Here is a 55,074-nt window from a genome sequence, read left to right on the forward strand (position 1 = left end):
GAAATCACGCAGATCGCGGGCCGCTACGAGCGCTACAAGCAGCGCGAAGCCGACATTGCCGGAGCGCGAGAAATGCTCGACGACCCCGACATGGCCGAGATGGCGCGGGAAGAAATCGCGGGTGCCGAGGCCGAGCTGATCCAACTCGAGGAAGAACTGCAGCGCCTGCTGCTGCCCAAGGACCCGGACGATGCGCGCAACGCATTCCTTGAAATCCGCGCGGGCACGGGCGGCGACGAATCGGCATTGTTCGCGGGCGACCTGCTGCGCATGTACACGCGCTATTGCGAACGCGCCGGCTGGCGCTGCGAGGTGGTGAGCGAGAGCGAAAGCGAGCTCGGCGGCTACAAGGAAGTGGTGATCCGCATCGTCGGCGACGACGTGTTCGGGCACCTTCGCTTCGAGTCGGGCGGCCACCGCGTGCAGCGCGTGCCGGCGACCGAAACCCAGGGTCGCATCCACACCAGCGCCTGCACGGTGGCCGTGCTGGCCGAGCCCGACGAGACGGTGGCGGTGCAGATCAACCCGGCCGACCTGCGCATCGACACCTACCGCGCGAGCGGTGCCGGCGGCCAGCACATCAACAAGACCGACTCGGCGGTGCGCATCACGCACATTCCGACCGGCATCGTGGCCGAGTGCCAGGACGACCGCAGCCAGCACCGCAACAAGGCGAAGGCGCTGCAGGTGCTCTCCGCGCGTATCCAGGAAAAGGAGCGCAGCGAGCGCGCCGCCAAGGACGCCGCCATGCGCAAAGGCCTTATCGGCAGCGGCGACCGCTCGGACCGCATCCGCACCTACAACTTTCCGCAGGGCCGGCTCACGGACCATCGCATCAACCTCACGCTCTACAAGCTGCTGGCGATCATGGAGGGCGACCTTGGCGACGTGCTGGACGCCCTGCGCGCCGCGCGCGAGGCCGAGCAGCTGGCCGAACTCGAATCGAGCCTGCCGGCGTGACGATGACGACCGCCAGCACACCGTCCACCCTAGCCCAGGCGCTGGCCGCCGCGGTGGCGCTGGGCGTCGACAGGCTCGACGCCCAGTTGCTGCTGCTGCATGCGCTCGGCCGTTCGCCGCACGAACGCGCGTGGCTGCTGGCACATGACACCGATGCCATGTCCGAGCCGGCGTGGACTGCGCTCGCGCAGCAGCTGTCGCGCCGGCTGAAGGGCGAACCGGTGGCCTACCTGCTCGGGGAAAAGGAATTTCACGGCTTGGCCCTGCAGGTGGACGCGCGGGTGCTGGTGCCCCGCCCCGACACCGAAACACTGGTCGACTGGGCCCTGGAATGCCTCGACGGCCGCAATGCGCCGCGCGTGCTCGACCTGGGCACCGGCAGCGGCGCCATCGCGCTGGCGCTGCAGCATGCGCGCGCGGATGCGCAGGTCGATGCGGTCGATGCCAGCGCCGACGCGCTGGCCGTCGCCCGGGCCAATGCCGAGCGCCTCGGCCTGCCGGTGCACTTCAGCCAGGCCCATTGGCTGGACGGCGCGGACAGCGGCTACACGGTCATCGCCAGCAATCCGCCCTACATCGCCGTCGGCGATCCCCATCTGCCCGCGCTGCGGCACGAGCCCTCGACCGCCCTGGTTTCAGGGGCCGACGGGCTCGACGACATCCGCCAGATCGTGCAGAGCGCGCCATTGCACCTTGCCGAAGGCGGCTGGCTGCTGCTGGAACACGGCCACGACCAGGCCGTGGCCGTGCGCCAGTTGCTGGAAACACGCGGGTTCGCGGAAGTTCAAAGCCGCGATGACCTTGCCGGCATCGCGCGCTGTTCCGGCGGAATCTGGCGCCCGGTGAAATAATCCCCTCAAGCCCACTTTTTCAGGAGTCCCCATGTCCGACGCTCAACAACGCATCGACGATCTCGTCAAGACCAACGACCTCGTGCTCTTCATGAAGGGCAACGCGAGCTTTCCGATGTGCGGCTTTTCGGGCCGTGCCATCCAGATCCTCAAGGCGGTCGGCGTCGACACCAAGACGCTCAAGACAGTCAACGTGCTCGAAGACGACGGCATCCGCCAGGGCATCAAGGAATACAGCAACTGGCCGACGATTCCCCAGCTCTACGTGAAGGGCGAATTCGTGGGCGGCTCGGACATCATGATGGAGATGTACGAGTCGGGCGAACTGCAGCAAGTGCTGGGCGGCAGCAACCCCGCCTGATTCTTTTCAGGCGCCCGCCATGAGCCACGACCACGAAGGCCACTCGCACGAAGGCGCTTCGGCGCCGGCCTGGAAGCACGACGGCGTGCGCGTGGTCGCGGCCAACCAGCTCGACGTCAACACGGCCCAGACGCCCGGCATGAACCGGGCGGCAGCCATCAACTTTGCCCGTGTCGGTGCGCAGAAGCTGTGGGCCGGCACCGTCACCATCCATGCCGATGCCAAGACCGGCGCCCATCACCACGGGCCTCTTGAATCGGTGATCTACGTCGTGCGCGGCCGCGCGCGCATGCGGTGGGGAGAAAAGCTCGAGTTCACGGCCGAAGCCGGACCGGGCGATTTCATCTACGTGCCGCCCTACGTGCCGCACCAGGAAATCAACGCCAGCGCGACCGAGCCGCTCGAGTGCGTGCTTTGCCGCAGCGACGGCGAAGCGGTGGCCGTCAATCTCGACATCGAGCCGGTGGAAAAGCCGGAATCGGTGCTCTGGGTCGATCCGACCCACCCGCACGGCGGGATTTAGGCTTTACGGCAGCCGGGCGAACCCGGTTCCGCGGCAGTCGGCGGAATGGGCGCCATGTCATGGCACCATGGCACTCTTCGAAGTGCCACCATGACCCTGACCCAAAGCCTGCTCATCATCGTCTTTCTGATCGCGATGAGCGCATTCTTCTCACTTGCCGAGATCACTCTTGCCGCGTCGCGGCGCCTGCGCCTGCGCCAGATGGCCGACGAAGGCGACGCCCGGGCCGAACGCGTGCTGCGCGTGCAGGAGCAGCCAGGCCACTACTTCACGGTGGTGCAGATCGGCCTCAACGCGGTGGCCATCCTCGGCGGCGTGGTGGGTGAGGGCTCGCTCAGCCCGTACTTCGCGCGCTTCTTCGAGAACTGGATGAGTGTGGAAGCCTCGGCGAACATCGCTTTCCTGTGCTCGTTCGTGATCGTCATTGCGGTGTTCCTGGTTTTTGCCGACCTGTTCCCCAAGCGGCTCGGCATGAGCGACCCAGAGCGCATTGCGGTGCGCATGGTCGGGCCGATGCTGCTGCTGATCACGGCGTTCAAGCCGCTGGTGTGGCTGTTCACACGTTCGACCGACATGCTTTTCAAGGTGCTGGGCATGCCGCTGGTGCGCGACGACAAGATCACCTCGGCCGACATCCTGGCCATGACCGAAGCCGGGGCGCGCGCGGGCGTGCTCGCGGTGCGAGAGCAGCAGGTGATCGCCAATGTGTTCGAGCTGGACACGCGCCTGGTGAGCAGCGTGATGACGGTGCGGGACAACATCGCCTGGTTTCTCCACGACGACCCGGAATCGGTGCTGCGCGCGCGCATCGTGGCCGAGCCTTTCTCGGCCTACCCGGTATGCGACGGCGACATCGACCACGTGCTCGGCTACGTCGACGCGAAAGACATGTTCCAGCGCGTGCTCAGCGGCCAGCCGCTGGCCTTCGACAAGGGGCTGCCGCTGCACAAGGCGCTGGTCATCCCCGACCGGCTGTCACTCACCGAAGTGCTCGAGCAGTTCCAGCAGGCGCATGAAGACTTCGCGATCATCGTCAACGAGTACAGCCTGGTGGTGGGGGTGATCACGCTCAACGACGTGATGAGCACGGTGATGGGCGACCTGGTGTCGCTGCCGGACGAAGAGCAGATCGTGAAGCGCGACGAGAATTCATGGCTGATCGACGGCGTGACGCCGATCCAGGATGTGCAGCGCGCACTGCACATCGACGAGCTGCCGCATTCGGACGAATACGAAACCCTGGCGGGCTTCCTGATGGTGATGCTGCGCCGCGTGCCCAAGCGCACCGACAGCGTGAGCTGGGGCGGCTATACCTTCGAGGTGATGGACGTCGACAGCTACCGCATCGACCAGGTGATGGTGACAAGAACTTAGCTCACCCCCAGTCTGCGCGCACTTCGTGTCGCTTCGCCAACCCCTACCGGGGGCAACACCAGCGGCCCGGCAAAGCCGGTTCCGCGGTATTCCTGGAAGGGGGCAGGATCGCCTTAGGCGGCCGAGCGATCCACGAAGGTCCAGAGGCGCTGGTTGGCAAACACGGCGTTGGGGTACGGTGACTTGCCGCGGCTGCCGTTGTAGCGGCCGAGCGTCATGTACAGGTCGCCCTTCTCGCGGTCGAGGTAGTGGCGCAGGATGACGCAGCCGAAGCGCAGGTTGGTTTGCATGTGGAACAGCTTGGCGGGGTCGCTGTCGCCGATCACGCGGGTCCAGAACGGCATGACCTGCATGTAGCCTCGCGCACCGGCGCTGGACACCGCGAACTTGCGGAAGTTGCTCTCGACCTGGATCAGCCCGAGCACCAGGCTCACGTCGAGGCCCGAGCGCTTGCTCTCGTACCAGACGGTCTGCAGGAACTCCTTGCGCGTGGGCCAGTCGGCAATCTTCTTCTTGAGGCGCTCGCTCATTTCGCCGAGCCAGCGCAGATAGTTCAAGCGGGCTTCGGTGCTCGAAAACTCGGGAACCGGCGGCGCCTTGTTGTGGATGGCCGAACTCAGCGCGGTGCGTACCGAGTCGATCAGCGGCTCTTCGATCTGCGCGCCGGCATGGGCGGCTTGCGGCAGCGACAGCGCCGCCAGGGCGCCCGCCGCCGCGGCGGCGCCCAGGCACTGGCGTCGCGAGAGGCCGCCCTCCACGCTCATTTCGCGAGCTTGCCGGTGATGAACTCGGCGATGCCGGCGGCCGGCACCTTGGTGGCCGCGGTGTCGCGTCGATGCTGGTATTCCAGCTGGCCTTCCTTGAGGCCGCGGTCGGAAATGACCACGCGGTGCGGCACGCCGATCAGCTCCCAGTCGGCGAACATCGCGCCCGGGCGTTCGCCCCGGTCGTCCAGAAGCACGTCGACACCGGCTGCGAGCAGTTGCTCGTAGAGCGCCTCGGCGGCCACCTTGACCTCGGGGCTGCGGTCCATGCCGATGGGGCAGACCACCACGGTGAACGGCGCCAGCGCGTCGGGCCAGATGATGCCGCGCTCGTCGTGGTTCTGTTCGATGGCGGCGGCGGGCAGGCGCGTGATGCCGATGCCGTAGCAGCCCATCTCGAGGAACTGCGGCTTGCCGGCTTCGTCGAGGTAGGTGGCGTTCATGTCCTTGCTGTACTTGGTGCCGAGCACGAACACGTGGCCCACTTCGATGCCGCGCTCGATGGCGAGCACGCCCTTGCCGTCGGGCGAGGCGTCGCCCGCCACCACGTTGCGCAGGTCGGCCACGAGCTCGGGCTCGGGCAGGTCGCGGCCCCAGTTGACGCCGGTCATGTGGAAGTCGATCTCATTGGCGCCGGTGATCCAGTCGGCCATGACGGCGACTTCGCGGTCTGCCACGAGCTTGACGGCCTTCTTGAGGTTCAGCGGGCCCAGGTAGCCGGGCTTGCAGCCGAAGTGGTCTTCGATCTCGGCCAGGGTCGCGAAGCGGAAGCCCTTGTCCAGGCCCGGCACCTTGCTGACCTTGATCTCGTTCATGTCGTGGTCGCCGCGCAGGAGCAGCAGCCACACCTGCGAGCCCTTCAGGTTGCCGGTCTCATCGACGATGTCGGTTGCCAGCACCAGCGATTTGACGGTGGTCGAGAGCGGCACGCCGAGCAGCTCGGCCACGTCGGCGCAGGTGCTCTTGCCGGGGGTGGGCGTTTTCTCAAGCGCCTTGGCCGCGGCCGCGCGCGGGCCGGCCGGGGGCAGCGCCTCGGCCTTTTCCATGTTGGCGGCGTAATTGCTCTCGGGGCAATAGACGATGGCGTCTTCGCCGGTCGCGGCAATCACCTGGAACTCTTCGCTCAGGTCGCCGCCGATGGCGCCGCTGTCGGCCGCCACGGCGCGGTAGCGCAGGCCGAAGCGGTCGAAGATGCGGCGGTACGCATCGGCCATGACCTGGTAGCTGGCCTTGGCCGCGCCCAAGTCGCGGTCGAAGCTGTAGGCGTCCTTCATGATGAACTCGCGCCCACGCATGAGGCCGAAACGCGGACGGCGCTCGTCGCGGAACTTGGTCTGGATCTGGTAGAAATTCTTCGGCAGCTGCTTGTAGCTGCGGATTTCCTGGCGCGCGATGTCGGTCACCACTTCTTCGCTGGTCGGCTGGACCACGAAGTCGCGGTCATGCCGGTCCTTGATGCGCAGCAGCTCGGGGCCCATCTTGTCGAAGCGGCCGGTCTCCTGCCAGAACTCGGCCGGCTGCACCACGGGCATCGTGAGCTCGACGGCGCCGGCGCGGTTCATTTCCTCGCGCACGATGGCCTCGACCTTGCGGATCACGCGCAGGCCCATGGGCATGTAGGTATAGATGCCGGTGCCGAGCTTCTTGATCATGCCGGCGCGCATCATGAGCCGATGGCTCGCGACTTCGGCGTCGGCCGGCGCTTCCTTGAGGGTGGAGACAAAAAATCGGGAAGCTTTCATCGGGATCGCGCTGGTGGATTCAAAGTCGTAGGGAAAACAGGCGCCGGGAGAGACCTCCGGGAACCCGTGAGCCTCGAACTGGCCGCTTGCCGAGCGCAACCCGGCATGCATAATCGACTCAGTTCAAAAATTGGGGTTTGATTATGCTCGACCGGGACGGCTTCAGGCCCAACGTCGGCATCATCCTGCTCAACCAGAGAAACCAGGTTTTCTGGGGCAAACGCATACGCACGCATTCCTGGCAGTTTCCGCAAGGCGGCATAGACCGCGGGGAAAGTCCCGAACAAGCCATGTTCCGGGAACTGCACGAGGAAGTCGGGCTCCATCCGGAGCACGTGCGCATCGTGGCCCGTACCCGTGACTGGTTGCGCTACGAGGTGCCGGATCGGTTCATTCGCCGTGACGCACGGGGCCACTACAAGGGCCAGAAGCAAATCTGGTATTTGCTGCAATTGATCGGTCACGACTGGGACTTGAACCTGCGTGCGACCGACCACCCCGAGTTCGACGCCTGGCGATGGCACGATTACTGGGTGCCGCTCGATGTGGTCGTCGAATTCAAACGCGGCGTCTACGAGATGGCACTGACCGAGCTCGCTCGCTACCTGCCGCGGCAGGATTTCCGCAACCGTTTTCTGCGCAGCAATGTGCGCGCCCGAGAGTTCGAGCGCCACACGCCAGACGGCGGCGCGCCCGCGGGCCTGGACCTGCCGCCCGGCGGCAGTTTCGATCCGCATCCCGACATTCCTTCAGTGAGCGATGAACCTTCTTCTCCCGACAACAAAGCGCCTTTCCTTCCGTCGCAACGCTGAACGCGCCCTGCTTCTCCTGTGCGTGGCCGTGCTTGCCGGATGCGCATCGGGCAAGCACGACACCGACAACCCCGACTGGGCGCAGTCCGGCATGCCGCCGCCGCCCAAGCGGACCGAGGCGGACACCGAGTGGGCGGAAACCACGGCGCCACCGCCGCCCGCATTCAGCGAGAGCCGTCTGCTACCGATCGAGATGCCTCCCTACATGACGCTGAAGTTCGGCGTCGATCCGAACACCATCGCCATCACGCCGGACGGCATCGTGCGCTACGTGGTGGTGGCGCAGAACCGCAACGGCGGGGGCGCCAACGCGTTCTACGAAGGCGTGCGCTGCTCGACCGCGGAGATGAAGAGCTATGCCCGCTACAACAACGGGACCTGGCAGGAAACCAAGACGCCCGAATGGAAGCGCGTCGACGACCTGAACTCGCGCTACGCGAAGGCACTGTCGACCCAGGCGCTGTGCCGCGGCAATGCGCCGCGCAATTCGGTCGGGGACATGGTGCGAAACCTGCGCAATCCGGTTCGCGAAGTTCAGTGAAACAGTAACGGGGCCTTGGGCCCCGTTTTTTTCATCAGCTCGGCATCAACACCATGTTGTCGCGGTGCACCATCTCTGGCTCCGCAACATAGCCCAGCAAGCGTTCGAACTCCGATGAGGGCTTGCGGCACAGCAGGCGGGCTTCGACGCTCGAGTAGTTGGCAAGGCCGCGGGCCAGCTCGACGCCGTCGGTGTCGCGCACGGCAATCACGTCGCCGCGCGAAAACTCACCCGAGACGCCCGTCATGCCGATGGGCAGCAGGCTCTTGCCTTCTGCGCGCACCTTGGCCGCGGCGCCGGCATCGACGGTCACGGAGCCGCGCAGCTGCAGGTGGTCGGCCATCCAGCGCTTGCGGGCCTGGTGCTTGGCCGTCTGCGCAACCAGCAGCGTGCCGATGGGTTCACCGCGTGCCAGGCGCAGCAGGGCATCGGGCTCCCGACCCCAGGCAATCACGGTGGAAGCGCCGGAGCCGGCCGCGCGCTTGGCCGCCAGGATCTTCGTGATCATGCCGCCGCGGCCGAGGCTGGAACCCGCTCCACCCGCCATGGCTTCGAGCGCGGGATCGCCCGCCGCCGCCTCGTGCACGAACTTGGCGTCCGGGTCCTTGCGCGGATCGGCGGTGAAGAGGCCCTTCTGGTCGGTGAGGATGACCAACGCATCTGCCTCGACCAGGTTGGCGACGAGCGCGCCGAGCGTGTCGTTGTCGCCGAACTTGATCTCGTCGTTGACGACGGTGTCGTTCTCGTTGATGACCGGCACCACGCCGAGCCTGAGCAGCGTGACGAGGGTGGAGCGTGCATTGAGATAGCGCTCGCGGTCGGCGAGGTCGGCATGGGTCAGCAGCACCTGCGCGCTGCCCATTTCGTTCTCGCGCAGCTTGGTTTCGTACATCTGGGCCAGGCCCATCTGCCCGACGGCCGCGGCGGCCTGGAGTTCGTGCACCTCGTGCGGCCGAGTGCGCCAGCCGAGGCGCTTCATGCCTTCGGCAATGGCGCCGCTCGACACCATCACGACCTCTCGTCCATCGCGCACCAGCGCCGCAAGCTGACGGCACCATTCGCCGATGGCGCGTTCGTCCAACCCCCGCCCCTCATTGGTGACAAGGCTCGAGCCCACCTTGACGACGATTCGGCGGGCGTCCCGCAAGGCAGTGGATCCGGAATTCGAGGTCATTTGAGGCTGTGGCGGTCGGTCTTGAAAGCTGCTTGTTCTGCTATCTGTAGAAAGCCTGTCGCATCGGCCTCGAAGCGGGCATCGGATGCCCCGACAAGGCCGCGCGGCTCTCAGTTTGGATCGGGCGGCAATTCAGCGAAGCGCGGATCGACCTCGGCCGGAACCTGTTCGGCCACCTGCTGCGCCTTGATGTGCTGATACACCGCCTGCACCAGATGCTCGCAGCCCTCGCGCGTGAGCGCGGATATCTCGAACACCGGGCCCTTGAAGCGCATGCGCTTCACGAAGTCCTTGATGCGCGCCGCGCGCTCGTCGCCGGGCACCATGTCGAGCTTGTTGAGCACGAGCCAGCGCGGCTTCTCGTAGAGCGCCGTGTCGTACTTCTTCAGCTCACCGACGATAGCCTTGGCCTGTGCCACGGGATCGACGGACTCGTCGAACGGCGCGAGATCGATCACGTGCAGCAGCAAGCGGGTGCGCTGGAGGTGGCGCAGGAACAGATGGCCCAGGCCGGCACCCTCCGAGGCGCCTTCGATCAGGCCGGGAAGATCCGCGACCACGAAGCTCTGCTCCGGGCCCACGCGAACCACACCCAGATTCGGATGCAGCGTGGTGAAGGGATAGTCGGCAATGCGCGGGCGCGCGTTCGAGATGGCGCTGATCAGCGTCGACTTGCCCGCGTTGGGCATTCCGAGCAGGCCGACGTCGGCAAGCACCTTGAGTTCGAGCTTGAGGCTTTTCTTCTCGCCGGGCCAGCCGGGCGTTTTCTGGCGGGGAGCGCGGTTGATGGCGCTCTTGAAGCGCATGTTGCCGAAGCCGCCATCGCCACCCTTGGCAATGGTGATGACTTCGCCTTCCTTCAACAGCTCGTAAAGCACTTCACCGGTCTCGGCATCGCTGATGATGGTGCCGACGGGCATCTTCAGAACGATGTCGTCGCCGGCCGCGCCGAACATGTCGGAGCCCATGCCGTGCTCACCGCGCCTCGCCTCGTGGCGGCGCGAATAGCGGAAGTCGACCAGGGTGTTGAGGTTGGAATCGGCTACCGCGTAGACATGGCCGCCGCGGCCGCCGTCGCCACCGTTGGGGCCGCCGAATTCCTTGTATTTTTCATGACGGAACGACACGCAGCCGTTGCCGCCATCGCCTGCGGCGATGTCGATGAAGGCTTCGTCGACGAACTTCATGGGGTATCCAGTGTACAAATGAAGAAGCCCCGGCAAAGCGGGGCTTCGAGCTGATCGAAGTGACCTGGGCTTATGCCGCGGGGGTCACGTTGACCATGTGCTTGTTCAGTGCGCCCTTGACGCCGAACGACACGTGGCCGTCGACCAGTGCGAACAGCGTGTGGTCCTTGCCCACGCCGACGTTCACGCCGGGGTGGAACTGGGTGCCGCGCTGGCGGACGATGATCGAGCCTGCGCTGATCAGTTCGCCGCCGAAAGCTTTCACACCGAGCATCTTGGGCTTGGAATCGCGCCCGTTTCGCGTTGAGCCGCCGCCTTTTTTCTGTGCCATGGAATCTGCTCCTTAGCCGGCGATCGCGCCGATTTGCAGTTCGGTGAACTGCTGGCGATGGCCTTGACGTTTCTGATAGTGCTTACGACGGCGCATCTTGAAGATGCGAACCTTGTCGTGCTTGCCGTGCGACAGTACCGTGACTGTCACCGTTGCGCCGGACACCAGGGGCGTACCAACCTTGATTTCGCTGCCGTTGCCGACTGCGAGAACCTGATCGATCACGATTTCCTGGCCTACATCCGCAGCAATCTGTTCTACTTTAATTTTTTCGCCGGAAGCAACGCGATACTGCTTGCCGCCGGTTTTTATGACCGCGTACATGTGAACCTCTTGGGAATATGAGCTCTACGGCGAATTCCGCAGAGCCCTAGATTCTAGCACGGTTTGCACGCGCTAACATGGTTTCAGCCCAAGCCGGCCCCGGACGACCTCCCGCTCGTCCCTATAATCTGCGCCTTCCGGCCTCGTGCCGTTGCTACCTTCCGCACTCAGACGCGCCGCGCGCAAACGCTTTGCCAGTTCACGCCGCCGATACCTCCCCCACCGCCACTGTGCTGGATTTGATCGCCGGCGACATGGTCGAAGTCGACCGTGTGATTGCGCGGCGCCTCGATACAGGTGTGCCCCTGGTCAGCCAGGTTTCCAAATACATCATCTCCGCCGGAGGAAAGCGCCTGCGACCGGCACTGCTGCTGCTCATGTCAGGGGCCCTCGGGTACACCGGCGAGCAGCGCTTCAACCTGGCGGCGGTGGTGGAGTTCATCCACACAGCCACGCTACTGCACGACGACGTCGTCGACGAATCGACCCTGCGGCGCGGGCGCCCCACAGCCAACGAATCGTTCGGAAATCCGGCCAGCGTGCTGGTCGGCGACTTCCTGTACTCGCGCGCCTTCCAGATGATGTTGGATGCGAACAACATGCGGATCATGCAAATCCTGGCCGAAGCGACCAATGTGATCGCCGAAGGCGAGGTGCTGCAGCTGATGAATATGCACGACGCCTCGCTGGACGAAGCCGCCTACCTGCGCGTGATCCGCTCTAAAACCGCCAAGCTTTTCGAAGCCAGCACGCGGCTTGCCGCCGTTCTGGCCGGCGCGCCCCCCGAAGTCGAGGAGGCCTGCGCCACCTACGGTCAAGCACTGGGCACAGCGTTCCAGGTCATCGACGACGTGCTCGATTACGCCGGGGATGCGCACGAAACAGGCAAGAACGTAGGCGACGACCTTCGCGAGGGCAAGACCACGCTGCCACTGATCTTTGCCATGCGCCGCGGCAACGCCGAGCAGGCCGAACTGGTGCGCGCGGCAATCCAGGCAGGCGACACGGCCCAGTTGGGCAAGATCGTGGAAATCGTCCACAGCACAGGGGCGCTGGAAGCATCGCGCGCCGCGGCCGCGGACGAAGCGAAACGTGCGATTCACGCACTGCGCGACTTTCCGTCCAATTTGCACGCCGACGGTTTGCTACAATTGGCGGCTCAGTTGCTTGAGCGACGTGCCTGAACACCTCACAAGAGTTGGCAAGGACGGACTTTCTCTTTTTTGCAACCAATCGGGGTGTAGCTTAGCCTGGTAGAGCGCTACGTTCGGGACGTAGAGGCCGGAGGTTCGAATCCTCTCACCCCGACCAGTCTTTGAGGCTGGCACCAATAATGCCCGTGCCTGTTGCTGTGTAGCGATTTACAGGACGCGGGTGTTCAGCGATGATCGTGAAGCATTTTTTCACATCTTTTGCAATTCGCTGAATGGCTGCCGCCGAACTTCCTGTTAAAGAAAACACGCAAATCGCCCTTCCGGGCCTTGCGCGCGCCTTGGTTTCGGCCGGCAAGCTTCCTGCAAAGACAGCGGAAGACATCTATCAGAAGTCGCTGAGCAGCCGAACCAGCTTCATTGCAGAGCTGACCGGCAGCGGCGCCGTCTCGGCCGCCGACCTGGCCCACACGCTTTCTTCCGCCTTCGGCGCCCCGTTGCTCGACCTGGACGCGATCGACCACCAGCGGCTACCCAAGGACCTGCTCGACCCGAAGCTGTGTCTTGCATACCGCATCGTGGTGCTCAGCAAGCGCAACAACCGTCTCATCGTTGCAACAGCCGACCCCTCCGACCAGCAGGCGGTGGAAAAGATCAAGTTCGCATCCCAGATGGGCGTGGACTGGGTCATTGCCGAATACGACAAGCTGTCGCGCATGATCGAGGCCGCCGCGGTCAGCGCGTCGGAAACCCTCAACAATATCGTCGGCGGCGGGGATTTCGAGTTCGACGACGTCACAGCGGATACCTCTGGCGATACGAACGAACAGGCGGCGATCGCCGAAGTCGAAGATGCCCCTGTCGTCCGGTTCCTGCACAAGATGCTGCTCGATGGCGTCAGCATGCGCGCATCGGACATTCACTTCGAGCCGTACGAGCACAACTATCGGGTACGTTTTCGCATCGACGGCGAACTGCGCGAAATTGCCAGCCCGCCAACGCTCATCAAGGACAAGCTGGCCTCGCGGATCAAGGTCATCTCCCGACTCGACATCTCCGAGAAGCGCATCCCGCAAGACGGGCGCATGAAGCTCAAGATCGGCCCCGACCGCGTGATCGACTTTCGCGTGAGCACCCTGCCCACGCTGTTCGGCGAGAAGATCGTGATCCGTATTCTGGATCCGAGCAGCGCGCGCCTGGGCATCGATGCGCTCGGCTACGACGCGGACGAAAAAGAGCGGCTGCTGAACGCGATTGGCCGCCCCTACGGCATGGTGCTGGTGACGGGCCCCACGGGTTCCGGAAAGACGGTGTCGCTCTACACCTGCCTGAACCTGCTGAACCAGCCCGGCGTCAACATTGCCACGGCAGAAGACCCGTCTGAAATCAACCTGCCTGGGGTGAACCAGGTTAACGTCAACGAACGCGCCGGACTCACGTTCGCCGCCGCGCTGCGCGCCTTCCTCCGGCAGGATCCCGACATCATCATGGTGGGTGAGATCCGGGACCTCGAAACGGCCGACATCTCGATCAAGGCCGCACAAACAGGCCATCTGGTGCTTTCGACGCTGCACACGAACGACGCGCCGACCACGCTCACGCGCATGCGGAACATGGGCATCGCGCCGTTCAACATTGCTTCGAGCGTCATCCTGATCACTGCGCAGCGGCTGGCCCGCCGCCTGTGTCATCTCTGCCGCGCGCCGGCCGACGTGCCGCGCCAAGCCCTGCTCGACGCCGGCTTCAAGGAAGAAGAGCTCGATGGTTCCTGGAAGCCTTATCGTCCGGTCGGTTGCTCCGCGTGCAACGGCGGCTACAAGGGCCGGGTCGGCATCTACCAGGTGATGCCGATCTCCGAAGCCATCCAGGCCATCATCCTGCGCGACGGCAGCGCGTTGGACATTGCGCGCCAGTCCGAAGCCGAGGGCGTTCGCTCGCTGCGGCAATCCGGGCTCAGAAAAGTCATGCAAGGGCTCACCTCACTCGAAGAAGTGGTGGCGGTCACCAACGAATAACGAACACACCGTAAGAAATCGGAGATCGAATGGCAACAGTGGCATCCAAGCGCACTTCAAACACACTCAAGGAATCCGTCTACGAGTGGGAAGGCAAGGACCGCAACGGCAAGCTGGTGCGCGGCGAACTCCGTGCCGCCGGCGAGAACCAGGTGCAGGCCGCGTTGCGGCGCCAGGGCGTTCTTGCATCCAAGATCAAGAAGCGCCGCATGCGCTCGGGCAAGACGATCAAGCCCAAGGACATCGCGATCTTCACGCGCCAGCTGGCCACGATGATGAAGGCGGGCGTTCCGTTGCTGCAGTCGTTCGACATCGTGGGCCGGGGCAACGCCAACCCGAGCGTTGCCAAGCTGCTGAACGACATCCGCAGCGACGTGGAGACCGGAACTTCGCTTTCGGCGGCCTTCCGCAAGTTTCCGAAGTATTTCGACAACCTCTATTGCAACCTTGTGGAGGCTGGTGAAGCCGCCGGTATCCTGGAAGATCTGCTGGACCGTCTTGCCACGTACATGGAGAAGACCGAGGCGATCAAGTCCAAGATCAAGTCGGCGCTGATGTATCCCATCTCCGTGGTCGTCGTGGCTTTCGTGGTGATTGCGATCATCATGATCTTCGTCATTCCGGCATTCAAAGAAGTGTTCACTTCCTTCGGCGCAGATTTGCCTGCACCCACCCTGATCGTGATCGGGATCAGCGAATTCTTCGTCTCGTATTGGTGGCTGATCTTCGGCGGGATCGGCGGCGGACTTTACTTCTTCATGCAGGCCTGGAAGCGCAACGAGAAAGTACAGCGGGTGATGGACCGTGCGCTGCTGCGCGTTCCGATCTTCGGCACTCTCATTGAAAAATCCTGCGTGGCCCGCTGGACCCGCACCCTGGCTACCATGTTTGCAGCCGGCGTTCCGCTCGTCGAAGCGCTCGATTCAGTGGGTGGCGCGTCGGGCAACACTGTTTACGGCGACGCCACGGCCAAGATCCAGCAAGAAGTCTCGACCGGCACCAGCCTCACCACGGCCATGACCAACGTCAACCTGTTCCCCTCGATGGTGATCCAGATGACGGCCATCGGTGAAGAATCCGGTTCCATCGACCACATGCTCGGCAAGGCCGCCGATTTCTACGAGTCCGAAGTTGACGACATGGTGGCCGGCCTCTCGAGCCTGATGGAGCCCATCATCATCGTGTTCCTGGGCACGATCATCGGCGGCATCGTGGTGTCGATGTACCTGCCCATCTTCAAGCTGGGCCAAGTCGTTTGATGCTGGTTTCGCGGGAGTTCGACGCCGCTTTCGCCGGCGTGCTGGGCCTGCTGGTCGGCAGCTTCCTGAATGTGGTGATCTACCGCACCCCGGTGATGATGTACCGGGGCTGGCTGGCGGATGCCGTTGCCAATCTCATGTCGTCCAAGGATGCACCATCGCTCTGGGCGCTGGTGTTCGGGCCGAAATCAGCGCCTCCTGCGGGGCTTGAAGCCGCGGCAGACAAGGCCGCCTTGGCCATCGCGAACCTGCCGCCTTTCAATCTGGCCCAGCCGGCTTCGCGTTGCGGGGCTTGCGGGCACAAGATCCGGTGGTACCAGAACATTCCGGTGCTGAGCTACCTGGTGCTGCGAGGGCGTTGCGCTGCCTGCAAGACGTCCATCAGCCCACGCTATCCGCTGGTCGAACTGATCACGGGTGCGCTCTTCGCCCTCTGCGGCTATCGCTTCGGCCTGACGCCCACCGGCGCGCTCTGGGCGGCGTTCGCGGCGCTGCTGGTGTGCCAGTTCCTGATCGATTTCGATACGCAGTTCCTGCCGGACTCGCTCAACTACCCGCTGATCTGGCTGGGACTCATCGGTGCGGCCATGGGCTGGACGGGCGTTGCGTTGAGTTCGGCGGTCTGGGGCGCCGTGTTCGGCTACCTGGGCCTCTGGCTTGTGTACCATGGTTATCGCCTGACCACAGGCAAGGAAGGCATGGGATATGGCGACTTCAAACTTCTGGCTGCATTGGGCGCATGGCTCGGGGCCGACTATCTCATCGCCATCGTCCTGGTTTCGTCGCTGGTGGGCGCCGTGATCGGCCTGACGCTGCGGCTTGTCGGCAAGCTGGCGCACAAGGATATCCCGATGGCGTTCGGCCCCTTTCTCGCCGGTGCGGGGCTGGTGTGCCTCGTCGCGGGTCCTGAAGTCGTGCGGCAGTGGATTCCTTTCGCCTTTCCGCTCGACCCATTCATCCGTTGAAGAGCGCGTGATGCGGCGCATCGGCCTGACGGGCGGAATCGGAAGCGGCAAGAGCACTGTCGCGGCGTTGCTGGTCGCCGAGGGCGCCGTGCTCGTCGACACCGACGCCATCGCGCGCCGCATTGCAGAACCCGGCGGCATTGCAATGCCCGCCATCGAAGCCGCATTCGGCCGCACCGCGATTGCGACGGATGGCGGCCTCGATCGCGCCGGCATGCGGCAGCTCGTGTTCGCCGACAGCAGCGCCAGGAAGCGCCTGGAATCGATCCTCCACCCGCTGATCGGCGCCGAAACGGAACGCCTGGCCGCAGCCGCAGGGCAAGCCCCAGTCGTTTTCGATGTGCCGCTTTTGGTCGAATCCGGCCGCTGGCGCGCCAACGTCGACAGGGTGCTGGTGGTCGACGCGACCGAGGAAACGCAGTTGCGCCGTGTCATGGCGCGCTCGGGCTGGACGCCCGATGCCGTGCGCGCCGTGATCGCCCAGCAGGCTCCGCGCAGGCTGCGCAGGGCGGCCGCGGATGCGGTCATTTTCAACGAGTCGCTCTCGCTGGAGGAACTCGGCAGAGAGGTACGGAGTCTCTGGAAGCTGTGGGCTTCGCCCGGCACGCGATAATTCGAGACTTGCCGCAGCAGCGGCTGCACAACGATCAAGACAGAGAAGGCGCCACCGGGGTGCCATTCCCCGCGATGCTTTTCAACTCGTATCCCTTTATTTTTGTCTTCTTCCCGCTGGTCCTGATCGGATTCTTCCTGATCGGCAAGCGCAATGCCCGGGCCGCCGCCGGGTTTCTTGCCCTGGCATCGCTGTTCTTCTACGGCTGGTGGAGCGTCAAGGCGCTTCCGCTGCTGCTGGCGTCGATCTGCATCAACTATTGGTTCGGCCTGCGCCTGACCCCCGCTCCAGGGCGGGACGAGCGCAAGCGAAAGTCCCTGCTGATCATCGCGCTGGTGGTCAACCTCGGCGTGCTGGCGATCTTCAAGTACGCCAACTTCTTCGTTTCGAATGTGAACGACGGACTGGCCGCGGCAGGCCTCTCGCAGATCCCGCTGCTGCATATCGTGCTGCCGATCGGCATCTCCTTCTATACCTTTACCCAGATCGCCTTTCTGGTCGACTGCTGGCAAGGCAAGGTGCACGAGCGCAGCTTCATTCACTACGTGCTGTTCGTCACCTATTTTCCGCACCTGATCGCCGGCCCGGTGCTGCATCACGCGCAAATGATGCCGCAGTTCGGCAACCCGTCCACCTACCGGGTCAACGCCGGCAACATTGCGCTGGGCCTGGGCATCTTCACTTTCGGGCTGGCCAAGAAGATGCTGATCGCCGACCCGCTCGGGCAGTATGCGGACATGATGTTCAAGGGCGTTCACGAGGGCGTGCTGCCCTCGCTGTACACCGCATGGCTCGGTGTGCTTGCCTATACGCTGCAGATCTATTTCGACTTCTCGGGCTATTCGGACATGGCGGTCGGCCTGTCCCTGTGCATGGGCGTGCAGCTGCCGCTCAACTTCCGCTCGCCGTACAAGTCGACCAACATCATCGAGTTCTGGCGCCGCTGGCACATCTCGCTCTCGAACTTCCTGCGCGACTACCTGTACGTGCCGCTCGGCGGCAACCGCAAGGGCCCGGCCCGGCGCTACCTGAACCTGTTCCTCACCATGCTGCTGGGCGGCCTTTGGCATGGCGCCGCGTGGACCTTCGTAATCTGGGGCGCGCTGCACGGCCTCTTCCTCATGGTCAACCACCTCTGGAACGCCACCGTTCGTCGCGGAAAGACAAGCTCGTCGCGCCTCGGTCGCGTGCTCGGATGGTTCATCACGTTCCTGTGCGTGATGGTGGCGTGGGTGGTGTTCCGCGCGGACAGCATGACGGCGGCCATCGAGATCTACAAGGGCATGCTGGGCATGCACGGCGTGATTCCCAGCGCTTTCGGAGAGTTCAAGGTGCCGTTCCGCAAGCCAGAGTTCTTCCAGACCATGCTGGCCGGCCTCGTCATCTGCCTGGCGCTGCCCCCGACCATCACGCTAGATCGCTGGATCCCTTCCGTAGCCGCATTGGCTGGGCGCCCCGCGCTCAACCGCATCGCAACGGTGCTGACGGCGCTGGGATGCGTTTTCCTCTTTGGCCTGTGCGTGTCGAAATTCGGCAACTACAGTCCCTTCCTCTATTTCCAGTTCTGACATGGAAGACACGAAACCGGCCCGCATGTGGCTCGCCATCTTCGTCGCAGGCTTTCTTGTCTGCGCCGCGCTGCTGGTCACCAGCCTGCTGACCCCCGTTCCCTATGGCGACCTGACACGCATCGGGCGCATTTCCGAACGCGATTTCGGATGGCACCATCCGCCCCCGCCGATTCCTGACGCCAATATCAAGGCTTCCTCGATCCAGGAAGCCGATGTGCTTGTGATCGGCGACAGCTTCTCGGTCCGCTATGCCTGGCAGTCGCCACTGGTCGGGGCCGGCTACCGCGTCGCCACCGCGCATTGGGACAAGACCGGGCCGATGTGCAGCGACTTCTCGGAATGGGTGCGCAAGTCCGGCTTCAAGGGCAAGGTTGTCATCATCGAGAGCATCGAACGCCTGCTCCAGGGGCGCATCGAGGACTCGAAGGAGTGCTCGACCATGAAGCACGCCTTCGTGCCTTCGCCTCCCCCGTTCGAAAATCCAGCCAAGCCGGCGCCTACCGAGTTCCGCCTGAACTGGGACGCAGAGCTGCTGAGGGGCTGGCTGACCTATCGCAATACCCGAGCCATCGAACGCTCCGAGAGCTGGACCAACACGCCGGACCGCTGGGGTCCGCTCATCGACGCGCGCACCGTTCCCGACGGCTGCAAGCAATTCAGCCATGTGGCTTGCAACAAATTGCTCATGACGGCCGAAGACCGCCTGATGGCGCCGCTCACCGCCGACTCCGCCACTTTCATGGCGAAGTTCACGGAAAAAATGGCGCCGTCCCTGCGCATCATCTGGATGGTCGTGCCCAACAAGAGCACGGTGTACCTCGACCAGAACCATGCCGCCGCGTTCCGCAGCACGTTCAACGACCTGAAGATCGGGCCCGATCTTTTTACACTGTCCGAGCAGAACCGCTTCAAAATCACGGACCTGTATCCTGCCAACGAAACGCACGTTTCCACCGCCGGGTATCTGCTCTTCGGTCAGCGTATGCTGGAGGCTGTGCGCGAAGTGCAGCCCGCCCCGGCGGCCGCGAAATCGCCTTGAACTCGTCCCTCACATGAACCCGAACGCGTGATCCTTTACGAGTACCCATTCAACGAGCGCATCCGGACCTACTTGAGGCTGGAGCACCTGTTCCGCCGCCTCGGCGAGTTGGTGCCCGCGGAATCCGCGCTCTCCCATCATTTCGCCCTGGTCACGATTTTCGAGATCATGGACGTTGCCGCGCGCGCCGACCTCAAGGCCGACGTCATGCGCGACCTCGAAAAGCACAAGAACGTCTTCAACAGCTACCGGGGCAACCCGGCGATCGCCGAGGCGGCGCTGGACCAGGTCGTCACCCAGCTCGAGCGCAATTTCGCGGCACTCAACAGCGTGTCCGGCAAGGCCGGCCAGGCGCTGACCGAAAACGAGTGGCTCATGAGCATCCGCAGCCGGGCCGGCATTCCGGGCGGCACCTGCGAGTTCGACCTGCCCGCCTACTACGCCTGGCAGCACCGCAGCGCGGCGAGCCGGCGCACGGACCTGGAGCGCTGGTCGAGCACGCTCGCCCCGCTTGCCGAATCGATCTACCTGCTGCTCAAGCTGCTGCGCGAGGCCGATGTGCCCTACAAGGTGATCGCCACCCATGGCCAGTTTCAGCAGAACCTGCCTCAGGGGCGCAGCTTCCAGTTGCTGCGCCTGCGGATCGACCCGGCACTCGGACTGGTTCCCGAGATCAGTGGCAACCGGCTCATGGTTTCGGTGCGAATGATGCGCCACGAGGCAGACGACCGCCTGCACCAGAGCACGGAAGACGCCGCCTTCGAACTCACGCTCTGCGCCTGAGCGCAGCAGCGCGCCAAGACACACACGCCATGAGCAACGGCAGGACCCACAACGACATCGGCGAGCGGATTGTCCGCTGCCCCGCCTGCGGCGGCGACAGCATCTACGCCGCCAGCAACCCCTATCGGCCCTTCTGCAGTGCACGCTGCAAGGGCATCGACCTCGGCGCATGGGCCAACGAAGAATTCAGGATGCCCGCCGAAGAGCCGCCGGACGAAGAGACCTTCGGCGATCCCAAGCTGAAGCAGTAGGCGCTGCAGCGCCCCCGCGCTACTTCTTGGGCGCCGCGCCGCCGTCGCCCAGCAAGGCGCGATCCATGTAGGTTGCGAACGAGCGCGTGTACTTGGGCCTCAGATGGCCGGCATCCTTGTATGCGGGGGCACCGTCGGACATGGTGCGAAGGCATTGGCCGTCGGCCGTGCACAGGTTGGCGACCGCATCGATCACCTCCACGCCGCTCGCAATCCCGATCTCCCGCAGCTTGTCATTGAGTTCACGCTGGTCCTGAGGTATCGGCAGCGTCGGCATCGTGGTCGATACCTTCATGGACGTCAACCGACTGCCTTCGAGCAGACGCTTCGGCTCGAAATCGGGGGTCACCGGAATGTCGAGCAGCAGAAAAACCTTCTTGCCCTTGCCCGACAGTTCGCGCAGCAGCTGGCCGAGCGAGTCGAATGCCAGCGCCATGCCATCACCGCCGCGGAACTGATGGGTCGCGCCGCTCGCATCGCGGAAGTAATAGCCTGGCGCGCCGCCCGCGATGAAGTAGCAATTCCAGCAGCCGCCGATCACCACGGTGTCGATCTCGGGACTGCGAGCGAACTCCAGCACCGCCGTGCGCCGCTCGGCGCAGCCTATGTTCGCGTCCGCATAGACACCGGGAATCGGCGGGCAGGACCCCTGGGTCGCGAAATAGATGGTGTTGGCCTTGTCCGGCACAGTGCGCGCAAGTTCCTCGGCGCGCGGACCATACTGCTGCACATGGCTGTCGCCGATCAGCAGGCTCTTGCGCGGCCCGTTGCCGACTTGATAGAGCAAATGGCGCCCTAGTTCGTAATTCTTGAAATCGTCGTAGTAACCCACGTCGGCCGCCGCCTCGGAGATCTGCTGCAGACGAATGTCGTGATGGCGCGGTTGCAGCACGCCAGAGAAGACCACCAGGCCCACGACCACCAGCGCAATGCCCAGGCCCGCCAGCCAGCGCAGCAGGCCGGGGCTGGTGCGCGTGCGCGTGTAGCGCTCGACGAACCTGTAGGTCAGCCACGCCAGCACCACGCTCGCGACCACCGCGCCCGCACGCATGGGCAGCGAGGGCAACCCGTCGCTCAGGATCCGCGCATAAGCGAGCAGCGGCCAATGCCACAGATAAAGCGGATAGCTGATGAGACCGATCCACACCATCACCCGGTTCGACAGCAGGTACTTGTTCAGGAAACCCGTGGGCCCGGCCGCAATGCAGCTCACGGCCCCCAGCGTGGGCAGCAGCGCCCACCAGCCCGGAAAAGCCTTGTCGCCGCGGATCATCACCAGTCCGAGTCCGAGCAAGCCCACGCCGACGAAGGACTGCACGTGGCTGCGCAAGCGGCTAGGCGCTGCGGGCTTCAGCCGCATGCACGCCAGGATGCCGCCCACCATCAGCTCCCAGAAGCGCGAAGCCGGCGAATAGAAAGCCGCCGTACGAAACGGATGGATCGTGAGCACATTGACGAGAAACGACACCACCGCAATCGCCAGGATCACGCGGATCATCGGCCAGCGGCGGCGCCAGGCCACGCCCAGCAACACCGGCCAGAAAATGTAGAACTGCTCCTCGATGCCGAGGGACCACAGATGCAGCAGCGGCTTGGTTTCCGCGGCGGTATCGAAATAGCCGGCATCCGCCCAGAACACAAAATTGGCAAAGAAGGCCGCACCACCCGTGACCTGCTTGCCCAGCTGCGCAAACTCGTCGGACAGCAGCATGTACCAGCCGAAGCACAAGGTGGCCAGAAGCACCAGGATGAGCGCCGGAAAAATGCGCCGGATGCGTCGGGCGTAGAAGTCGCGGTAGCTGAAATCGCCCGCCACCTGGCTCTGCAGAAGAATGGTCGAGATCAGGTAGCCCGAGATCACGAAGAAGATGTCGACGCCGATGAAGCCGCCAGGCAGCACGCCCGGAAACGCGTGATAGATCACCACGGAGGCCACGGCAATGGCACGCAGGCCGTCTATGTCCGGTCGGTACTTGGGATGCAGCATCTATTGGGGGCCGTTGAACGCGCTGTGGCGGTTCTGATTATTTTTTGGCAAGCCTACGCGGCCTACCCGGCGGCATGAGGAAGTCCGCGCTCCTCGGCCAGCCATTCGAGCACCGGCATGGCGCCGGGCAGCACGGGCGTCACGTCCAGCGGCAGCTGCTGCCAACGCATTTCCTGCCCTTCGCGCATTTCAAATTCGCCGCTCCAGGCCGTCACCTTGCACCAGTGCAGCCGCACCAGCGCATGCGGATAGTCGTGCTCGGTGATCTTCCAGACCTCGGCGCCCGCAATGGTGATGCCGAGTTCTTCCTGCAGCTCGCGCCGCAGGGCCTGCTCGACCGTTTCGCCGGCCTCGATCTTGCCGCCCGGAAATTCCCAGAAGCCTGCATACGCCTTGCCTTCCGGCCGGGTCGACAGCAGCAATGCGTCGTCCACCGGACGGATCAGCACGCCGACGGCCACCTCGGTGTGCTTGCGGTCTTGGGGCTGCGGCTGCGCGCTCATGCGCTGGCCCGCCCGGCGTAGTCGCGCGCGAACTGGTAGGCCACGCGGCCGCTGCGCGAGCCGCGCTCGAGTGCCCAGACCAGCGCCTCGGGGCGTGCCGCCTCGATGGCAGCCTGGTCGACGCCGAAGGACGACAGCCACTGCGCAACGATGGCCAGGTATTCGTTCTGGCTGAACGGATAGAAGCTGACCCACAGGCCGAAGCGCTCCGAGAGCGAAATCTTCTCTTCGATCACCTCGCCGGGATGCACTTCGCCGTCCTCGGTGTGGGTGTACGAAAGGTTGTCCTTCATGTATTCGGGCAGCAGGTGGCGCCGGTTGCTGGTTGCGTAGATCAGCACGTTCGGCGTGGCCGCCGCGATCGAGCCGTCGAGAATCGACTTCAGCGCCTTGTAGCCCGGCTCGCCTTCGTCAAAGCTCAAATCGTCGCTGAACACGATGAATTTTTCGGGCCGCTGCGACACCACCTCGACGATGTCGGGCAAGTCGGTCAGTTCGGCCTTGTCGACTTCGATCAGGCGCAGCCCCTGCGGCGCATAGGCCTGCAGGCAGGCGCGGATGAGCGACGACTTGCCCGTGCCGCGTGCACCGGTCAGCAGCACGTTGTTGGCGGGCTTGCCTTCAACGAACTGGCGCGTGTTGCGCTCGATCTTTTCCTTCTGGACGTCGATTTCCTTCAGTGAATCGAGCGCCATTGCAGCCACATGCTTCACCGGCTCGAGCACGCCGTGGCCCGAACTGCGGCGCCGATAGCGCCATGCGATCGACGCGTTCCAGTCGGCAGGTGCAGCCAGCGGCTGCGGCAAGATCGATTCGATGCGGCCGATCAGCTGCTCGGCGCGCTCGATCAGCCTCTGGAACTGCTCGTTCATGACCTGTAGTCGGCGTTGATCGTGACGTACTCGTGGCTCAGATCGCAGGTCCACACGGTCTCGCTCGCGTTACCGCGGCCCAGGCCGATGCGAACCGTGATTTCGCTCTGCTTCATCACGCGCTGGCCGTCTTCCTCGCGGTACGACGGATTGCGCCCGCCTTTCACCGCCACGTGCACGTCGTCCAGGAACAGGTCGATGCCGGTCTGGTCGAGATCGGCAATGCCGGCGTAGCCCACGGCCGCCAGGATGCGGCCCAGGTTCGGGTCGCTCGCGAAGAAAGCCGTCTTGACCAGCGGCGAATGCGCCACGGCATAGGCCACTTGCTTGCACTCTTCCGGATTGCGGCCGCCCTCGACCTGGATGGTGATGAACTTGGTAGCGCCTTCGCCGTCGCGCACGATGGCTTGCGCGAGTTGGCGCGCCACGTTCTGCATCGCAGCCACGAGCGCTTGCCCTTCGGGCGAATCGAGCGACGTGATGGTTGCGTGCGCGGCCTTCTGCGTCGCGATGACCACGAAGGAATCGTTGGTCGAGGTGTCGCCGTCAATCGTCACGCGGTTGAAAGAAGCGTCGGCCAGGCGCTTGGCCAGCGGCTGGATCAGCGACGGATCGATCTTCGCGTCGGTGGCCATGAAGCCCAGCATGGTCGCCATGTTCGGGCGGATCATGCCCGCGCCCTTGCTGATGCCGGTGATGGTGACGGTGGCACCGCCGACCTGAGCCTGCTGGCTGAACGCCTTGGGAATAGTGTCGGTGGTCATGATGCCTTCGGCCGCACGCGCCCAGTGGTTCTCCGAAGCGTCAGCCAGCGCGGCGGGCAGGCCGGCTTCGATGCGGTCCACCGGCAGCGGCTCCATGATCACGCCAGTGGAGAACGGCAGGATCTGCTCGGGCGCGATTTCGAGGTGGCGCGCCAGTGCAATGCAGGTGGAGCGCGTGCGCATCAAGCCGTCTTCGCCCGTGCCGGCGTTGGCGTTGCCGGTGTTGATGACCATGGCGCGAATGCCGTAGTTGGCCGCCAGATGGTCGCGGCAGACCTGCACCGGCGCCGCGCAGAAACGGTTCTGGGTGAACACGCCTCCAACCGCCGAGCCTTCGTCGATCAGCACGACGGTCAGGTCCTTGCGGTTGGCCTTGCGCACACCCGCTTCGGCCACGCCGATGCGGACGCCGGGCACCGCGAACAAGGCGGCGGGATCAGGAGCGGACAGGTTCACGGGCATGGGAATTTCTCTTCCGGAGTTTCTGGGTCAGCTGAGCTTGCCGTGGCACTGCTTGTACTTCTTGCCACTGCCGCAAGGGCATGGGTCGTTGCGGCCGACGCGCGCAAAGGCGGCTGCCTCGGCGGTGAGCGTGCCCAGCCCCAAGCCCGCGGCCGCGATGCGGCGCTGGTTTTCCTCGTCAAGCCGAACCTCGACCTCGCCGGTTTCGGTCGGCGCGCTGTAGGTGATGTTCGATACGTTTTCGCCGCGGCTCTCGAGCGCATCCGCCGCCTGCTCGAGCTGCTCGCCCGACTGCACGCGCACGGTCATCAGCTGGCGCGTGACTTCGTTCTTGACCGAATCGAGCAGTTGGCCGAAGAGCTCGAAGGCTTCGCGCTTGTACTCTTGCTTGGGCTGCTTTTGGGCATAGCCGCGCAGGTGAATGCCCTGGCGCAGGTAGTCGAGCGAAGCCAAGTGCTCGCGCCAGTGCGTGTCGATGCTCTGCAGCAGCACCATGCGCTCGAACTGGGTGAAGTTCTCCTGGCCGATCAGCGCCACCTTGGCGTCGAAGGTGTCGTTGGCGGCCTTCACCACCTTTTCAACGATGTCTTCGTCGCTCACGGCCTCGGCGGCCTCGACTTCGCTCTTCAGGGGCATGTCGATGCCCCACTCGTTGAAGAGCGTCTTCTCCAGGCCCGCCAGGTCCCACTGCTCCTCGACCGATTCGGCCGGCACGTATTGGCGCACCAGATCGATGAAGCAGCCTTCGCGCAGCGCCGCGATCTGCGCCGTGAGGTCGGCCGCGTCGAGGATGTCGTTGCGCTGCTGGTAGATCACCTTGCGCTGGTCGTTCGACACGTCGTCGTATTCGAGCAACTGCTTGCGGATGTCGAAGTTGCGCGCCTCGACCTTGCGCTGCGCGCTTTCGATGCTGCGCGTGACGATGCCGGCTTCGATGGCTTCGCCGTCCGGCATCTTCAGGCGATCCATGATCGCCTTCACGCGGTCGCCCGCAAAGATGCGCATCAGCGGATCGTCCAGGCTCAGGTAGAAGCGCGAAGAGCCCGGGTCGCCCTGGCGGCCCGAACGGCCGCGCAGCTGGTTGTCGATTCGGCGCGATTCATGGCGCTCGGTCGCGATGATCCGCAAGCCGCCCAGCGACTTGACGAATTCGTGGTCCTTGGTCCATTCCGCGCGAACGTGCGCGATGTCGACTTCCTTGGTGGCGTCGTCGCGGCCTTCGTCGTTCTCGATCGCCTCGATCATCTTCTCGATGTTGCCGCCCAGCACGATGTCGGTACCGCGGCCGGCCATGTTGGTCGCGATGGTGATCATCTTCGTGCGGCCGGCCTGCGCCACGATGTCGGCTTCGCGCGCATGCTGCTTGGCGTTGAGCACCTGGTGCGGCAGCCCCGCCTTGGTGAGCAGGCCGTCGATGATTTCGGAGTTCTCGATCGACGAGGTGCCCACCAGCACCGGCTGGCCGCGCTCGTAGCATTCGCGGATGTCCTGGATAGCCGCTTCGTACTTTTCGCGCGTGGTCTTGTAGACCCGGTCGAGCTGGTCTTCGCGCTTGCTGATGCGGTTCGGCGGAATGATGACGGTCTCGAGACCGTAGATTTCCTGGAACTCGTAGGCCTCGGTGTCGGCCGTGCCGGTCATGCCGGCCAGCTTGTTGTACAGGCGGAAGTAATTCTGGAAGGTGATCGAGGCAAGCGTCTGGTTCTCGGCCTGGATCTGCACGCCTTCCTTGGCTTCGACGGCCTGGTGCAGGCCGTCGCTCCAGCGACGGCCGGTCATCAGGCGGCCGGTGAATTCGTCGACGATGACCACTTCGCCCTGCTGCACCACGTAATGCTGGTCGCGGTGGTACAGGTGCCGAGCGCGCAGCGCGGCGTTCAGGTGGTGCATCAGCGTGATGTTCGCCGGATCGTAGAGCGAGGCGCCTTCTGGCAGCAGCTTGAATTCGCTCAGCAGCTGCTCGGCCTTCTCGTGGCCGTCTTCGGTCAGGAACACCTGGTGGGTCTTTTCGTCGACCGTGAAGTCGCCCGGCACCGTGACGCCCTCGCCCGTGCGCGGATCGGCTTCGCCTTCCTGCTTGGTCAGCAGCGGCACCACCTTGTTGATGGCCAGGTAGAGCTCGGTGTGGTCTTCGGCCTGGCCGCTGATGATCAGCGGCGTGCGGGCCTCGTCGATCAGGATGGAGTCCACCTCGTCGACGATGGCGTAGTTCAGCGTGCGCTGAACCCGGTCGCCCGGCTCGTACACCATGTTGTCGCGCAGGTAGTCGAAGCCGTATTCGTTGTTGGTGCCGTACGTGATGTCGCTCGCGTAGGCCTGCTGCTTTTCCTCGCGCGGCATCTGCGGCAGGTTGATGCCCACCGTAAGCCCCAGGAAGTTGTACAGGCGGCCCATCCACTGGGCGTCGCGGTTGGCGAGGTAGTCGTTCACCGTGACCACGTGCACGCCTTGGCCAGACAGCGCGTTCAGGTACACCGGCAGCGTGGCGGTCAGGGTCTTGCCTTCGCCGGTGCGCATTTCGGCGATCTTGCCGTTGTGAAGCGCCATGCCGCCGAGCAGCTGCACGTCGAAATGGCGCATCTTCATGACGCGCTTGGAGCCTTCGCGCACCGTGGCAAAAGCTTCGGGCAACAGGGCATCGAGGGTTTCGCCCTTGGCGATGCGGTCCTTGAATTCCTGGGTCTTGGCGCGCAGCCCGTCGTCGGTGAGCTTCTCGAATTCGGGTTCCAGCGCATTGATGCGCTCCACCGTCTTGCGATACTGCTTGAGGAGCCGGTCGTTGCGACTGCCGAAAATCTGGGTCAGGAAGTTGGTTGCCATTGGCGTGGAGATGGGCGTGCACCTGACACAACAGGCACTGCGACCGGATTCCCTAAGATATGGTGAAAGCAGTTGGGCGCGCCTTCTTCGAATGCAAGCCTCGAAAGCAAGCGGCTCAGACCGGATCTGCCGGCGCAAGCGTCGGCAAACCGGGCATTTTAGCTGCCCTTGTCCCACCCTCCGGATTACCCATGAATCGCCGCTCCGTCCCGCCCGTCACGCTGCACCAGGCCGCCGAAGGTTCGCCCACCCTGGCAAGCCTGATTGCGCGCGCGCGCGACTCCGGCGACCGGCTGCGGGCGGTCGAGGGATTGATTCCGCCGGCCATGCGCCCGGCCGTGCAGGCCGGCCCGGCCGAAGGTGATGTGTGGTGCCTGCTGGTCAACGGCAGCGCCGCCGCCGCCAAGTTGCGCCAGCTTTCGCCCATGCTGGTCACCCGGCTGCGAAACCGGGGCTGGGACGTGAACACGATCCGGATCAAGGTGCAATCCGGGCGCTGAAAGAAAAAGGCGGCTGCCTGGGCCCCGCGCCGCCGATCCGGCCGATCTCTATTGCGGCTGAAGCCCGATGTCGTGCGCCACCTTCCGCCAGCGCTCGGCTTCCGCGCGCATGAAAGCCCGCAGCTCGCCCGCGGTGGAACCCTTCAGCTGCACCCCCAGCGCCGTCATGCGCTCCCTCACCGACGGATGGTCCAGCGCCGCGACGGCTTCGCGCCGCAGCCGCTCGATCACCTCCAGCGGCGTGGTGGCGGGCGCCACCAGCGCCCACCACTGGTCGATCTCGAGCCCCTTGAGCCCGCTTTCGGTAAGGGCGGGCACCTCCTTCAGGCCCGGAAGGCTCACGCGTTGCGCGCTCGTCACCAAAAGCGGACGGATCCGGTTGGCCCCCATCAGGCTGGAGCCGCTGGCCAGCGTTGCGAAATGCCCGCCCACCGTGCCCGCGGCCACATCGGTAAGGGCCGGCGCCGATCCGCGGTAGGGAACCATGTTGAACTTGATCCCGGTGCGGTTCGCCAGCAGTTCGGCTGCCAGGTGGCTCACCGTGCCCGCGCCGCTGTGCGCAATGGCCGGCGGCATCGGCCGGGCGGCGGCCGTCTTGACGAAGGTCTTGAAGTCGCGGCTGTCGTCGTCCATGCCCGCAAAGAAGACAAGCGGCGAGGTGCCGATCATCGTCACCGGCGTGAAGTCGCGCAGCAGGTCGTAGGGCAACCGCGCGGTCACTGCGGGCGCAATGGCGTGCGGCAACTCGACAATGGCCAGCGTGTATCCGTCGGGCGCGGCCTTGGCCGCCGCCTCGGTGCCGATCTGGCCGGCCGCACCGGGCCGGTTGTCGACGATCACCGAGCTGCCGAGCGTCTGACTCATGCGCTGCGCCATGGCGCGCGCAATGGCGTCGGTGCTACCGCCCGCAGCCCACGGCACGATCAGCTTGATGGGCTTGTCGGGAAAGGCCGCCCAGGCGCGCTGCGCCGTGGCGCTGAAGAGAGCGGCCGAACCGGTAGCCAGGAAGGCGCGGCGTTGCATTGCTTGCATGGTTTCGATTCCTTTGGGTAACTAGGGAGCTCAGGCGGCCTCGTCCGGCCAGCTCGGGTCGCGCGACGCGTTGGCGGTCAGCATCAGCACTACGTGGGCATCGCCTGCAATGGCGCCGCCTTCGCGCAGCTGGCGCACGGCGTCCAGTCCGCCCGCGGCGCAAAGCTCGGCACTCACGCCCGCCGCCGTGAGCTTTTGCCGCGCGGCGCGGGCCAGGTCGTCGCTGACCACCACCGCGCCCCCGCCTGAGGCGACGGCCGCCTGCCACTGCAAAAAGGTCACGGTCGATCCGGCGGTGGAAAACTGCGCGGTGTGCCCGGGATACGCGCCGTTGAGTGCGCCGCCTGCCAGCACGCGCGAAAGCCGCGCAAAAGGCTCCACCAGCCAGAGCCGCGGCAGGCGCGCAATGCGCCCCGCAGCCAGCAGATCGCGAAAGCCTGCGTAGATGCCCCAGGCCAGGTCGCCGCGCGCCGTGGGAATCACGATGTGATCGGGCAGGCCGCCCTCGTTCAGGCACTCCAGGGCGATGGGCTTGTAGCCCTCGATCGCCAGCGGCGCGCTGCCCAATGCGGGCAGGCGGTAATTCGTCAGCGCGAAATAGCCCGCATGTTGTGAGCGCTCACGCACGAACGCCCAACGGCCGGCGTTGTCTGCAAAGGTGTAGCGCCGCGCACCGAGGGCGTCGAGCTGCCGTGCATAGGCTGCCGGCAGGCCTTCGTAGGTTGCCACTTCGCAGCCCAGGCCCGCGGCCCACGCGTAGTGCGCCGCGGAGATCGCGGCGTTGCCCGACGAGGCCAGCACCAGTGTGTGGGCACCGAAGTCCAGCGCCTGGGCCACGCCCACGGCCGTCATGCGATCTTTATGCGAGCCGGTGGGGTTGGACGATTCGTCCTTGAGCGCGAGGCGTGCCACGCCGAACTCGCGCGCCAGTTCCGGCATCTCCAGCAGCGGCGTGCCGCCCTCGCCCAGCGTGAACCCTGGCGTGTAAGGCATGGGCAGCGGGCTGCCGCTGTCGGGCAGGTAGCTGGCACGCAACCCGGCGTGGACGCCCGTGGCACGGCAGGCGGGGCAGCCGTCGTTCGCCAGGGTGAGCGGATAGGGAGCCTCGCAGCGCAGGCAACGCAAGCCCTGCAAGCCGGGGTTTCTCACCGGCTGCGGCGGGCGCGCCCGCGCGGTGCCCGGCGAATCGGCGGGCGGCTCGGAAGGCGAGGCGAACTTGAAGTGCATTACGGGCGCGGGCATGTTTCAGGCGGTCTCGGGTAGGAAGTCGTGCCGAAATCTTAGGCATCTGCAAATAAAATCATCTAGCTTGAAATACTCAAGCGATAAGAAAACTTATCGATGCGCTTCACCGAAATAGAGACGTTCCGCGCCCTGATGCGCGCCGGCTCCACCCGCAAGGCCGCGGCGCTGCTGCATGTGACGCAGCCCGCCATCAGCCAGTCGCTCAAGCGGCTCGAGGCGCAGGCCGGCATGGTCCTGTTCCAGCGCACCGGGGGCCGGCTGGTGCCCACGCCCGAGGCGCGCGCGCTGTTGACGGAAGTCGAGCGGGTCTTCATCGGCATGGAAGCCATCGAGCACCGCATGCGCAGCCTGCGCGACTTCGGCACCAACCAGCTTGAACTCAGCTGCTATCCGGCTTTCGGGCTGGGCTTCATGCCGCGTGCGCTGGAGCGCCTGAAGGCGCAGCGCGGCGACAGCCCGTGGCCGCAGGTGTCGCTGCAGGTGCTCAGCTCCAAGGACGTGCGCGACCGCGTGGCCAAGGGCATTTCAGACTTCGGGCTGATGGCCGACGAACTGTCGCTCGAAGGCATCGACCATTCGACCTTCGCGCGCTTTCCCGGCGTGGTCGTGATGCCGAAGGGCCATGCGCTCGCGCGCTTCAAGCGCATCGAACCGGAGCAGCTCGCGCAAGCGCCTTTCCTGGCGCTGAACCCCGAGGACCCTTCGCACCGCGGCCTCGAAGCCGCACTTGCCGAACGCGGCGTCGCGCTCCGGGTGATGGTGCAAACGCCCTACGCGGCCAGCGTGTGCGAGATGGCCCTGCGCGGCCTTGGCGTGGGACTCGTCAACCCGATCACCGCGCTCGACTACGCGGAACGCGGCCTCGTGGTGCGCCGGCTCTCGGTCGACGTGTTCTTTTCATGCGTGCTGGCCATGCCCGCGGGCAAGGTGCTTTCGACGACCGCCCGCGACTTTCTTTCACTCATGCGCCGGCAACTGGCGGAAGACGAGAAACGCATCCAGCGCTACCTGCGCTGATCCCCGCGGGCTGCTTACTTCCAGCCGAACTCGTGGTTCAGCCCCACGACGAAGCCGTTCACGCCGCGGGAGCCTGCCCCCGTGCGCGAAGCGCTCACATCCAGGCTGATCAGCGGCGTGAGGCCGAAGCGCCAGCCGATGCGCGATGTCCACACGCCCGATGCGCGGCTGCGCTCTGCAATCAGCGAGACCTTTTCATCGAGCGCCCATTCCGCCGCCACCCCGCCGCGCGGCGTTCGGGCGCCGGTGCCCGTGGCCCAGTCGGCGCCGATGTTGGCGTGAACCTGCAGGCGATCCAGCGGGCGCCACGTGACCGGCAGCACCAGTTGCCCGCCGGTCCGGCCACCACGCGTCACGTCGAACACGGCGCCGAGCGAAATTGCCGCGCTCAGCGGCGCATCGGCCGCCGGCCCGAAGAAGTTCCATTTGAGCTGCGGCCCCACGGCGACCGAATGCACGCCCCCCACCGAGAACCGGTCGATGTTCAACCCCAGTTCGACCGGCCCGACACGGCAGGACGGGCCGGCGTGCAGCACCGTCACCGGCTCTGGGCCGGTCCGGCCCCACCAGGCTTCGTACTGGCATCGGCCCGCGTCGAGCGTGCCGGCGTCGTCAACGTCGAAATGGCCGGCGGCCTGGGCACCCGCGCTCGCCAGGACGCAGGTGGCCAGGGGCAACCATGCGAGCCGGGGCCGTTGAATCGTTGTTGTGAATCTGTTCTTCTTCATCGCCTGCATCCCGGGGATCGGGCATTCTAGGGACGGCGAAAGTCGTCGCGGTGACGCGACGAGCGCTCCGGCCGATTGCCTCAGATCTCGAACTGCGGCTGCAGCTCGCGGATGCGCTTGATGGCCACGCCGGCGGCGGCCGTGCGCGTTTCGACGCCGAGCTTCACGTACACCCGCTCCAGGTGCTTCTTGGCCGTGGCAGGGCTGCTGCCGAGAATTTCGCCGATGTCCTTGTTGGTCTTGCCCTTCACCACCCAGTAAAGCACCTCGGCCTCGCGCGCCGTGAGCTTCAGGCTCAGGCTCATGGCCTCGATCACGCCCGTGTCCGAAATCTCGCGCATGACGATCATCCATTCGTCGCCATCGTCGTCCTGCCCGGTCTGCCGATGCAGGCGAAGGCTGAGACTGCTTGCGCTTGAGGTGGCCCCGGCGCTCTTCACGATGGAAAGCGCCGGCGGCTCGATGCCCCGCTCCCTCGCGTCGGGCGCATGGCGGCGTAGCCACTCGAGCACCTCGGGCGGTGTTTCGGGCGCGCGGGTGTCGCAATAGCGCTGCAGCAAGTCGCGCGCGAGCGCCGTCTGCCAGATCAGCCGGCCCTCGGGCAGCCGCACGGTAATGCTGGCATAGCCGAACGCATCGAGCGCATTGCGCGCCTGCCCGGCCTGGCGCGCGTCCTGCCGGGCGCGGCGGGCGCCCTGCAGATGCACGTTCATGCGCGCCAGCACTTCCTTGGGCTTGATCGGCTTGGTGACGTAGTCGACCCCGCCCGCTTCGAGCGCGGCCACCAGGTGCTCTGTTTCGGTGAGCCCGGTCATGAACACGATGGGAATGTGCGCCGTCGCGGCATCGGCCTTGAGCCGGCGCGCCACCTCGAAACCGTCGATGCCCGGCATCATCGCGTCGAGCAGCACGATGTCGGGGCGGGCCTGCGCGGCGCGCTGCAGCGCCTGTTCGCCGTTGGTGGCAATGAGCACCGTGTAGCCGGATTCGTCCAGCGCGTCGTGCAGCACCGCGAGGTTGTCGGGCACGTCGTCGACGATCAGCACCAGGTCGCTGTTGGCGCCCTGTTCGCGCAACGTTTTCGCAAGCGGTGTGGTTTCCATGGGGTCGATGTTCGCCGCAAATTTTCAGGCCGCGCTCACGGCCGCGGCAAGCGCGCGGCCCATGGCCTCGAACTGGAACTGCCGGGCAAGCACGCGCTGCGCCTCGGTCCATGCCCTGCATTCGGGCTCTTCGGCATCGATCTCGTCGAGCTGGTTCATGATGCCGCGAAAGTAGCCCAGGCTCACGGCTTCGTCGAGTGCGCGCAGCCGCGAAAGCGAAGGCGCCTGCACGGCGCGCGGCGCGGCGGCGGGCAGCGGCTTCGCGGCCGTGTCCGTCCATTGCAGGCCGAGCCGCCGCTCGAGCCAGTCGAGCAGCTCCGAGTGCCGCACCGGCTTGACGAAGAAATCTTCGGGCGCAATGCCCACGTCGTTCTCCAGCCCCTTGTCGAAGGCATTGGCCGAGACGATGGCCACAGGCGCATCGACCAGACCCAGCTTGCGCGCTCGGCGAATGGTCTCCCATCCGTCGATGCCCGGCATGGCCAGGTCAACGAACATCGCGTCCGGCCGGTAGCCGGCTGCGATGAGGTCGAGCGCGTCGTGCCCGCTTGCGGCGGTGCGCAGGCCAAAGCCGAGCGGCGCCAGCACATGGCCGAGCAGGTCGCGGTCGGCCTCTTCGTTGTCGACCACCAGCAGTTGCCGCCGGCGCCCTTCATAGCCGCGCCGCGCACGCTGCGCCGGCACAGGCCGGCCCAAGGCGCCCGCGGTCTCGTGCACGCGCGGCAGGAAAAGCCGCACGCAGAACAGCGAGCCCTCCCCCGGCGTGCTGCGCACCTTCATCTCGCCGCCCATCAGGTCGGTCAGCATCTTGGCGATGGTGAGGCCCAGCCCCGCGCCGGGCGTGGCAGCCGCGGCCGCGTCGCCCCGCGTAAACGGCTCGAAGATGCGCTCGATGTCTTCGGCCGTCATGCCGGGCCCGGTGTCTTCTATTTCAACCGACGCGAACTCGCGCGCGTATGAAAGCCGCAGCGTCACCTCGCCCGCCGTGGTGAACTTGATCGCATTGCCCAGCAGGTTGATCAGAATCTGGCACACCCGCTTTTCATCGGCGCGCACCACCTCGGGCAAGGTGCCTGTCGCCTCGAAGCGGAACCGCAAGCCTTTCTCGGCCGCCTGCAGCTCGAACATGTCCGCCAGTTCGCGCAGGGTGTCGGCAAAGCGCATCGGCCTAGCATGCAGCGTGAGCTTGCCGGCCTCGATGTGGGCAATGGCCAGCGTGCCTTCGATGAGCGACAGCAGGTGCTCGCCGCCGCGCTTGATCACCGCCACCGCCTGCTGGCGGTGCGGCGGCACCGACGCGTCTTCGCCCATGAGCTGCGCGTAGCCAAGAATGCTGTTGAGCGGCGTACGCAACTCGTGGCTGATGGCGCTGATGTAGCGGCTCTTGGCCTGGTTGGCCAGGTCGGCGGCGCGGCGGGCCTCTTCGGCCGCGAGCTTGGCCTGCTCCGCGACTTCGCGCGCCTCTTCCGCCGTTTGCTTGGCCGACTGCAGCGCGCGGTCGGTGGCGCGGTGCAGCTCGATCTCGCGCATCAGCAAGTGGGTCTGGCGGTTCGATTCTTCCTGCGCCACCTTGCGGCTCTGGTGCGCCAGCACCAGCCACCAGGCCACCACGCCGGCAATGACCAGCAGCGCCATGTACGCCTTGAGAAAGCCCGAGCGCAACGACGAACGCTGCACGCCGGCCAGTGCTTCGGCCACCTCGGCCTGCGACTGCGACGCGAGCTGCAGGGCGCTTTCGCCCAACGCGCGCAGCTCCTGCTGGTAGAGCACACCGAACACCACCGCCAGCACCGGCACGATGATCAGCATCAGCAGCAGGAAGTGCCCCAGCCCCGTGTCGAGATAGCGCCAGCTGAGGCGCGGCAGCAGCCAGCGCAGCGCCGACGACCACTGAGACGAAAGGCTCGCATGCGGCTTGCACAGATCGCCGCAGCGCGCATCGAGCGTGCAGCACAGCGAACAGATCGCCCCCTGGTAGGCCGGGCAATGGGCCATGTCCGGCCCCTCGTATTCGCGCTCGCAGATAACGCAGTGCTGCACCTTGAGCCGCTGGTAGCTGCCATCGGCGCCGCGCTCGTCCACGTCGTTCTCGACACGCGCCCACCGGACCGCGCGCGGGCCCGCAGCCGGCGCAAAGGGCACTGCGCCATGGCTCACCGAACCCCGCGCCAGGTAGTACTTGCCACCCGTGGCCCAGGCAATCAGCGGCGAGACGACCAGCGCCGTGCCGAGCGCGATGAGCGCCGAGAAAGCCTGCGCCAGCGGCCCGAAGACACCGAGGTGCGCGGTGATCGAGAGCAGCGAAGCCAGCGCCATCGCGCCCACGCCCACCGGGTTGATGTCCCACAGGTGCGCCCGCTTGAACTCGATGCCCGGCGGCGACAGGCCCAGCGGCTTGTTGATGACCAGGTCGGCCACCACGGCCATCATCCAGGCGATGGCGATGTTGGCGAACAGCCCGAGCACATCGCCCAGCGCCTCGAACACGTTCATCTCCATCAGCATGAAGGCGATGAGCGCGTTGAACACCACCCAGACCACCCGCCCCGGATGGCTGTGCGCCACGCGCGAGAAGAAATTGCTCCACGCCAGCGAGCCCGCGTACGCGTTGGTCACGTTGATCTTGAGCTGCGAAATCACCACGAACAGCGCGGTCGCGGCCACGGCCCAGCCGTAGTTCGGAAACACGTATTCATAGGCCGCCAGGTACATCTGGTTGGGATCGACCGCGCGCTCGACCGGCACCATGTGCGTGATGGCCAGGTAGGCCAGCAGTGCGCCGCCCAGCATCTTGAGCACGCCCAGCACCACCCAGCCGGGCCCGCCGGCCAGCACGCCTGCCCACCAGCGCCGGGCGCTCACGGCCGTGCGCGCGGGCATGAAGCGCAGGTAATCGGCCTGCTCCCCCATTTGGGTGATCAAGGCGATTCCGACGGTCAAGGCAGCGCCAAACAGGTGCAAATCGAAGCCCTTCGCACCCGTCTTCACACCGTTGTAGTGCACGATGCCAGCGAATGCACCAGGATCGCGCACCAACACGAAGACGAACGGCACCACCAGCATTACCAGCCACAGCGGCTGGGTCCACAGCTGCAGCCGGCTGATGGCCGACACGCCATGCGTCACCAGCGGAATCACCACCAGCGCGCACACCAGGTAGCCCCAGACGGGCGGCACGCCCAGCGCCAGCTCCAGCGCGTAGGCCATCACCGCCGCCTCGAGCGCAAAGAAGATGAAGGTGAACGATGCGTAGATCAGCGAAGTGAGCGTGGAGCCGATGTAGCCGAAGCCCGCGCCGCGCGTGAGCAGGTCCATGTCGACGCCGTAGCGCGCGGCATACACGCTGATCGGCAGGCCCGCCAGAAAGATGATGAGGCCCGTCACCACGATGGCCCAGAACGCGTTGGCAAAGCCGTACTGCACCAGCAGCGTGGCGCCCACCGCCTCCAATATGAGGAACGACGCCGCGCCGAAAGCCGTGTTGGCCACCCGCCATTCGGACCATTTGCGAAAGCGCTGCGGCGTGTAGCGCAGCGCGTAGTCCTCGAGCGTTTCGCTCGCCACCCAGCTGTTGTAGTCGCGCCGCACCTTGACGATGCGCTGCGGCGCGTCGTCGGGGGTGGTGGAAGTCTCGGCGGGGTTCACACCGTTTCGGTGCAGCTTTCGTGCCATCCATACGTCTTTTGGCGAACAGCGGCACGACTGTTGCAAAGCCGAAGCCTGCCCAATAATGGCCGACCTCCACGCACCCGACGCCGCCCCCTCATGGAACTGACCCCGCGCGAAAAAGACAAGCTGCTGATCTTCACCGCAGCATTGCTGGCCGAACGCCGCAAGGCGCGGGGCCTGAAGCTCAACTACCCGGAAGCCGTCGCGCTGATTTCCGCCGCAGTGATGGAGGGCGCGCGCGACGGAAAGAGCGTCGCGGCGCTCATGAGCGAGGGCCGCACCGTGCTCACCCGCGCCGACGTGATGGACGGCATCGCCGAGATGATTCCGGACATCCAGGTGGAAGCCACTTTCCCGGACGGCACCAAGCTGGTCACCGTCCACCAACCCATCGTCTGACTCTCCTTCTCCAGAACAAGAAAGCCCTGTCATGCGCCACAACGCTTCCAAGACTCTTGCCCTCCTTGCCATGCTGCTGCCGCTCGCGGCCAGCGCCCATACCGGCGCCGACGGCGGCGTGCACCACGGCTTCACCACCGGTTTTCTGCACCCGCTGACCGGCGCCGATCACCTGGCGGCCATGGTCGCGGTCGGCCTCTGGAGTGCGCTGGCCGCCCGCCGCGCCTGGCCCGATCTGCTGTGGGCGCCGCTGGCTTTCGCGGGCATGCTGCTGGCCGGCGCGCTGATGGGGCTGGCGGGCGTGCAGCTGCCGGCCGTCGAGCCGATGATTGCGGCCTCGCTGCTGGTGCTGGGCCTGCTGGTGGCCACCCGCATCCACCTGCCAGGCGCAGTGGCTGCGGCAGTGGTCGGTGTGTTTGCCGTCTTCCACGGCGTGGCCCACGGCCACGAACTCGCGAGCGAGCAAGGCGCCGCCCTGACGCTGGCCGGCATGGTGGCCGCCACCGTGCTGCTGCATCTTGCGGGCATCGGCATTGGCTGGGCACTGCGCCATGGCAACGCGTGGCTGCCGCGCGCGGCAGGCGCCGCGGTGGTGGCGCTGGGCGCTGCCCTGCTTTCGCAGGCGGTCTGACAACAGGCGCCGCGACACCATGATCCCCGGAGAATTCATTACCGACGAGGGCGAGCACACGCTCAACCCCGGCCGCCGCACGCTCACGCTGGTGGTGCAGAACACCGCCGACCGGCCGATCCAGGTCGGTTCGCACTATCACTTTGCCGAGACCAACGGCGCGCTCGGCTTCGACCGCGAGGCCGCGCGCGGCATGCGGCTCAACATCGCCTCCGGCGCGGCGGTGCGATTCGAACCGGGCCAGCAGCGCACGGTCGAGCTCGTCGACTTTGCGGGCGGCCGCGTCGTCTACGGCTTTCGCGGCCTCGTTCAAGGAAAGCTCTAAGCCATGGCAACGATCGGAAGGCGTGCATACGCCGAGATATTCGGCCCGACCGTGGGCGACCGGGTTCGTCTTGCGGACACCGATCTGCTGATCGAGGTGGAAGCCGACTACACACTGCGCGCCGGCGGCTACGGCGAAGAGGTGAAGTTCGGCGGCGGCAAGACCATTCGCGACGGCATGGCGCAGTCGCAGCGCACGCGCGACGGCAAGGGCAGCGGCCCCACGGCCGGCGGCGCCGTCGACACCGTGCTGACCAATGCGCTGATCCTCGACCACTGGGGCATCGTCAAGGCCGACATCGGCCTGAAGGGCGGCCGCATCGCCGCCATCGGCAAGGCCGGCAACCCCGACGTTCAGCCGGGCGTGGACATCGTCATCGGCCCGGGCACCGAGATCATCAGCTGCGAGGGCAACATCGTCACGGCCGGCGGCATCGACAGCCACATTCACTTCATCTGCCCGCAGCAGATCGAGGAAGCGCTGGCTTCCGGCGTCACCACCATGCTGGGCGGCGGCACCGGCCCGGCCACCGGCACTTTCGCGACCACTGCGACCCCAGGCCCCTGGCACATCGAGCGCATGCTGCAGGCGGCCGATGCGTTCCCGATGAACCTGGGCTTCCTGGGCAAGGGCAACGCCAGCCTGCCCGATGCGCTGCACGAGCAGATCGAAGCCGGCGTGATCGGCCTGAAGCTGCACGAAGACTGGGGCACCACGCCCTCGGCCATCAGCAACTGCCTGGACGTGGCCGACGCCACCGACACGCAGGTGGCGATCCACAGCGACACGCTCAACGAATCGGGCTTTGTCGAGAACACCATTGCCGCCGTGGGCGGCCGCTCGATCTGCGCCTTTCACACCGAAGGCGCGGGCGGCGGGCATGCGCCGGACATCCTGCGCGTGGTGGGCGAAGAGAACTTTCTGCCCTCTTCCACCAACCCCACGATGCCCTACACCGTGAACACGCTCGACGAACACGTCGACATGCTCATGGTGTGCCATCACCTGGACGCCGGCATTGCCGAAGACCTGGCCTTTGCCGAGTCGCGCATCCGCAAGGAAACCATTGCCGCCGAAGACGTGCTGCACGACCTGGGCGCCATCAGCATGTTCAGCTCCGACAGCCAGGCCATGGGCCGCGTGGGCGAGGTGGTGCTGCGTTGCTGGCAAACCGCGCACAAGATGAAGCTGCAGCGCGGCAAGCTGCCGGAAGACGACGAGCGCAACGACAACTTCCGCGCCAAGCGCTACGTGGCCAAGTACACGATCAACCCCGCCATTGCGCACGGCATTGCGCACGAGGTGGGCTCGCTCGAAGTGGGCAAGTGGGCCGACATCGTCATCTGGAAGCCCGCCTTCTTCGGCGTGAAGCCCTTCACCCTCATCAAGGGCGGCACCATTGCGATGGCGGCCATGGGCGACCCCAACGCGTCCATTCCCACGCCGCAGCCGGTGCATTACCGCCCGATGTTCGGCAGCTACGGCGGCTCGCTCGCCAAAAGCTCGCTGACCTTCGTTTCGCAGGCCGGGCTGGCAGCGGGTATCAAGGAACGCTACGGCCTTGCCAAGCACCTCAGCGCGGTAAAAAACATCCGCAACGTGCGCAAGAAAGACCTGATCCACAACAGCTACGCGCCGAAGATGGAGATTGATGCGCAGACCTATGCCGTGCGCGCCGACGGGCACTTGCTGACCTGCGACCCGGCGGTGCAGCTGCCGCTGACGCAACGCTACTTCCTGTTCTGAGCGGAGCCCTCAGGGTCTTGCACAAGAGGCCCGGCGCCCGCTTGACAGGCTGCGTATCCTCGAAGGTATCCATCCTGTCGTTTCACGCCTTTTTTGGCGTTCCATTCGCACCATGCTCACCGCCAACAAACTCATGCCCCAGGGCCGCGGCCTTGCGCCCGTGCTGCTGAAGCGCGCCGCCACCATCGAACTCGACTGGGATGTGCGCCAGAAAAGCCGCTTCGACGCCACCGATTCGCAAGGCCGGCAGATCGGCGTGTTCCTGCCGCGCGGCACGGCGGTGCGCGGTGGCGACGTGCTGGTGGCCGAAGACGGCTCACTCGTCCGTATCATCGCCGCGCCGCAGCCGGTGCTGCGCATCACGCATTGCACCGCTCACGGCACCCCGTTCGACCTGACGCGCGCGGCCTATCACCTGGGCAACCGGCATGTGCCTATCGAGCTCAAGCCCGACCACCTGAAGATCGAGCCAGACCATGTGCTGGCCGACATGCTGCGCTCGATGCATCTGATCGTCGTCGCGGTCGAGGAAGCTTTCGAGCCTGAGGGCGGCGCTTACGGGTCGCACGAGCATTCGCATGGCAGTGGACATAGTCATGACCATTCGCATGATCATGGTCACTCGCATTCGAAGGGTCCGAAGCCGCTGGTGCTTGCACCGGAGCTGCTCGATGACCATGGCTGATTCGGGGCGCACACCCGCCCTGAACAACAGTGCCAAGAACAACAGCGCCAAGCAAAGAGCTGACATGCCAGACGCACAAAGCCTGCTGCAGCTCATTTGGCTCGCCTCCCCCGCCCTCCCCGTAGGCGGCTTCTCCTATTCCGAAGGCGTTGAAGCGGCCGTGGAATGGGCCGGCATCGATTCGGAAGCCAAAGCCATCGAGTGGCTCTCCGACCAGCTTTACCTGAGCTTCGCTCGCGGCGACCTTGCACTGGTAGCGCAAGCCATACCCGCCTGGCGCGAAGGCGATGCAGCACGCATCCGTCAACTGAACGAGTGGGTCATGACCACCCGCGAATCGGCCGAGTTCTTCTTGCAGACCGAACAGATGGGCCGCTCCTTCGTCGAATGGCTCAAGCTGCACCACGACGACACCGCCGCCGTTTTTGCCGACCTGCCCGCGAGCTACCCCGTCGCGTTTGCCTTTGCCGCAAGCCGAACCGGAGCTTCGGTGCACGACGGCTGCCTTGCCTTCGCCTTCGGCTGGGCCGAGAACATGGTCGCAGCGGCAGTCAAGGCCGTGCCGCTCGGCCAGAGCGCGGGCCAGCGCATTCTTGCCCGCCTTTCGAACGAAATTCCCGCCGCCGTCGAACGCGCCATGCAGCTCGGCGACCACGAGCGCCAGGCCTTCGCGCCCCTGTTGGCCGTGCTGTCGGCACGCCATGAAACACAATACTCGCGCCTCTTCAGAAGCTGACCGAACCGGACCTTTGCCATGACCTCCGCCCTGCACCACATTCCCCATCGCACCAAGAAACTGCCGCCGCTGCGCGTGGGCATCGGCGGCCCGGTCGGCTCGGGCAAGACCACCCTGCTCGAAATGCTCTGCAAGGCAATGCGCGACAAGTACGACCTTGTTGCCATTACCAACGACATCTACACCAAGGAAGACCAGCGCCTTCTTACCGTGGCCGGCGCTCTGCCCGCCGAGCGCATCATGGGCGTGGAAACCGGCGGCTGCCCGCACACCGCCATCCGCGAAGACGCATCCATCAACCTCGAGGCGATCGACCGCATGCTCGAGGACTTTCCCGATGCCGACGTGGTGTTCGTCGAATCGGGCGGCGACAACCTTGCGGCCACCTTCAGCCCCGAGCTGTCGGATCTGACCATCTATGTGATCGACGTGGCGGCCGGCGAGAAGATTCCGCGCAAGGGCGGCCCCGGCATCACCAAGAGCGACCTCTTCGTCATCAACAAGACCGACCTTGCGCCATACGTGGGCGCGAACCTCGACGTGATGGAGCAGGACACGCAGCGCATGCGCCGCCAGCGGCCGTACGTGATGACCAACCTAAAGACCCATACCGGCGTGGCCGAGGTGGTCGCCTTCATCGAGAAGCGCGGCATGCTCACCGCCGACTGACTCCGCGCGTCGTTGGTAGCCGTGCCGCCCTTGCGTCGGCATCGGATGACACGCGCATGCGCCCAACTTCCTCATGGCGCCGGTTTTTGGCCGCCTACGGTGGTGTCTTCGATTTTCGAACCACGCGAACAACGGAGAGCAACCAAGCCATGACCACCACCGACGAACACGCCAAGCTCTGGGACCTGATCAAGGACACCCGCTACGGCATGCTGACCCACCGCCACGACGACGGCCAGCTGCACAGCCACCCGCTCACCACGCAGAGCAAGAACATCGACGAAGGCTCGACGCTCTACTTCTTCGTGCCCAAGAACGGCGACATCGCGCGCCACGTGGCAAGCGACCCGAGCGTGAACATCGCCTACGCCAACACCGACGACGACAGCTATGTGTCCGTGACCGGCCGCGCCACGCTGCGGGAAGACCAGGCCAAGAAGGAAGCTCTTTTCAACCCCGCGGCCAAGGCCTGGTTTCCCGGCGGCGCGACCGACCCGAACCTGGCGCTGCTCGCAGTCGAGATCATCGGCGCCGAATACTGGGACGTGAAGGAAAGCAAGATGGTGCAGTTGCTGAAGATGGCCAGGGCGGCCATCACTGGCAATCAGCCGCCGTCGCTGGGCGAACACAAGAAGCTGGATCTCGGCTGAACAGGGGCAAGCGCAGCGTCAGGCCCAAGGCGCCCCCTGCATGCGGCGCCGCATAAAGACGCCCGCCGTGGCGGCTTGCTATGCGTTCGCACATTCGTGCGCTCGCCTTTACGGCCGCCTGCGTCGCTTCGAGAAAGCGTGCCAGCGGCGGGCTAGCGTCAGCAGCGTCGAGGTCTCGCCAGTGAACGACGGCGTGGCCGCGCTCCACGCGTGCCGACACCTGCAGCGTTGCGCCCGGCGACATCACGTCGAGCGCATAGCGGGCCACCTTGGAGAGCAGTTCTTCCAGTTCGGCCTCGATGCCGAACACCGGCACCACGTCTTGCGGAACGCGTATGTCGAAGCGAATGGATTTCTCCGGCGCGCTCCCCATGTTCGTGGGGCGCTGCAATGAAGCGATGAGCGGCCGGAGATCCTGAGCGCGGCTCTCGCTTGTTTTTTGCCGCGCCTCCCGCTTTGCCTGGGCCGCCATTTCACGCGCCCGCGCGCCGGCCTTCATGTTGGCGACCAGCAAGGATGCGATGAAGGCGAGCACCGCGGCCAACCCGATTGCGATGGCGACGGCAATGGCCAGGCCCAGATGGCTGGAATACATGTGAACGCGCCTTCAACGGCCCGGCGAAGGCCGGAGTTCCAGCGCACCGCCGGCGCCTCGCTCGCAACTGCCCGACAGCGCATCCGCATGCCGTCCGGGCACCACCGGGCGCCCACCTTCGGCCTGCCCTTCGCACACGTTCCAGGTGGCCATGGGCACACCATGCGCTCCCGGCGGCAGCGGCGCCTCGCCGCGAAAACCCGGATAGGCGCCCCTGCCCGGCGGGGGCCCGAAGGGTGGAGGCGGCGGCAGCATGACGCAACCCGAAAGGCCGGCGACGGCGAGCACACCCGCCAGATGATGGATTCTTCTGATCATTTGAAAACTCACGAACAGTCGGTGGAACGGCCGCGTGCGGCGGGGCGGCAAACCGCAACCTCGCCGCACGCGGTTCCGGGGCCTTCGCGTCAGAAGGCGTGGCGAATGCCGAAGTCGTAGCCGGTGGAGGAACGCGGCAGCCCCGTGTAGCCGACCCCGGCACTGCCGTAGCCGGTGGTGCTGGCGGCGCTAAGGCTGCCGGTGTAGGCCGCGTCGTTGCGGTTGTTCACGCGCGCCACGGTCGCATACAGCGCCGTGCGCTTCGAGAGGTTGTGCACATAGCCGATCGCCAGCTTCTGCACGCGCGGGTCTTCGCCGGTGAGGCCGGCGGCACCTTCGTTGTAGCGCACCATCGAATAAGACGCGCGGATGAGGCCCGCACCCACCGGCATGCTCGCGCCGATCAGGTAGCCGTTGTAGCTGTCGCGGCTGTTGCCGGCTGCGAGCTCGAACTTGTTCTTCACGTTCGAGAGTTCGCCGAAGAGCTTGACCGGGCCGAAGTCGTACGACGCGCCGAGGTTGATGGTTTGCACCTTGCGGGTCAGCGAGGTGGTGTCAGCCGCGACGTTCTCGCCCATCGCCAAAGCCACGTCGAGTGGTCCGTTGGCATAGCCGAACCGGCCTCCGACGTACCGGCCTGCGCTGCTGCTGGACGCCGCCGTCAGGTCGGTGGCGCTGGTCTTGGTGTTCTCGTTCAGGCTGTATTGCACCTGCCCATAGAAGCCGCCAAGGTTGGGCGGAAGGAAGTAGCCCACCATGTTGCTTGCACGCACATAGTTGGCGTTGTTCAAGCCGGTGCTGCCGCTCACGGTGTTGATCACGCTAGAGCCCGAGCCGTTGGTGCCGAACGGATCGAAGACCGTGTCGTTCCAGAAGGTGGCGGTGTAGTCGCGGCCGAGCCGCAGTTCACCAAAGCCGCCCGAGAGGCTCACGGTGGAACGGCGGTTGAAGGTCGAAACGCCGGTGGCGCCATCGTCGTTGGTGATCGGCGCTTCGAGCCAGAAGCTCGCAGCCAGGCCGCCGCCCAGGTCTTCCGTGCCGCGAAAGCCGAGGCGGCTGGAGTTGTAGCCGGAATTGGCGAGACTCCATTTGCTCTGCTTGGAGGCGAAGCCCGTGACCGGGTCGCGCGAGGTTGCCGACTGATAGGTCACGCCGGCATCGATGACGCCGAACAACGTGACGGACGATTGGGCAGAAGCCAGGCCGGCAACGGCCAGTGCGGCGACTGCCGTGAGGGATTTCTTCATTCAGGTTTCTCCGGTTTTCAGCAGCTCTTCATCGAGCAGCTGGACGGATGGTCCCGTTCAAATTTGGAGGAATCTGGTCGATGCCGTTGCCGGGCACCCGACTGTTGTTTGTGCGCACGCCCAAGCCCTTCGGCCGGTCAAGGACTCGTACCAGAAGTCTCCCAATTGGCACGCGATGCTCGGCACCCGAAGGAGCCCGACATGACCATTGCATTGCAGAACGCCATCGCAGCCTCGCTGGGTGTGCAGCAGCTCGCCAGCGCATTCAGCCCGGCCTTTTCGCACCTGCGCATATTGCGCAACCTGATCATTCCCATGCCCGAGGGAAGCCCGGTTCGCACCGCCAAGATAGACGCGGTGCTGGTGTGCGAAACCGGCGTCTACCTGTTCGAGATCAAGGCCTGGCGCAACGCCTTTGTCTACCGCAAGAAATCGGACCAGGCGCCGCCGCGCTGGTTTCTGCGCCTGCAGGGCTGCACCAGGGCGCGCGAAGTGAAAGACCCCGCATGGCAGGGCGGCCGCAAGACGACGCAGCTGCGAAGCCTGTTGAGCGACGACCTGCGCCTGCAGTACTTCGTGCTGCTGCCCTGCGAGGGCGTCGAGCTCGAAGGCGTGATGCCGGCCGCGGTGATTACCCAGCAAGACCTGCCCTACATCGCGCGCCTGGTGCGCAACAACGGCCGCACCGCGCGCACCTACCCTCTGCTCGATGCCGACGCCATCGACCGCACCGCGCAGCGGCTGCTCGACATACAGGGAGGTCTTTCGATAGAAGACCACATGCACAACTGCCGCGAAAGGAGCGAGCAGGTTCCGGTGCGCTGGAATGCGGGCAGCGCCAACGCGGCAATCCTCGCGAACGGCATCGGACTGCAATAAACAGTGCGCATGGCGGCCCACGGGGAATGAAGGGTGTCCCAGATTTCTCCGACTTTGGCGCAGACCATGCGGCGATGAATCCATTCAAGCCTGCCGCGGCTCGCGCGGCGCTGTTTACCGCACTGTTCACTTCATTGGTCTGCGCCACTGCCTGGGCTGCCGACCCGTTCACTGTGAAGGACATCCGGCTCGAAGGCCTGCAACGCGTCGAGCCGGGAACGGTGTTCTCCACGCTCGGCATCAGGGCCGGCGACACCTACAGCGACGACCGCGGCAGCGCGGCCATCCGCTCACTGTTCGAGCTTGGCCTTTTCAAGGACGTGCGAATCGGCGTGACCGGCAGCGTGCTGGTGGTGATCGTCGAAGAGCGCCCTTCCATTGCCGACGTGGACTTCGTCGGCACCAAGGAGTTCGAAAAGGCGGCACTCCAGAAGGCGCTGCGCGAGGTGGGCCTGGCCGAAGGACGGCCCTACGACAAGGCGCTGGCCGATCGCGCGGAACAGGAACTCAAGCGCCAGTACATCAGCCGCAGCCTGTACAACGCGCAGGTCATCACCACCGTGACGCCGCTCGAACGCAACCGCGTGAACCTGACCTTCACGGTCACGGAGGGGGAGTCCGCGCGCATCAAGCAAGTGCACGTGGCGGGCAACCAGGCCTTCAGCGAAAGCACCCTGCTCGACCTGTTCGACCAGGACAGCGGCGGCTGGCTGAGCTGGTACACCAAGTCGGACCAGTATTCACGCAGCAAGCTCAGCGGCGACCTGGAAACGCTGCGCTCCTTCTACATCACGCGGGGCTATCTCGAGTTCCGCATCGACTCCACGCAGGTGGCGATCTCGCCTGACCGAGAGTCGATCACGCTCACGGTCAACATCACCGAGGGCAAGAAATTCGGGGTTGCCGGCATCAGGCTCGAAGGCAACTACCTGGGCCGGGAGGACGAGTTCAAGTCGCTCGTCACCATTCGCCCGGGCCAGCCCTACAACGGCGAAGACGTGGCGGCCACCACCAAGGCCTTTACCGACTATTTCGGCACCTTCGGCTATGCCTTTGCACGCGTCAAGGCCGAGCCCGAGATAGACCGCGACAACAACCGCGTGGTGATGGTGCTGCGCGCCGAGCCTTCGCGGCGCGCGTATGTGCGGCGCCTGAACATCGGGGGCAATGCGCGCACGCGCGACGAAGTCATTCGCCGCGAGTTCCGGCAGTACGAGGGCGCCTGGTACGACGGCAACAAGATCAAGCTTTCGCGCGACCGCGTGGACCGCCTGGGGTTTTTTACCGAAGTGAACATCGAGACCACCGAGGTGCCGGGATCGCCCGACCTGGTCGACCTGGCGGTGAACGTGACCGAAAAGCCGACTGGCTCGCTGCAGCTGGGCGCGGGCTATTCGTCGACCGACAAGGTGTCGCTGAGCTTCGGCATCACGCAGGAGAACGTGTTCGGCTCGGGCAACTACCTGGGGCTGCAGGTGAACACGAGTTCGTACAACCGCACCATCTCGCTGACCGCCACCGACCCGTACTTCACGGCGGGCGGCATTTCGCGCACCTTCAACGTGTTTCACAACACGACGCGCCCCTACTACGAGGCGGACGGCAACTACAAGCTCGCGAGCGACGGCGGCTCGGTGCGCTTCGGGCTGCCGCTGGGCGAACTGGACACGGTGTACCTCGGCATCGGCGTGGAGCGCTACAGCTTCACACCGGGGTCGAACGGCGCCTACACACTGGTCGATGGCTCCTATGTCTACACCGGCACGCCGCAGGCCTACCTCGACTACTTTCAATGCACGGGCACCGCGCCCAGCGTGGTGTGCGCATCGAAGAACATGGTGGGCATTCCCGCCACCATCGGGTGGGGGCGCGACGACCGCGACAGCGCGCTCGTTCCGACCCGGGGCCGCCTGCAAAGCGCCAACCTCGAGATGGGCGTGGGCAGCGAGTTGCGCTACCTGAAGACCACCTACCAGTACCAGCAGTACTTTCCGCTCTCCAAGCAATACACGCTCGCCATCAACGGCCAGCTCGGCTATGCCAGGGCGCTGGGCGGCACGGCGTATCCCATTTTCAAGAACTTCTATGCGGGCGGGCTCGGCTCCATTCGCGGGTTCGAGCAGAACTCGCTGGGGCCGACCGATGCGGTCACGGGCGGCGCACTCGGCGGCACGCGCAAGGCCATTTTCAACATGGAGTTCAGCACGCCGTTTCCGGGCGCCGGCAACGACAAGTCGCTTCGGCTCTACACCTTTCTGGATGCGGGCAACGTGTTCGCGGAGCGCACCGCGAGCATGACCGACGCCCAATGGAAGGCCCAGAACCGGCTGCGCGCATCCGCGGGCCTGGGCATCAGCTGGATCTCTCCGCTCGGCCCGCTGCGCTTGGCGTATGCGGTGCCGCTCAAGTACCAGAAGGCGGACGAAGCCAACGGCATTGCCGCCGACCGCACGCAGCGCTTCCAGTTCCAGATCGGTACTTCGTTCTGAAGCGGAGCACCCTCCCATGAGCCGGATCCTGCTGGTGGAAAAAGGCCGCGACATGGCGGCCATGCTGCTGGAGGGCCTGCAGCGTGCGGGCCACCAGGTCGAACACATCGGCGACGGTGCGCAGGCGGTCGACCGCATCCTCACTTCGCCGCCGGCGCTCACACTGCTCGACACCGCGCTGCCGCGCTACGACGGGCTGCGGGTGCTCGAGAAAGTGCGCCCGCACAGCGACCACCCCATCATCGTGCTGACGGCCCGCACCCGCGAGGCCGACCGGCTGCGCGGACTCGACCTGGGAGCCGACGACTACGTGTGCAAGCCCTTCTCGCCGCGGGAGGTGGTGGCGCGGGTGAACATGGTCTTGCGCCGGCATGCGCAGCGCCATCGCACCGCGATGCCCTCGCCTTCGGTGGCGTTTGGCGACCTGTCCGGCGGCGTGAGGATCGAAGGCCGCCCGCTGGCGCTCACCGGCCGCGAACTGCGGCTGCTGCAGGCGCTTTCGCGCGAACCGGGGCGCGTGTTCGCACGCTCTACGCTGCTGGAAGCCGCATTTCCGGAAGCACTCGACGTGAACGAACGCGCGGTCGACGGGCACATCAAGAACCTGCGGAAGAAGCTCGCCGCCGTGTCGCCCTCGCACGACTGGATACGCTCGATCTACGGCGTCGGCTTTGCCTTCGAGGAACGCCCGGCCTGAGATGCCGCGCAGGCCGAAGGCGCTGGCCGCGCGGTGCCACTGCCGGCGGCCATGATCGGCGCCAGGGTGGAAAGACTCGAATTTGCCGCGCGGCCCTTGCCGGCCGCCACGCATCCGCCGCTCGCCGCCAGCAGTACACCGGCCGCCAGCCCGCAGAAGACCAGAATGCCCGCGAGGTGCTGCGTGTACATGGGCGTGAACGGGTTCATGGCCCGCATGGTGCGTTTTGATTCGGGAGAAATGTTGGAGAAGCACTTCTCCCAATTTCCTCCTCGATTCGCGGTCACGATTGCCGGCTTGCCTATGCCGCCCCTTGCTTCCGAACGCATGCCGGAGAATGCGCCCATGCACCCCATGAGCCCATGCCGCGCCTGACCCTTTCCAGAAAGATATTCCTTGCGCTTGCTGCGCTGCTGATCGTGCTGCTGCTCAGCTTTGCGGGTCTTTCCATCGTTGCGCTGCAGCGCGGCCTGGGCTCCTACGTGGCCGAGATCGAGATTCGGCGGATGGACTGGCTCTCGCAACTCCTGCTGAAGCACTACGCGGCCAACGGCGACTGGAAGAAGCTGCGCGACAACGAAGACGCCTGGCACCGCCTGCAGATGGGCCGGCTCGCCGCGGTGCTCGACGGCGCCAACAACGCCGACGAAAGAAAGCTGCCTCCCTGGTACGAGAACCGGCCGCCGGGCGGCAACGGCGCCGAGGGCAGCTCCGAGAGCGGCTTGCGCCCGCCTCCTCCGCCCTCGCCTTCGCCGCAGCTCGAGCTGCTGCCCAGGCGCTTTTCGCCGATGCCGCCGCCCTGGTTCTTTCCGGACCCGCGGGAGGCCGCCGATTCCATCTACCAGCGCCTGGCGGTGGTCGATGCGCAAGGCGCGCACGTGGTCGGGGCGAAGGTCGACCAGGAAAACGCCGCGCGTCTGCCCATCCGGCACGGCCGGTCGGTTGTCGGCTACTTGGTGCTCGCACCGCTGCAGGGCCTGGAGAGCGAAGCGGACCGCGCTTTTCTTGCGCGCCAGTCCGGCGTGATTGCCCTTACCGGGCTGTGCGGGCTGGTATTTGCCCTGCTGCTGTCGTGGCTCCTGGCGCGCCGCTGGTTCAGGCCCATCGACGAACTCACGCAGGCGGCGCACTACGTTGCGCGCGGCAGGCTGTCCACGCGCGTGGCGGTGCATGGCTCGGACGAGCTGGCGCTGCTCGGCAAGACCTTCAACGACATGGCGCAGCGCTTGGACACCGTTGAAGCCTCGCGGCGTGCGTGGCTGGCCGACGCGGCGCATGAACTGCGCACGCCGCTGGCGGCCATGCGCGCGGAAATCGAGGCTGTGCAAGACGGCGTGCGCACCTTCGACGAGCGCACCGCGCTGCGGCTGCACCGACAGGTGATCCGGCTCGGGCAGCTGGTGGACGACCTGCGCAGCAGCATGCGCGAGCCGCAGGGCGCGCTGCTCTCGACGGCAGTGTTTCCGCTTGCACTGCTGAAAGACGCGCTCGACCACACGCGCGACCGTTTCGCCACGCGCGGAATTGCCGTGGACCGCAGCGCGATCGACCTGGTTTCGGCCTGGGCGCAGCCGATCATCGACGGCGATGCGCACCGGCTGCACCAGGTGTTCATGAACCTGCTCGAAAACACACTCGCCTACACCGACCCCGGCGGCCAACTGCGCGTCGGCGTCTCCGTCGACGGCGGCTGGTCGGGCAACTCGCTGACCCTGCATTTCGACGACAGCGCGCCGGGTGTTCCCGAATCGGAAATGCCGCGGCTGTTCGACCGGCTGTTCCGCGGGGAATCGTCTCGCAACCGCGAACTTGGCGGCTCGGGCCTCGGCCTTTCGATCTGCCGCGCGGCCATCGAGGCGCATGGCGGCACCATCGACGCCGACGCTTCAGAGCTTGGAGGACTGCGCGTGACCATCAAGCTGCCGCTTTCGAAGGGGGCATCGCCATGACCCGCATCGTCATCGTCGAGGACGAGCTCGACATTGCATCGGTGGTGCAGGACTACCTGCGCCATGCGGGCTACGAAACCGAGCACTTCGCCGACGGCCAGAGCGCGCTCGACCACATCGTTGCAACGCCGCCCGACCTGACGCTGCTCGACGTCATGCTGCCGCGGCTCGACGGCATCGAGGTGCTGCGCCGCGCGCGCGAGCGCACCAGCCATCCCATCATCATGCTCACAGCGCGCATCGAAGAAGTCGACCGACTGCTCGGCCTGGAGCTTGGCGCGGACGACTATGTGTGCAAGCCCTTTTCGCCGCGCGAACTGGTCGCCCGGGTGCGCGCCGTGCTGCGCCGCACCGCGCCGCCTGGCGAGCGCAGCCAGGCCCGCCAGGGCGCGCCCGGCCTGCTGCTGGACGACGTGCACTGGCGCGCCTCGCTCGAGGGAACGCCGCTCAATCTCACGCGCCGCGAGTTCGGGCTGCTGCAGGTGCTGTCGCGGCACCCGGGCCGCATCTTCTCGCGCGCGCGGCTGCTCGAACTGGCTTATGACGACACCATGGACGTGACCGAACGCGCCATCGACAGCCACGTGAAGAACCTGCGCCGCAAGCTGGGCGCCGTGACGCCTTCGCACGACTGGATCCGCTCGGTGTACGGCGTGGGTTTTGCGTGGGAAGCACCATCCCAGGGCTGAGCCGGCGCTTGCGATTAGAGGCTGCCGCCCAGCTCCCTGGCTTGTAGGCCCGCGTGCCGGGTACTAGACTGGACTGTGAAGGCACCCGCAGTGCCGGGGGCCAAGGAGCAGGCCATGTACAAGCGCATCCTCGTCGCAACCGATGGCTCTTCACTCTCCGACAAAGCGGTCGATGCCGCCATCGACCTGGCCTTGCTGGCTCGGGCCGAACTGGTGAGCGTGACCGTCACGCACCTGCTGCCCTATGGCTACTTCGAAGGCTCGATGGTGATGAACCAGCGCGAAATCGAAGCCTCGCAGGAACAGGTGGACAACGACGCCCAGCGCATGGTCGATACAGTGCGGACCACCGCGGCGGCCAAGGGCGTGCGCAGCGCGCAAGCCATCGTGATCAAGTCCAACCAGGTGGCCGAGGCGATCATCTCGACGGCCAAGAACCAGCAATGCGACCTGATCGTGATGGCCTCGCACGGCCGACGCAGCCTTGCGCGCCTGCTGATGGGAAGTGAAACGCTGCATGTGCTGACGCACTCGCACATTCCGGTGCTGGTGCTGCGTTAGAGGCCGCTGCGTTTTTTCGGCAACAAAGCACAAGTTCACAGTTCGACTTGATCGTTTCCGGGCCATTGCCTGCACCGCTGCTACCCTTGCCGCTCCAAGGCCGTCGTGGCCGATCAAGGGAGTAGGTAATGAGTCTTTTGTGGTTTCTGGTTGTGGGCCTGGTCGCCGGTTGGCTGGCTGGCATTCTCGTCAAGGGCGGCGGCTTCGGCCTGGTCGGCGATCTCATCGTGGGCGTGGTCGGTGCTTTTCTCGGTGGCTTTTTGTTCAGCACGTTCGGCGTGTCGATGGGTGGCGGCCTTGTCGGCAGCCTCATCGTTGCCACCGTCGGCGCCGTGGTGCTCCTGTTCATCGTTCGCCTGATCAAGCGCGCATAGCGTTCGCTATTGAAATCAATATTCCCACGCATTGCCGCCTGGACCCTGCTTCTCCTGCTGGGCCTGGCGGCCATCGGCATCGCACTTGTCCTGAGCCTTGACTGGAACCGGGCGCGGCCATGGATCAACCAACGCGTGAGCGAAGCGACCGGGCGCCCGTTTGCCATTCGCGGCGACCTGGTCTTGCAATGGAACAACCCCGAGACTGAAACGGGCTGGCGCCGCTGGGTGCCCTGGCCGAGGCTGAGCGCGCACGACATCACCCTGGGCAATGCCGACTGGAGCAAGACCGGCCCGCACCTCGCGGAAATCAAGCAGCTGACGTTCTCGCTGAACCCGCTCTCGCTGCTGGATCACACGATCCGCATTCCCACGCTCGAACTCGCCGGTCCCGTTCTTTCGCTGGAACGCACCGCGGACGGCAAGAACAACTGGACGCTGGCTTCCGACAACAACACCGCGCCATCGGCCTGGAAGCTCGACCTGCAGAGGCTGGTGCTGAACCACGGCACGGTAAAGCTTGCCGACGCGCAGGCAAAGCTCAACCTCAAGATCGACGTCGAGACCCTGCCGCGCGAAACCGCGGAGGGCTACGGCATCGGCTGGAAGCTCGGCGGCACGTTTCGGCAGGTACCGCTGCACGGCAGCGGCCGGGCCGGCGCGGTGCTTTCGCTGCAGCAGGACAAGAAACCCTACCCGCTGCAGGCAGGCGTGCAGATCGGCACCACGCGCATCGACATCGCAGGCACGTTGACCAAGCCCGATGCGCTCGCGGCGCTGGACCTGCGGCTGAAGCTTTCGGGCGCGAGCATGGCGCACCTGTACCCGATCACCGGCATCACGCTGCCCAACACGCCGCCGTTCAGCACCGAAGGCCACTTGGTCGGCAAGCTCGACAAGGCCGGCGGGCGCTGGCTGTACGAACACTTCAAGGGCAGCGTGGGTGAAAGCGACATCGGCGGCACGCTCGAATACATCTCGCAGCAGCCTCGGCCGCTGCTGCGCGGGCAGGTGCAATCCAACCAGCTGCGCCTCGAAGACCTGGCGCCGTTGATCGGCGCAGACTCCAATGCCAACAAGGCCAAGCGAGGCGCCGCCGCCGTTCAACCGACGGACAAGGTGCTGCCGGTGGAGAAGTTCGACACGGCAAGCTGGGGCAGCATCGACGCCGACGTGAAATTTGCCGGCCGCAAGATCATCCACGCCAAGGACCTGCCCATCGACAGCCTGGTGGCAGACCTGCATCTGAAGGACAGCGTGCTTTCGCTTACGCCGCTGAGCTTTGGCGTGGCGGGCGGTACCCTGGCCGCCACCGTGAAGCTCGACGGCAGGCAAAACCCGATTCGCGCGGACCTGCGGGTTTCGGCGCGCCGCTTGAAGATCAAGGAGCTTTTTCCAACGCTGAACACCATGCAGGCCAGCCTGGGTGAAGTCGGCGGCGATGCGGCGCTGTCCGCGGCCGGCAACTCGGTTGCGAGCCTGCTGGGCACGTCCAACGGCGAGGTGAAAGCGCTGGTCAGCAAGGGCACCATGAGCAAGTTCTTGCTCGAAGCCATGGGGCTGAACATCGGCAACGTGGTGGCAACGCAGATTTTCGGCGACAGGCAGGTTCAACTGAACTGCCTGGCAAGCGACTTCAAGGTCACGCAGGGCGTGATGCAAACGCGCTCGTTTGTGCTGGACACCGATGAATCGATCATCAACGTGACAGGGCAGATCAATTTGTCGAGCGAGCAGCTGGCACTGGAGATCCAGCCGCGGAACAAGGCGCTGCGCGTGCTTTCGCTGCGCTCGCCGCTTTATGTAAAAGGCACTTTCAAGAACCCCGATGTCGGCGTCGACAAGGCCGCGGTAGCGCTCAAGCTGGGTGCCGCCATTGCCTTGGGTGCCTTGGCTCCCGCCGCTGCATTGCTGCCGCTGTTGAATGTGGGGTCAGAAGAGTTTGCGGGTTGCGCACCGCTGGAGGCAGCCGCAACAAAAAAACCGCAGGTACCCGCTGCAAAGGCACGGACGCGCTGACCACGCGAGCCGCGCTATTTCTGCGGATTTGCGCGTGCCGCGTGTGCCGCCCGGCACGCCTCCGTTGCGCGGTACGAGGCCAACGCAAAGCAGCGCGCCTCGGCCTCGCGCGCAAGGGCCTCG

55 protein-coding genes and 1 tRNA gene (2 of these 56 running past the window's edge) are annotated in these 55,074 nt (G+C 65.5%); 35 read left to right on the plus strand and 21 right to left on the minus strand.

From position 1 onward, the window contains the following. The 5 genes from prfA to V9L21_RS01960 form a co-directional block, all read left to right on the plus strand. Nucleotides 1–960, plus strand: partial view of a peptide chain release factor 1 gene (prfA, locus tag V9L21_RS01940; RefSeq protein WP_337308657.1) — the 3' portion only. It extends 129 nt beyond the left edge of the window; 960 of the gene's 1,089 nt are visible here — the last part of the coding sequence; the start codon falls outside the window, past its left edge; its stop codon occupies nucleotides 958–960. Between the two features lie 2 nt (nucleotides 961–962). Further along, the gene (prmC, locus tag V9L21_RS01945; RefSeq protein ID WP_337308864.1) at nucleotides 963–1,811 is read left to right on the plus strand and encodes a peptide chain release factor N(5)-glutamine methyltransferase; all 849 of its coding nucleotides are present in this window, start codon (nucleotides 963–965) and stop codon (nucleotides 1,809–1,811) included. 31 nt (nucleotides 1,812–1,842) lie between these two features. Then, entirely contained in the window at nucleotides 1,843–2,172 is a 330-nt protein-coding gene (gene grxD, locus V9L21_RS01950) for a Grx4 family monothiol glutaredoxin (protein WP_124960760.1), read from the plus strand. Nucleotides 2,173–2,191: 19 nt separating this feature from the next. After that, nucleotides 2,192–2,695: a cupin domain-containing protein gene (locus V9L21_RS01955; RefSeq protein WP_337308659.1), complete on the plus strand. Its 504-nt coding sequence runs from the start codon at nucleotides 2,192–2,194 to the stop codon at nucleotides 2,693–2,695. Nucleotides 2,696–2,785: 90 nt separating this feature from the next. After that, entirely contained in the window at nucleotides 2,786–4,069 is a 1,284-nt protein-coding gene (locus V9L21_RS01960) for a hemolysin family protein (protein WP_337308661.1), read from the plus strand. Nucleotides 4,070–4,182: 113 nt separating this feature from the next. Here the strand turns inward: V9L21_RS01960 and V9L21_RS01965 are convergent, their stop codons facing one another. Next, nucleotides 4,183–4,833: a lytic transglycosylase domain-containing protein gene (locus V9L21_RS01965; RefSeq protein WP_337308663.1), complete on the minus strand. Its 651-nt coding sequence runs from the start codon at nucleotides 4,831–4,833 to the stop codon at nucleotides 4,183–4,185. Beyond that, nucleotides 4,830–6,575 carry a proline--tRNA ligase gene (locus V9L21_RS01970; RefSeq protein ID WP_337308665.1) on the minus strand — a complete coding sequence of 582 codons (1,746 nt, stop codon included), beginning with the start codon at nucleotides 6,573–6,575 and terminating at the stop codon, nucleotides 4,830–4,832. The genes V9L21_RS01965 and V9L21_RS01970 overlap by 4 nt, the downstream gene beginning before the upstream one ends. 143 nt (nucleotides 6,576–6,718) lie before the next feature. On the opposite strand from V9L21_RS01970, the gene V9L21_RS01975 reads away from it, so the two are divergent. Next, nucleotides 6,719–7,387: an RNA pyrophosphohydrolase gene (locus V9L21_RS01975; protein ID WP_126747149.1), complete on the plus strand. Its 669-nt coding sequence runs from the start codon at nucleotides 6,719–6,721 to the stop codon at nucleotides 7,385–7,387. A gap of 22 nt (nucleotides 7,388–7,409) precedes the next feature. Next, nucleotides 7,410–7,928, plus strand: a complete 519-nt coding sequence (locus V9L21_RS01980) for a CNP1-like family protein (protein ID WP_337308667.1) — start codon at nucleotides 7,410–7,412, stop codon at nucleotides 7,926–7,928. A gap of 34 nt (nucleotides 7,929–7,962) precedes the next feature. Here the strand turns inward: V9L21_RS01980 and proB are convergent, their stop codons facing one another. From proB to rplU, 4 genes are all read right to left on the minus strand, one after another. Further along, nucleotides 7,963–9,102 carry a glutamate 5-kinase gene (gene proB / locus V9L21_RS01985; RefSeq protein WP_337308668.1) on the minus strand — a complete coding sequence of 380 codons (1,140 nt, stop codon included), beginning with the start codon at nucleotides 9,100–9,102 and terminating at the stop codon, nucleotides 7,963–7,965. Nucleotides 9,103–9,212: 110 nt separating this feature from the next. After that, entirely contained in the window at nucleotides 9,213–10,289 is a 1,077-nt protein-coding gene (gene cgtA / locus V9L21_RS01990) for an Obg family GTPase CgtA (protein ID WP_337308670.1), read from the minus strand. Between the two features lie 70 nt (nucleotides 10,290–10,359). Beyond that, on the minus strand, nucleotides 10,360–10,620 hold the full coding sequence (gene rpmA, locus V9L21_RS01995; protein WP_028259150.1) for a 50S ribosomal protein L27: 261 nt from the start codon (nucleotides 10,618–10,620) through the stop codon (nucleotides 10,360–10,362). Nucleotides 10,621–10,632: 12 nt separating this feature from the next. Continuing rightward, entirely contained in the window at nucleotides 10,633–10,944 is a 312-nt protein-coding gene (gene rplU / locus V9L21_RS02000) for a 50S ribosomal protein L21 (RefSeq protein ID WP_028259151.1), read from the minus strand. Nucleotides 10,945–11,135: 191 nt separating this feature from the next. On the opposite strand from rplU, the gene V9L21_RS02005 reads away from it, so the two are divergent. The 10 genes from V9L21_RS02005 to V9L21_RS02050 all read left to right on the plus strand — a co-directional run bounded on the left by V9L21_RS02005 (nucleotide 11,136) and on the right by V9L21_RS02050 (nucleotide 20,591). Next, nucleotides 11,136–12,128, plus strand: a complete 993-nt coding sequence (locus V9L21_RS02005) for a polyprenyl synthetase family protein (RefSeq protein ID WP_337308675.1) — start codon at nucleotides 11,136–11,138, stop codon at nucleotides 12,126–12,128. A gap of 50 nt (nucleotides 12,129–12,178) precedes the next feature. Then, nucleotides 12,179–12,255: transfer RNA gene (locus V9L21_RS02010), tRNA-Pro, on the plus strand. Between the two features lie 115 nt (nucleotides 12,256–12,370). Further along, on the plus strand, nucleotides 12,371–14,110 hold the full coding sequence (pilB, locus tag V9L21_RS02015) for a type IV-A pilus assembly ATPase PilB (protein ID WP_258502153.1): 1,740 nt from the start codon (nucleotides 12,371–12,373) through the stop codon (nucleotides 14,108–14,110). A gap of 29 nt (nucleotides 14,111–14,139) precedes the next feature. Next, the gene (locus V9L21_RS02020; RefSeq protein ID WP_337308677.1) at nucleotides 14,140–15,369 is read left to right on the plus strand and encodes a type II secretion system F family protein; all 1,230 of its coding nucleotides are present in this window, start codon (nucleotides 14,140–14,142) and stop codon (nucleotides 15,367–15,369) included. Further along, the gene (locus V9L21_RS02025) at nucleotides 15,369–16,334 is read left to right on the plus strand and encodes a prepilin peptidase (RefSeq protein ID WP_337308679.1); all 966 of its coding nucleotides are present in this window, start codon (nucleotides 15,369–15,371) and stop codon (nucleotides 16,332–16,334) included. The genes V9L21_RS02020 and V9L21_RS02025 overlap by 1 nt, the downstream gene beginning before the upstream one ends. 10 nt (nucleotides 16,335–16,344) lie before the next feature. Then, the gene (gene coaE / locus V9L21_RS02030; protein ID WP_337308681.1) at nucleotides 16,345–16,947 is read left to right on the plus strand and encodes a dephospho-CoA kinase; all 603 of its coding nucleotides are present in this window, start codon (nucleotides 16,345–16,347) and stop codon (nucleotides 16,945–16,947) included. Between the two features lie 74 nt (nucleotides 16,948–17,021). After that, nucleotides 17,022–18,515, plus strand: a complete 1,494-nt coding sequence (locus V9L21_RS02035) for an MBOAT family O-acyltransferase (protein ID WP_443304492.1) — start codon at nucleotides 17,022–17,024, stop codon at nucleotides 18,513–18,515. A 25-nt stretch (nucleotides 18,516–18,540) separates the two neighbouring features. Then, on the plus strand, nucleotides 18,541–19,557 hold the full coding sequence (locus tag V9L21_RS02040) for a hypothetical protein (protein ID WP_337308685.1): 1,017 nt from the start codon (nucleotides 18,541–18,543) through the stop codon (nucleotides 19,555–19,557). A 27-nt stretch (nucleotides 19,558–19,584) separates the two neighbouring features. Continuing rightward, on the plus strand, nucleotides 19,585–20,340 hold the full coding sequence (zapD, locus tag V9L21_RS02045) for a cell division protein ZapD (protein ID WP_337308687.1): 756 nt from the start codon (nucleotides 19,585–19,587) through the stop codon (nucleotides 20,338–20,340). A 29-nt stretch (nucleotides 20,341–20,369) separates the two neighbouring features. Next, on the plus strand, nucleotides 20,370–20,591 hold the full coding sequence (locus V9L21_RS02050) for a DNA gyrase inhibitor YacG (RefSeq protein WP_281151280.1): 222 nt from the start codon (nucleotides 20,370–20,372) through the stop codon (nucleotides 20,589–20,591). Nucleotides 20,592–20,610: 19 nt separating this feature from the next. Here V9L21_RS02050 and V9L21_RS02055 read toward each other — a convergent pair whose 3' ends face one another. The 5 genes from V9L21_RS02055 to secA all read right to left on the minus strand — a co-directional run bounded on the left by V9L21_RS02055 (nucleotide 20,611) and on the right by secA (nucleotide 27,999). Further along, nucleotides 20,611–22,578: an acyltransferase family protein gene (locus tag V9L21_RS02055; protein ID WP_337308689.1), complete on the minus strand. Its 1,968-nt coding sequence runs from the start codon at nucleotides 22,576–22,578 to the stop codon at nucleotides 20,611–20,613. A 62-nt stretch (nucleotides 22,579–22,640) separates the two neighbouring features. Next, complete coding sequence (gene mutT / locus V9L21_RS02060; protein WP_337308691.1) at nucleotides 22,641–23,081, minus strand: 8-oxo-dGTP diphosphatase MutT; 441 nt, start codon at nucleotides 23,079–23,081, stop codon at nucleotides 22,641–22,643. Further along, entirely contained in the window at nucleotides 23,078–23,953 is an 876-nt protein-coding gene (locus tag V9L21_RS02065; protein WP_337308693.1) for an ATP-binding protein, read from the minus strand. Before V9L21_RS02065 ends, mutT begins: the two co-directional genes overlap by 4 nt. Beyond that, nucleotides 23,950–25,179: a bifunctional glutamate N-acetyltransferase/amino-acid acetyltransferase ArgJ gene (gene argJ / locus V9L21_RS02070; protein ID WP_337308695.1), complete on the minus strand. Its 1,230-nt coding sequence runs from the start codon at nucleotides 25,177–25,179 to the stop codon at nucleotides 23,950–23,952. The genes V9L21_RS02065 and argJ overlap by 4 nt, the downstream gene beginning before the upstream one ends. A 27-nt stretch (nucleotides 25,180–25,206) precedes the next feature. Further along, complete coding sequence (secA, locus tag V9L21_RS02075; RefSeq protein ID WP_337308697.1) at nucleotides 25,207–27,999, minus strand: preprotein translocase subunit SecA; 2,793 nt, start codon at nucleotides 27,997–27,999, stop codon at nucleotides 25,207–25,209. Between the two features lie 191 nt (nucleotides 28,000–28,190). Here secA and V9L21_RS02080 point away from each other — a divergent pair, with 191 nt between their 5' ends. Next, entirely contained in the window at nucleotides 28,191–28,499 is a 309-nt protein-coding gene (locus tag V9L21_RS02080; protein WP_126746989.1) for a hypothetical protein, read from the plus strand. Nucleotides 28,500–28,547: 48 nt separating this feature from the next. On the opposite strand, the gene V9L21_RS02085 is transcribed toward V9L21_RS02080, so the two are convergent. Together V9L21_RS02085 and V9L21_RS02090 are read right to left on the minus strand one after the other, a co-directional pair. Beyond that, nucleotides 28,548–29,531, minus strand: a complete 984-nt coding sequence (locus V9L21_RS02085; protein ID WP_337308699.1) for a Bug family tripartite tricarboxylate transporter substrate binding protein — start codon at nucleotides 29,529–29,531, stop codon at nucleotides 28,548–28,550. 30 nt (nucleotides 29,532–29,561) lie between these two features. Next, nucleotides 29,562–30,773, minus strand: coding sequence for a pyridoxal-phosphate dependent enzyme (locus V9L21_RS02090; RefSeq protein ID WP_337308700.1), 1,212 nt, complete (start codon nucleotides 30,771–30,773; stop codon nucleotides 29,562–29,564). A gap of 99 nt (nucleotides 30,774–30,872) precedes the next feature. On the opposite strand from V9L21_RS02090, the gene V9L21_RS02095 reads away from it, so the two are divergent. Continuing rightward, the gene (locus V9L21_RS02095; RefSeq protein WP_337308702.1) at nucleotides 30,873–31,793 is read left to right on the plus strand and encodes a LysR substrate-binding domain-containing protein; all 921 of its coding nucleotides are present in this window, start codon (nucleotides 30,873–30,875) and stop codon (nucleotides 31,791–31,793) included. A gap of 14 nt (nucleotides 31,794–31,807) precedes the next feature. Here the strand turns inward: V9L21_RS02095 and V9L21_RS02100 are convergent, their stop codons facing one another. The 3 genes from V9L21_RS02100 to V9L21_RS02110 all read right to left on the minus strand — a co-directional run bounded on the left by V9L21_RS02100 (nucleotide 31,808) and on the right by V9L21_RS02110 (nucleotide 37,296). Beyond that, the gene (locus V9L21_RS02100) at nucleotides 31,808–32,521 is read right to left on the minus strand and encodes a hypothetical protein (RefSeq protein WP_337308704.1); all 714 of its coding nucleotides are present in this window, start codon (nucleotides 32,519–32,521) and stop codon (nucleotides 31,808–31,810) included. 80 nt (nucleotides 32,522–32,601) lie between these two features. After that, nucleotides 32,602–33,624, minus strand: coding sequence for a response regulator transcription factor (locus tag V9L21_RS02105; protein WP_337298476.1), 1,023 nt, complete (start codon nucleotides 33,622–33,624; stop codon nucleotides 32,602–32,604). Nucleotides 33,625–33,648: 24 nt separating this feature from the next. After that, nucleotides 33,649–37,296: a hybrid sensor histidine kinase/response regulator gene (locus V9L21_RS02110; RefSeq protein ID WP_337308706.1), complete on the minus strand. Its 3,648-nt coding sequence runs from the start codon at nucleotides 37,294–37,296 to the stop codon at nucleotides 33,649–33,651. Between the two features lie 93 nt (nucleotides 37,297–37,389). Here V9L21_RS02110 and V9L21_RS02115 point away from each other — a divergent pair, with 93 nt between their 5' ends. The 8 genes from V9L21_RS02115 (at nucleotide 37,390) to V9L21_RS02150 (ending at nucleotide 43,134) form a co-directional block, all read left to right on the plus strand. After that, a complete protein-coding gene (locus tag V9L21_RS02115) occupies nucleotides 37,390–37,692 on the plus strand; it encodes an urease subunit gamma (RefSeq protein WP_015867014.1) in 303 nt (100 codons plus the stop codon). A 31-nt stretch (nucleotides 37,693–37,723) separates the two neighbouring features. Beyond that, nucleotides 37,724–38,323, plus strand: coding sequence for a HupE/UreJ family protein (locus tag V9L21_RS02120; protein WP_337308708.1), 600 nt, complete (start codon nucleotides 37,724–37,726; stop codon nucleotides 38,321–38,323). Between the two features lie 19 nt (nucleotides 38,324–38,342). Further along, nucleotides 38,343–38,648: an urease subunit beta gene (locus V9L21_RS02125; RefSeq protein ID WP_337308710.1), complete on the plus strand. Its 306-nt coding sequence runs from the start codon at nucleotides 38,343–38,345 to the stop codon at nucleotides 38,646–38,648. A 3-nt stretch (nucleotides 38,649–38,651) separates the two neighbouring features. After that, on the plus strand, nucleotides 38,652–40,394 hold the full coding sequence (gene ureC / locus V9L21_RS02130) for an urease subunit alpha (RefSeq protein ID WP_337308712.1): 1,743 nt from the start codon (nucleotides 38,652–38,654) through the stop codon (nucleotides 40,392–40,394). Nucleotides 40,395–40,506: 112 nt separating this feature from the next. Next, nucleotides 40,507–41,079: an urease accessory protein UreE gene (gene ureE, locus V9L21_RS02135; protein ID WP_337308714.1), complete on the plus strand. Its 573-nt coding sequence runs from the start codon at nucleotides 40,507–40,509 to the stop codon at nucleotides 41,077–41,079. Between the two features lie 64 nt (nucleotides 41,080–41,143). Then, nucleotides 41,144–41,815 carry an urease accessory protein UreF gene (locus V9L21_RS02140; protein WP_337308716.1) on the plus strand — a complete coding sequence of 224 codons (672 nt, stop codon included), beginning with the start codon at nucleotides 41,144–41,146 and terminating at the stop codon, nucleotides 41,813–41,815. Between the two features lie 18 nt (nucleotides 41,816–41,833). Further along, on the plus strand, nucleotides 41,834–42,484 hold the full coding sequence (ureG, locus tag V9L21_RS02145) for an urease accessory protein UreG (RefSeq protein WP_015867022.1): 651 nt from the start codon (nucleotides 41,834–41,836) through the stop codon (nucleotides 42,482–42,484). A gap of 149 nt (nucleotides 42,485–42,633) precedes the next feature. Further along, a complete protein-coding gene (locus tag V9L21_RS02150; protein ID WP_337308722.1) occupies nucleotides 42,634–43,134 on the plus strand; it encodes a pyridoxamine 5'-phosphate oxidase family protein in 501 nt (166 codons plus the stop codon). Here V9L21_RS02150 and V9L21_RS02155 read toward each other — a convergent pair. From V9L21_RS02155 to V9L21_RS02165, 3 genes are all read right to left on the minus strand, one after another. After that, complete coding sequence (locus tag V9L21_RS02155; RefSeq protein WP_337308724.1) at nucleotides 43,079–43,729, minus strand: sensor histidine kinase; 651 nt, start codon at nucleotides 43,727–43,729, stop codon at nucleotides 43,079–43,081. The genes V9L21_RS02150 and V9L21_RS02155 overlap by 56 nt on opposite strands. Before the next feature lie 12 nt (nucleotides 43,730–43,741). Then, nucleotides 43,742–44,047: a hypothetical protein gene (locus V9L21_RS02160; RefSeq protein WP_337308726.1), complete on the minus strand. Its 306-nt coding sequence runs from the start codon at nucleotides 44,045–44,047 to the stop codon at nucleotides 43,742–43,744. A gap of 89 nt (nucleotides 44,048–44,136) precedes the next feature. After that, nucleotides 44,137–45,294: a porin gene (locus V9L21_RS02165; protein WP_337308728.1), complete on the minus strand. Its 1,158-nt coding sequence runs from the start codon at nucleotides 45,292–45,294 to the stop codon at nucleotides 44,137–44,139. 201 nt (nucleotides 45,295–45,495) lie between these two features. Between V9L21_RS02165 and V9L21_RS02170 the strand changes: the two genes are divergently transcribed. The 3 genes from V9L21_RS02170 (at nucleotide 45,496) to V9L21_RS02180 (ending at nucleotide 49,359) form a co-directional block, all read left to right on the plus strand. Further along, nucleotides 45,496–46,173: a nuclease-related domain-containing protein gene (locus tag V9L21_RS02170; protein WP_337308730.1), complete on the plus strand. Its 678-nt coding sequence runs from the start codon at nucleotides 45,496–45,498 to the stop codon at nucleotides 46,171–46,173. 74 nt (nucleotides 46,174–46,247) lie between these two features. Further along, nucleotides 46,248–48,662 (plus strand): outer membrane protein assembly factor BamA, encoded by a 2,415-nt coding sequence (gene bamA / locus V9L21_RS02175; RefSeq protein WP_337308731.1) that lies wholly within the window; start codon nucleotides 46,248–46,250, stop codon nucleotides 48,660–48,662. Nucleotides 48,663–48,678: 16 nt separating this feature from the next. Next, complete coding sequence (locus V9L21_RS02180) at nucleotides 48,679–49,359, plus strand: response regulator (protein ID WP_337308733.1); 681 nt, start codon at nucleotides 48,679–48,681, stop codon at nucleotides 49,357–49,359. On the opposite strand, the gene V9L21_RS02185 is transcribed toward V9L21_RS02180, so the two are convergent. Beyond that, nucleotides 49,320–49,706, minus strand: coding sequence for a hypothetical protein (locus V9L21_RS02185; protein WP_337308734.1), 387 nt, complete (start codon nucleotides 49,704–49,706; stop codon nucleotides 49,320–49,322). The two genes, V9L21_RS02180 and V9L21_RS02185, sit on opposite strands and share 40 nt — an antisense overlap. A 15-nt stretch (nucleotides 49,707–49,721) precedes the next feature. Here V9L21_RS02185 and V9L21_RS02190 point away from each other — a divergent pair, with 15 nt between their 5' ends. The 5 genes from V9L21_RS02190 (at nucleotide 49,722) to V9L21_RS02210 (ending at nucleotide 54,951) form a co-directional block, all read left to right on the plus strand. Further along, the gene (locus V9L21_RS02190; protein ID WP_337308736.1) at nucleotides 49,722–51,308 is read left to right on the plus strand and encodes an ATP-binding protein; all 1,587 of its coding nucleotides are present in this window, start codon (nucleotides 49,722–49,724) and stop codon (nucleotides 51,306–51,308) included. After that, entirely contained in the window at nucleotides 51,305–51,997 is a 693-nt protein-coding gene (locus tag V9L21_RS02195; protein ID WP_337308738.1) for a response regulator, read from the plus strand. Before V9L21_RS02190 ends, V9L21_RS02195 begins: the two co-directional genes overlap by 4 nt. 114 nt (nucleotides 51,998–52,111) lie before the next feature. Then, complete coding sequence (locus V9L21_RS02200) at nucleotides 52,112–52,558, plus strand: universal stress protein (RefSeq protein ID WP_337308740.1); 447 nt, start codon at nucleotides 52,112–52,114, stop codon at nucleotides 52,556–52,558. A 128-nt stretch (nucleotides 52,559–52,686) separates the two neighbouring features. Next, entirely contained in the window at nucleotides 52,687–52,932 is a 246-nt protein-coding gene (locus tag V9L21_RS02205; protein WP_337308742.1) for a GlsB/YeaQ/YmgE family stress response membrane protein, read from the plus strand. Between the two features lie 18 nt (nucleotides 52,933–52,950). Then, nucleotides 52,951–54,951 (plus strand): AsmA family protein, encoded by a 2,001-nt coding sequence (locus V9L21_RS02210; protein ID WP_443304493.1) that lies wholly within the window; start codon nucleotides 52,951–52,953, stop codon nucleotides 54,949–54,951. A gap of 14 nt (nucleotides 54,952–54,965) precedes the next feature. On the opposite strand, the gene V9L21_RS02215 is transcribed toward V9L21_RS02210, so the two are convergent. Continuing rightward, nucleotides 54,966–55,074, minus strand: the 3' portion of a protein-coding gene (locus tag V9L21_RS02215; protein ID WP_337308746.1) for a hypothetical protein. The gene runs 245 nt beyond the window's last position; only the last 109 of its 354 coding nucleotides appear in the window; its start codon lies beyond the right edge, outside the window; the stop codon is at nucleotides 54,966–54,968.

The organism is Variovorax sp. CCNWLW235 (assembly GCF_037204085.1).
Classification (GTDB): Bacteria; Pseudomonadota; Gammaproteobacteria; order Burkholderiales; family Burkholderiaceae_C; genus Variovorax.

What these genes read in the sequence shown, in the direction of transcription:
- V9L21_RS02205 (WP_337308742.1), top strand. Translation starts at nt 52,687, where the DNA reads ATGAGTCTTTTGTGGTTTCTGGTTGTGGGCCTGGTCGCCGGTTGGCTG.
- secA (WP_337308697.1), bottom strand. Translation starts at nt 27,999, where the DNA reads ATGGCAACCAACTTCCTGACCCAGATTTTCGGCAGTCGCAACGACCGG.
- prmC (WP_337308864.1), top strand. Translation starts at nt 963, where the DNA reads ATGACGACCGCCAGCACACCGTCCACCCTAGCCCAGGCGCTGGCCGCC.
- V9L21_RS02160 (WP_337308726.1), bottom strand. Translation starts at nt 44,047, where the DNA reads ATGATCAGAAGAATCCATCATCTGGCGGGTGTGCTCGCCGTCGCCGGC.
- V9L21_RS02200 (WP_337308740.1), top strand. Translation starts at nt 52,112, where the DNA reads ATGTACAAGCGCATCCTCGTCGCAACCGATGGCTCTTCACTCTCCGAC.
- V9L21_RS02150 (WP_337308722.1), top strand. Translation starts at nt 42,634, where the DNA reads ATGACCACCACCGACGAACACGCCAAGCTCTGGGACCTGATCAAGGAC.
- V9L21_RS01955 (WP_337308659.1), top strand. Translation starts at nt 2,192, where the DNA reads ATGAGCCACGACCACGAAGGCCACTCGCACGAAGGCGCTTCGGCGCCG.
- V9L21_RS02190 (WP_337308736.1), top strand. Translation starts at nt 49,722, where the DNA reads ATGCCGCGCCTGACCCTTTCCAGAAAGATATTCCTTGCGCTTGCTGCG.
- V9L21_RS01965 (WP_337308663.1), bottom strand. Translation starts at nt 4,833, where the DNA reads ATGAGCGTGGAGGGCGGCCTCTCGCGACGCCAGTGCCTGGGCGCCGCC.
- V9L21_RS02180 (WP_337308733.1), top strand. Translation starts at nt 48,679, where the DNA reads ATGAGCCGGATCCTGCTGGTGGAAAAAGGCCGCGACATGGCGGCCATG.
- V9L21_RS02025 (WP_337308679.1), top strand. Translation starts at nt 15,369, where the DNA reads ATGCTGGTTTCGCGGGAGTTCGACGCCGCTTTCGCCGGCGTGCTGGGC.
- V9L21_RS02120 (WP_337308708.1), top strand. Translation starts at nt 37,724, where the DNA reads ATGCGCCACAACGCTTCCAAGACTCTTGCCCTCCTTGCCATGCTGCTG.
- ureG (WP_015867022.1), top strand. Translation starts at nt 41,834, where the DNA reads ATGACCTCCGCCCTGCACCACATTCCCCATCGCACCAAGAAACTGCCG.
- V9L21_RS02085 (WP_337308699.1), bottom strand. Translation starts at nt 29,531, where the DNA reads ATGCAAGCAATGCAACGCCGCGCCTTCCTGGCTACCGGTTCGGCCGCT.
- V9L21_RS02035 (WP_443304492.1), top strand. Translation starts at nt 17,022, where the DNA reads ATGCTTTTCAACTCGTATCCCTTTATTTTTGTCTTCTTCCCGCTGGTC.
- V9L21_RS02170 (WP_337308730.1), top strand. Translation starts at nt 45,496, where the DNA reads ATGACCATTGCATTGCAGAACGCCATCGCAGCCTCGCTGGGTGTGCAG.
- V9L21_RS01960 (WP_337308661.1), top strand. Translation starts at nt 2,786, where the DNA reads ATGACCCTGACCCAAAGCCTGCTCATCATCGTCTTTCTGATCGCGATG.
- V9L21_RS02185 (WP_337308734.1), bottom strand. Translation starts at nt 49,706, where the DNA reads ATGGGCGCATTCTCCGGCATGCGTTCGGAAGCAAGGGGCGGCATAGGC.
- V9L21_RS02100 (WP_337308704.1), bottom strand. Translation starts at nt 32,521, where the DNA reads ATGAAGAAGAACAGATTCACAACAACGATTCAACGGCCCCGGCTCGCA.
- V9L21_RS01970 (WP_337308665.1), bottom strand. Translation starts at nt 6,575, where the DNA reads ATGAAAGCTTCCCGATTTTTTGTCTCCACCCTCAAGGAAGCGCCGGCC.
- pilB (WP_258502153.1), top strand. Translation starts at nt 12,371, where the DNA reads ATGGCTGCCGCCGAACTTCCTGTTAAAGAAAACACGCAAATCGCCCTT.
- V9L21_RS02115 (WP_015867014.1), top strand. Translation starts at nt 37,390, where the DNA reads ATGGAACTGACCCCGCGCGAAAAAGACAAGCTGCTGATCTTCACCGCA.
- rplU (WP_028259151.1), bottom strand. Translation starts at nt 10,944, where the DNA reads ATGTACGCGGTCATAAAAACCGGCGGCAAGCAGTATCGCGTTGCTTCC.
- V9L21_RS01975 (WP_126747149.1), top strand. Translation starts at nt 6,719, where the DNA reads ATGCTCGACCGGGACGGCTTCAGGCCCAACGTCGGCATCATCCTGCTC.
- grxD (WP_124960760.1), top strand. Translation starts at nt 1,843, where the DNA reads ATGTCCGACGCTCAACAACGCATCGACGATCTCGTCAAGACCAACGAC.
- V9L21_RS02155 (WP_337308724.1), bottom strand. Translation starts at nt 43,729, where the DNA reads ATGTATTCCAGCCATCTGGGCCTGGCCATTGCCGTCGCCATCGCAATC.
- bamA (WP_337308731.1), top strand. Translation starts at nt 46,248, where the DNA reads ATGAATCCATTCAAGCCTGCCGCGGCTCGCGCGGCGCTGTTTACCGCA.
- ureE (WP_337308714.1), top strand. Translation starts at nt 40,507, where the DNA reads ATGCTCACCGCCAACAAACTCATGCCCCAGGGCCGCGGCCTTGCGCCC.
- V9L21_RS02065 (WP_337308693.1), bottom strand. Translation starts at nt 23,953, where the DNA reads ATGAACGAGCAGTTCCAGAGGCTGATCGAGCGCGCCGAGCAGCTGATC.
- cgtA (WP_337308670.1), bottom strand. Translation starts at nt 10,289, where the DNA reads ATGAAGTTCGTCGACGAAGCCTTCATCGACATCGCCGCAGGCGATGGC.
- V9L21_RS02105 (WP_337298476.1), bottom strand. Translation starts at nt 33,624, where the DNA reads ATGGAAACCACACCGCTTGCGAAAACGTTGCGCGAACAGGGCGCCAAC.
- V9L21_RS02020 (WP_337308677.1), top strand. Translation starts at nt 14,140, where the DNA reads ATGGCAACAGTGGCATCCAAGCGCACTTCAAACACACTCAAGGAATCC.
- coaE (WP_337308681.1), top strand. Translation starts at nt 16,345, where the DNA reads ATGCGGCGCATCGGCCTGACGGGCGGAATCGGAAGCGGCAAGAGCACT.
- ureC (WP_337308712.1), top strand. Translation starts at nt 38,652, where the DNA reads ATGGCAACGATCGGAAGGCGTGCATACGCCGAGATATTCGGCCCGACC.
- V9L21_RS02110 (WP_337308706.1), bottom strand. Translation starts at nt 37,296, where the DNA reads ATGGCACGAAAGCTGCACCGAAACGGTGTGAACCCCGCCGAGACTTCC.
- argJ (WP_337308695.1), bottom strand. Translation starts at nt 25,179, where the DNA reads ATGCCCGTGAACCTGTCCGCTCCTGATCCCGCCGCCTTGTTCGCGGTG.
- V9L21_RS02055 (WP_337308689.1), bottom strand. Translation starts at nt 22,578, where the DNA reads ATGCTGCATCCCAAGTACCGACCGGACATAGACGGCCTGCGTGCCATT.
- V9L21_RS02095 (WP_337308702.1), top strand. Translation starts at nt 30,873, where the DNA reads ATGCGCTTCACCGAAATAGAGACGTTCCGCGCCCTGATGCGCGCCGGC.
- V9L21_RS02040 (WP_337308685.1), top strand. Translation starts at nt 18,541, where the DNA reads ATGTGGCTCGCCATCTTCGTCGCAGGCTTTCTTGTCTGCGCCGCGCTG.
- V9L21_RS02090 (WP_337308700.1), bottom strand. Translation starts at nt 30,773, where the DNA reads ATGCCCGCGCCCGTAATGCACTTCAAGTTCGCCTCGCCTTCCGAGCCG.
- V9L21_RS02125 (WP_337308710.1), top strand. Translation starts at nt 38,343, where the DNA reads ATGATCCCCGGAGAATTCATTACCGACGAGGGCGAGCACACGCTCAAC.
- V9L21_RS02140 (WP_337308716.1), top strand. Translation starts at nt 41,144, where the DNA reads ATGCCAGACGCACAAAGCCTGCTGCAGCTCATTTGGCTCGCCTCCCCC.
- V9L21_RS02195 (WP_337308738.1), top strand. Translation starts at nt 51,305, where the DNA reads ATGACCCGCATCGTCATCGTCGAGGACGAGCTCGACATTGCATCGGTG.
- V9L21_RS02165 (WP_337308728.1), bottom strand. Translation starts at nt 45,294, where the DNA reads ATGAAGAAATCCCTCACGGCAGTCGCCGCACTGGCCGTTGCCGGCCTG.
- mutT (WP_337308691.1), bottom strand. Translation starts at nt 23,081, where the DNA reads ATGAGCGCGCAGCCGCAGCCCCAAGACCGCAAGCACACCGAGGTGGCC.
- V9L21_RS02050 (WP_281151280.1), top strand. Translation starts at nt 20,370, where the DNA reads ATGAGCAACGGCAGGACCCACAACGACATCGGCGAGCGGATTGTCCGC.
- proB (WP_337308668.1), bottom strand. Translation starts at nt 9,102, where the DNA reads ATGACCTCGAATTCCGGATCCACTGCCTTGCGGGACGCCCGCCGAATC.
- rpmA (WP_028259150.1), bottom strand. Translation starts at nt 10,620, where the DNA reads ATGGCACAGAAAAAAGGCGGCGGCTCAACGCGAAACGGGCGCGATTCC.
- V9L21_RS02080 (WP_126746989.1), top strand. Translation starts at nt 28,191, where the DNA reads ATGAATCGCCGCTCCGTCCCGCCCGTCACGCTGCACCAGGCCGCCGAA.